Consider the following 57671-nt stretch of genomic DNA (forward strand, 5'->3'; position numbering starts at 1 on the left):
GGGGCGGCTAATCCAGTAACCTTGCAGGAAATTAACGCCACGTTCGCGCAGCCAGCGCGCCTGTTCCGGTGTTTCGACCCCTTCAGCAACTGTCAGCATATTGAGGCGTTTCGCCAGTGTCAGCACCGCGTCAAGTACCGGTGAGGTGACCGTTTCCGTACCTATGGCGTTGATAAAGCCACGGTCAATTTTCAGATAATCGAGTGTGAAGCGTTCCAGATAGATAAGCGCACTGTGTCCGGTGCCGAAGTCATCAATGGCAATTTCTACGCCGACAGAATGCAGCCATGCGAAAAGCTGTGATGCTTCATGCTCTTTCAGCATATCGCGTTCGGTAATTTCCAGTACAATCTGGAAATGGTGCGCAGGCAGGGAGGCAATCAGCCGGTGTATATCGGCTTTAAAGCTCTCGCTGTGCAGATGATCCGGCGCGATGTTAATGCCAAATTTCACGCCCACCGGCAGTACGTTTTCTAATTTTGCGGCATCACGCGCAATCAGCTCAAACAGATGCTGGGTGAGAGGCACAATCATCTTTTGCGATTCGGCATAGTGAATGAAGGCATCCGGGGGAATTTCACCCACTACCGGGTGACGCCAGCGTAGCAGTACTTCCAGGCCGGTTACCCGCAGCGTTTGTGCATCAACCACCGGTTGATACACCACGTAAAATTGCTCACGTTTGATGGCCATCATAATTTCTCTGCCAGGGCGCATACGCACGCTCATCAGGTAATAGCAGAGCAGGCCAACGACAGTTCCACTCATGCCTCCGAGTAAAAACGCGTACCACACATCGTTCCATGTCCAGTCATCAGCATAAAGCCGAACGGTCAGCGGAAGGCCTGCAATTTTGGTTTCGCGTACAGGCGTGCCGGTTAACTCACGGACGTTCATCAAATGCGACGTAAAGGTCGATAGCGCAGTATCACCAATAATGAGTGCGATACCGTTGAAATCTTGCTGGTGATAGCTATAGAAAATATAAGGCGTCAGGTTCAGATTCAATGCCGCAAAAACGCCGCTATTTTTTAATAAAGGGTTACGATACCAGATGACGATCGTTGGTTTATTGGGCACCATCGGTGTGCCTGGCAATATTGCCATATCAATATCTTTGCCGATATTTAGTGCCGGGATCAGTTCACTGAGTGGGATGTCCATCTCACCAGTCGCAGATGAGCAGAAGCTTTTTTTATCCTTTACCAGCACAAACGTTCGCACATTCATGCTAAATGCTGCGCGTGCAGTCAGCTCCGGGTTTGCTTGCTGGCAGGTATCTAAGGTAAGCGGCTGGAGCCTGTCAGTGGTGGATTTCAGGTCGGCAAAATAGGTATTGAGATATTTTTGTACGTCGTTAATCAAGGTGTCGTATTTGACTTCGTGTTTATGCCAGGCCACTAAAAACTGAAGACAGCTGACCAGTATCGCAATCATCACGCCCGCAATAATGCAGGTGAGCAGGATCTTACGTCCAGAAGAGGGAGCTCGTATGAACATGGTTCCGATAATATCCTGAAAATACGACAACACTAAAAGGAAAGAATGACGGGACTATAGCCTGGTTCAAGATGTGGAAACATCATTTTCTCGGATGAGAAAAACCAAAAAGCACTGCCTAAGCAGTGCTTTCCGTTAACTCGTCAGGATAGCCAAGGGATTGCATCCAAACGATTTATTAGCTACGGCTGAGAACCCGACGTGCTTCGTTGTAACGCTTCTTCCAGTACGGCTCATTCATGCTGGAAATAATTACACCACTGCTGGTGGATGCGTGAACAAACTGATTATTACCGATATAAATACCGACATGGCGTCCGGTTGAACCCGCGCGGAACAGGACTAAGTCGCCTGTACGCAAATTACTACGGGAAACTGATTTCCCCATTTCCTGCTGTTCATACGTTGAACGCGGAAGTTCTAAGCCAAATTGCTCACGGAAGGTACGTTGTACAAAACCAGAACAATCGATACCTTTTTTGGTGCTGCCGCCCAGACGATAACGAACGCCTTTCCAGTCAGCATACTGATCCATAATTCGAGATTTCACGTCGACATTACGAACCAGGTTTTCAAATTCATCCTGAGAAGCTTGCAGTGATGATGTTTCATTACCCACTGCACGTGTCTCAGGATGTATATTCTTTGCGGTGTTGTTTGCACTACATGCAGAAAGCAGAACCGCTACTGCAATCGCGGGAATGCCGCGCAAGATATATCTCAAAATCGGTTGAGATTTGACCATGTTGTTTGTTTTCCCTTGAAGTCCTTAACGATAAATATCGTTATAAAAAAATGCCAAGCGACACGAGACTAATTACCTGGGCATGTTGAAACAATTCCTTAAGGCCAAATCTGTGGACTAACGCACAAAATTATATGCTGTGAGGATAATTTAACGCCGAGGCAAAACGAGTTCGAGATTACCCGATTGGCGCGGTCTTGGCGAGCGGTTTTACATGATTTTTTATAAGAAAAAGTGATACAGAAAGTTAATAAGTGGGATTGGTCAATTAAAGAACAATTGTGCGAAAAACATGCAATCCATTCATTTACTTAAAGAATGAGCACTGTGTTCGATGAATGAAAGCAATGGTGCGTATCATCAGGATTATCCTCACTATAAAAATAAACCTGATGATGTTAATTACTGTGAGTTATTTGTTTTGGAAATGTTTACTTTTTCCCGGTAGTGATTTGTCAAAAAAGGTGATTAATCGATCACTTAATGGCGTCAACAGCACCCAGGGTAAACCGATCAATATCACGGTCATGGAGCCGACAATGATATCGGTAAACCAGTGTGCGCCAATCATTACTCTGGGAAATGCAAAAACCACAAAAATAATAATGCCGATAAGACCTGCGACTTTTCCGAAATAACGCCACATAAAGGCGGAAAAAATAAGTAGCATCATGCCGTGATCGCCGGGAAAGCTATCTCGTGATGCATCTTTCGTGGGTACAGGTAGCAGTTCGCTGACGCGGTTAATATCTGTAAAGGTTAATGTCGGACTGGCCCGTTTGACAGGAATTAATGCCTGGCCCAACTGGTTTAATACCACTGCGGTTAACAGCATGACCAGACCAATAATTACGATACGCCGTCTTCCGGAGGCGTTTTCTTTCAGCCAGAAACTCAGCATCAGCATTCCCATTGCCAGCAGTGAACAACCGTCGAATGCACGATTATTGGTCAATGCAACCAGCCATAAAAAGGCCTTACTTTCGACCAGTTTATGATTAAAAAAATAAAAAATATCCGCATCAATCGGTAACCAGAATCCATGATTAACGGGTATGTACCAGGAAAGAAACAGCACGAGGCCGACAACGTTCAACAACACTATTTGCGGCAAATTTTTAATCATATTTTCTCTAATTATCTTACTGAAAAACGCAGGCAACCTTACGCGCTGGTCGCTAAACGAAGCTTCAACAGCGCGCTTTGTAAGGCGTTCCAGTCAGTTTCGCCGCTGGAGATCAGCTCAATACGGCTATCCGGCGGTGCAACGTTTTGCGTTTCAATGTGCAGGTCATCGCCCTGACGGTTGATTCGCACCAGCCCTTCTGGAATGCGCATTACGCCTTTTACGCGTTCCACCGGTGCAAGTCGTGCCCATTCCAGAATGCCAATGGTGTCGAACACCGTGTCGGCGTCAAAAATCCAGCCGCAGGCCTGATGTCCTTGTCCGCTGTTCAGACTGCGACGCCAGCGTTGATGTTCTGGCAGACTTAAAGCCGCTAACCCTTTTTTCACGGTATGCTGATGTGAATGGGCGGCGCTGGCAGGCAACTCGGTTAAATTGCGACGGGGTAAATCCAGAAGATGACCTTCAATTTGCCCATGTTCGCAGTGAATTAATTGCCGATCGCCACCATTTTGTTGCCACCAGCGTTGCAACGCTTGCTCGCTTTCGGGCGTCGTGCGGTCGGATTTATTGGCAACAATGATGTCTGCGGCAGCCAACTGGTCACGGAAGTTTTCATTTTTGACGCTTTTTTCGTCCAGCAGCAGGCGTGGGTCGAGAATACACAACGTGGCGCGCAAGTCGATCCAGGGTTCATAGACTGGTGCGGTTAATAGATCGAGGATCTGTTTCGGATGGCCCAGCCCGGTTGGCTCTATCAACAAGCGGTCTGGTTTTCCCTGGCGCAGCAAAGTATTCAACCCTACCTGCATGGGTAAACCATTAACGCAGCACATGCAGCCGCCGGGGATCTCTTTCAGCAATGCGCCGCTATCGGCGAGCAAAGCGCCATCAATTCCGACTTCCCCAAATTCATTAACCAGTACCGCCCATTTTTCGTTTGGATCTTTATGGGCTAGCAGATGAAGAATCGACGTGGTTTTCCCGCTGCCGAGAAAACCGGTGATGAGGTTGGTCCTGGTCACAGCGGCTCCGCAATACTCTGATAAGTTAACTGTGCGTTAATCCTGGCTAAAAAAGGCTGAAAAGAGAAGGGGAGAGCGGACGAAGGCGGGCTTCATCCGCTTTAACCGCAGAAATCGTTAAATTTTGAGAGTGTTTAATAGCGCCTGATGCGCCCCAAACTGCGCGATTTGTTGCCAGGCTTGTTCGATAGCCTGAACAAAATGCGGGTTATTTGGCAGGTCATCACCGAAAACTTCACGCAGAGAAAGCAGGGCGATTACGCGTTGTTCACTGCTGCTGCTCGCAACCAGGTCGCGAATTTTATCGCTAAGCGGATCGCGAACATCAATAGCATTTCCGGCATCATCAACACCGCACACATACCGCATCCAGCCTGCAACGCCTAATGCCAACAATGACCAGTCTGTTCCGCGCGCCAGATGGATGCGAATGCCTGCCAGCATACGCTGCGGTAATTTCTGGCTGCCATCCATCGCGATTTGCCAGGTCTTATGTTTCAGCGACGGGTTAGCAAAACGTGCAATTAACTTATCCGCATATTGTGTTAAATCGACATCTTTGATCCGCAGCGTCGGCGCCTGCTCATCCAGCATTAACGTTCTGGCGGCACGGCGAAATGCGCGATCCTGCATACAATCACTGATGTGGGCGAATCCTGCGAGATAACCCAGATAAGCGAGAAAAGAGTGACTACCATTAAGCATACGCAGTTTCATCTCCTCCCACGGCAGGACATCATTGACCATCTGCACGCCAGCGACTTCCCAGGCAGGGCGCCCCGCGACAAAGTTATCTTCAACCACCCATTGGATAAACGGCTCGCAGCTAATCGCACAGGGATCATTCACGCCCAGATGTTGGCTAATTTCCTCCAGTGATTCGTCGGTTGCTGCCGGGACAATGCGGTCTACCATGGTTCCCGGAAAGCTGACGTGATCTTTTATCCATTCCGCAAGTTCTGGCGAACGTTTTTCCGCCATCCCCAGCACCGCGTTTTTCACCACATGGCCATTATCGGGAATGTTGTCGCAGGAGAGCACGGTAAACGGTGCAAGGCCGCGTTCACGGCGGCGTTTCAGTGCTTCGACGAGAATGCCTGGCGCGGAGTGAGGCTCTTCAGGGTTTTGTAGATCGTGAATAATCCGCGAATTGCTGGTGTCGAGTGCACCGGTCGCCGGGTCAATGCAATAGCCTTTTTCGGTAATCGTCAGGGAAACAATTGCCACCTGCGGCTCGCAAAACTTCTCAATAATTGCCGCTAATGAATCCAGTTTTGCATTCAGGCACTCGCGAACGGCTCCAATAATAATCGCCTGGTTACCGTCTGCGCCTTTCTCTAACACGGTGTATAAATGATCCTGCGCGCGAAGCTGGCTCATCAGCTGATCACCACTGAACAGGCTGATTTCACAAATTCCCCAGTCACCACCCAACGCACTCAGCACACGATCGGTTAATAGTGCCTGATGCGCACGGTGGAAGGCTCCAAACCCAAAATGAACGATACGGGATTTCAATTGTTGCCGATCGTAGCGGGGCGAGTGTACGTGCTGCGGGAGTGTAACGGAGGCGATTGTATTCATAGGAGTCACGTCTTAGTAACGATTAATTAACAACGACAGTGTAAAGTTATATGACAGCAATTGAAATTGGTCTGGATTGTTAATGCAGTGAAGTGTGAGGGCGATCAATGTACTGGTGAATATTGCGGGAGAGCGATGTTCAGGAAGCGCAAAATAAAAGATTGGTATAATAAATTAAAAAAGGGACAGCCTGAGCTATCCCTTTTCTGAATGTGGCTGAAATTAGTCAGCACGTCCCATATAACGGCGTTCTTCGATATGGATACGAATTTTTTCGCCCGGGCTTAAATATTCTGGTACTTGAATGACCAGACCGGTGCTCAATGTCGCCGGTTTGTTACGGGCGCTGGCAGACGCGCCTTTGATGCCCGGTGCGGTTTCAACGATTTCCAGATCAACGGTTTGCGGCAGTTCAAGTGCCAGCAGTTGACCGTCCCAGGTCAGAACCTGCATATCCGGCATACCGCCTTCTGGCATAAACATCAGTTCTTCTTCGATCTGATCTTTTGTGAAGGTATACGGGGTATAGTCTTCTTTATCCATAAAGACATATTCGTTGCCATCGACGTAGGAGAAGTCAACGTAACGACGGGTCAGCGTTACGGTGTCAACGATATCATCGCCTTTGAAGCGTTCTTCCACTTTCAGCCCGGTACGGACATCAGAAAAACGCATTTTGTACAGCGTAGCGGCACCACGGGCGGTTGGCGACTGAATATCAATATCCTTAACCAGCAGCAATTTGCCGTTGTAATTCAGTACCATACCCTTTTTAATTTCGTTCGCTCTTGGCATCGAAAAATTCCTGTTATCGAAAATGTCAAAAATATCGCGTCAAACTACTCGCGACGAGCCTTTCAGGCAAGTGGTATTCGCACTTTTGCTGGTGCAAAAAAGGTGGTACTGTGCGCGCTCATCAATCCGGTGGTTAACCTTAAGAGAACAACGTATGGAATGCCGTCCGGATTGCGGGGCGTGTTGCACAGCCCCTTCAATTTCCAGTCCTATACCCGGTATGCCAGATGGCAAGCCCGCCAATACGCCCTGCATTCAGCTTGATGAACAACAACGTTGTAAAATTTTTACATCACCGCTACGTCCGAAAGTTTGCGCAGGTTTACAAGCCAGTGCTGAAATGTGCGGCAATACGCGTCAGCAGGCGATGACCTGGCTTATCGATCTGGAAATACTGACCACGCCTTAAACATCTTTAATCCGCAGTAAGCAGAACAGAGTGGCGATAATCATCACCATCGCAAACCAGAACACGGCGTGATAATTCCAGATTTCGGCGACTATGCCCGCCACTGACCCCGCGATGATCCAGCCCACACGAGACGTATTGGTATAGAGCGTGGTTGCTGAACCCGCCTGACCAGGCATCAGATCCTGAAAATAGAGCATCCCGATGCCACCCAGAATGCCAATAAAAATAGCATTCAGTAGCTGCAAACCCAACAGAATGACAGGTGAATGCGCCATCAACATACCTGCGTAAAAACAGACGCCACCCACGGCGGCAACGCGCATTAAGAAACGCTTACCCAGACGTTTGGCAAAATAACCCGCAATCAACATGGTCGGGATTTCCAGGCCTGCGGCGGTTCCCATCATCACGCCCGCCAGTTTCTCAGGAAGATGTAATTCGTTGATAATAAACAGTGGCATGTTGATGATGTACAGGCTATTTGACCCCCACATCAACGTACAAATGACAAACAGCAGTAGCGTATCGCGACGATTACGGCGCGGCGCTTCAACCGTGCCGGTCGCCAGCGGAACCTCTTTTTGCATCGATGGTAAAAATAGCCACACCATCACGCCGCAGATAATAAACGCCACTGCTGCGCTGAGATACATCACCGTAAAGCTGAACCCCATCGCCAGAGCATAAGCCAGCGGCGGACCAATGACCCATGCCAACGAAACCTGAGCACGTAAAAAAGAGCTGAACATCACCGCTTCACGCCCGGTTTTGTCAGCGTGCTCACGGGCAAGAGCAAACATTTGCGGGTTGGCGGTAGAGCCAAAGCTACTAAGAAAGACACCAACGAACAGCAAAACAAAGTAGTTGCGGTTCCAGGCAAAAAGGGTGCAGGCCAGCACGCCTAACAGGCAGCAAAAGACAATCAGTGATTTACGATCGCCGCGCTTATCAGAGCGTCCGGCGAGAAACTGACTCACCAGAATCCCGATGACAGCACTGCCGGTAAAGAAGAATCCCACCATCGCCGGACGGGCGTGCACTTCATCGGTAAGGAATATACTGAGCGTTGGGGTTTGCAGAGCGCCCGCAATACCGGTGAGAAAGGCAACGATTAAAAACGCCGTCGATGTCAGGTCAAACGATTTCGCGCTGGAGACTGCGGGGGAGTTATGCATGCTGGTCGATCACTGAAAGATGGAGACGCGGAGTTTACGCTGCTTGTCAGAAAATAAACAGTCAGTGAAATCAAACTCGCCACGAATAATCAAAATGCCATTTCACTCTTGTTGATTGTCTGCTGACGCTGCTGAAATGAAATTGCTGACAACGGATTTCTCCCGTCAGCAATTAGGAAAAATGACAAAAAATTGTGCAGCACATCAAACTTTTGGTCATAAGTTTACAGCTTCCCTTGCGTGCTGAAACAGAAGTATTATGCTTTCTTGAAACGTTTCAGCGCGATCTTGTCTTTAACCCTAAGCCAGGTTGGCGCTTTTTTTCTCATAGAGGCTGAATCGTTTCAATTCAGCAAGAGAGGAGAACTATGTTCCAGTTATCCGTACAGGACATCCATCCGGGCGAAAAGGCCGGAGACAAAGAAGAGGCGATTCGCCAGGTCGCTGCGGCGCTGGTGCAGGCCGGTAATGTAGCTGAAGGCTACGTCAATGGCATGCTGGCGCGCGAGCAGCAAACCTCAACGTTCCTCGGCAATGGTATTGCCATTCCCCACGGCACCACCGACACCCGCGATCAGGTGCTTAAAACCGGCGTTCAGGTGTTTCAGTTCCCGGAAGGCGTCACCTGGGGTGACGGTCAGGTGGCGTACGTGGCGATCGGTATTGCCGCCAGCTCGGACGAACATCTGGGCCTGCTGCGCCAGTTGACCCACGTACTGAGCGATGATTCCGTTGCTGAACAATTGAAGTCAGCCACCACAGCAGAAGAACTTCGCGCATTGCTGATGGGCGAAAAGCAGAGTGAGCAGCTGAAACTCGACAACGAAATGCTGACGCTGGATATCGTTGCCAGCGATCTGCTGACTCTTCAGGCGCTGAACGCTGCGCGTCTGAAAGAAGCGGGGGCCGTTGACGCCACCTTCGTCACCAAAGCCATCAATGAACAGCCGCTGAATCTCGGACAGGGCATCTGGCTGAGCGATAGCGCCGAAGGCAACCTGCGTAGCGCGATTGCGGTAAGCCGTGCGGCAAATGCTTTTGATGTGGACGGCGAAACGGCAGCCATGCTGGTGAGTGTGGCAATGAATGACGATCAGCCCGTCGCGGTTCTTAAGCGTCTCGCCGATCTGTTACTCGACAATAAAGCTGACCGTTTGCTGAAAGCAGATGCGGCAACATTGCTGGCACTGCTGACCAGCGATGATGCGCCGACTGACGACGTGTTAAGCGCGGAGTTTGTGGTGCGCAACGAACACGGCCTGCATGCTCGTCCAGGCACCATGCTGGTCAATACCATTAAACAATTTAACAGTGATATTACCGTGACAAACCTTGATGGCACCGGCAAACCGGCAAACGGACGTAGTCTGATGAAAGTTGTGGCACTTGGCGTTAAGAAAGGTCATCGCCTGCGCTTTACCGCCCAGGGGGCGGATGCTGAACAGGCACTGAAGGCAATTGGCGACGCCATCGCCGCAGGTCTTGGGGAGGGCGCGTAATGAGCAGACGTGTTGCTACGATCACCCTCAATCCGGCGTATGACCTTGTTGGTTTCTGCCCGGAAATTGAGCGCGGCGAAGTGAACCTGGTGAAAACTACCGGTCTTCATGCGGCGGGTAAAGGTATCAATGTTGCCAAAGTTCTGAAAGATCTGGGTATTGATGTCACCGTTGGCGGCTTCCTGGGTAAAGACAATCAGGACGGATTTCAGCAACTGTTCAGCGAGCTGGGCATTGCCAACCGTTTCCAGGTTGTTCAGGGGCGTACCCGCATTAACGTTAAGCTGACGGAAAAAGACGGCGAAGTCACTGACCTCAATTTCTCGGGGTTTGAAGTCACTCCTGCCGACTGGGAACGCTTTGTGACTGATTCTCTGAGCTGGCTCGGTCAGTTCGATATGGTCTGTGTCAGCGGCAGCTTACCGTCAGGCGTCAGCCCGGAAGCATTCACCGACTGGATGACTCGCCTGCGTAGTCAGTGTCCTTGCATTATCTTTGATAGTAGCCGCGAAGCATTAGTGGCAGGTTTGAAAGCGGCACCGTGGCTGGTGAAACCTAACCGTCGCGAGCTGGAAATCTGGGCAGGCCGTAAACTGCCTGAAATGAAAGATGTCATTGAAGCTGCACATGCGCTACGTGAACAAGGTATCGCGCATGTCGTAATTTCACTGGGTGCCGAAGGCGCGCTTTGGGTTAATGCCTCCGGCGAATGGATCGCCAAACCACCGTCAGTCGATGTCGTAAGCACTGTTGGCGCAGGGGATTCCATGGTTGGCGGCCTCATTTATGGCTTGCTGATGCGTGAATCCAGTGAACACACACTGCGTCTGGCAACGGCTGTTGCAGCCCTGGCGGTCAGTCAAAGCAATGTGGGTATTACCGATCGTCCGCAGTTGGCCGCAATGATGGCGCGCGTCGACTTACAACCTTTTAACTGACAGCAGGAGAGGCATAATGAAAACGCTGCTGATTATTGACGCTAATCTCGGTCAGGCACGCGCCTATATGGCGAAGACCCTGCTGGGCGCGGCGGCGCGAAAAGCAAAACTGGAAATCATCGACAATCCGAACGACGCTGAAATGGCGATTGTTCTGGGTGATTCCATCCCGAACGACAGCGCGCTGAACGGTAAAAATGTCTGGCTGGGCGATATTTCCCGCGCAGTCGCGCACCCTGAGCTGTTCCTGAGTGAAGCCAAAGGTCATGCGAAGCCTTACACTGCGCCGGTCGTTGCGACAGCACCGATTGCCGCCAGCGGCCCGAAACGCGTGGTTGCGGTGACTGCTTGCCCAACTGGCGTAGCACATACCTTTATGGCTGCTGAAGCCATTGAAACCGAAGCGAAAAAACGTGGCTGGTGGGTGAAAGTTGAAACCCGTGGCTCCGTTGGTGCGGGTAACGCGATCACGCCTGAAGAAGTGGCAGCAGCGGATCTGGTGATTGTGGCAGCAGATATCGAAGTGGATCTGGCAAAATTTGCCGGTAAACCGATGTATCGCACTTCTACCGGTCTGGCGCTGAAGAAAACGGCGCAGGAGCTGGATAAAGCGGTTGCTGAAGCGACGCCTTACGAACCGGCGGGCAAAGCTCAAACGGCAACTACTGAAGGTAAGAAAGAGAGTGCAGGCGCGTACCGTCACCTGCTGACGGGCGTTTCCTACATGCTGCCAATGGTGGTTGCGGGTGGTCTGTGTATCGCGCTTTCCTTTGCTTTTGGTATCGAAGCGTTTAAAGAGCAAGGGACGCTGGCGGCGGCGCTGATGCAGATTGGCGGTGGTTCAGCCTTTGCGCTGATGGTGCCGGTACTGGCGGGTTACATTGCCTTCTCCATTGCCGATCGTCCGGGTCTCACGCCGGGTCTGATTGGAGGTATGCTGGCGGTCAGCACAGGTTCTGGCTTCATTGGCGGGATTATTGCGGGCTTCCTGGCGGGTTACATCGCGAAGTTAATCAGTACGCAACTGAAACTGCCACAGAGTATGGAGGCGTTGAAACCGATTCTGATCATTCCGCTGATTTCCAGTCTGGTGGTCGGTCTGGCGATGATCTACCTGATCGGTAAACCGGTTGCTGGCATCCTCGAAAGTCTGACTCACTGGCTGCAAACCATGGGTACTGCGAATGCGGTTCTGCTGGGCGCGATCCTCGGTGGCATGATGTGTACTGACATGGGCGGTCCGGTAAACAAAGCGGCGTACGCGTTTGGTGTTGGTCTGCTGAGTACCCAAACCTATGGCCCGATGGCGGCGATTATGGCGGCAGGTATGGTACCACCGCTGGCAATGGGTCTGGCAACAATGGTGGCGCGTCGCAAATTCGACAAAGCGCAGCAGGAAGGCGGCAAAGCGGCTCTGGTACTTGGCCTGTGCTTTATTTCGGAAGGTGCAATTCCGTTTGCTGCTCGTGATCCGATGCGTGTGCTGCCGTGCTGTATCGTGGGTGGGGCGCTGACTGGCGCAATCTCAATGGCGATTGGTGCGAAACTGATGGCACCACACGGTGGTCTGTTTGTTCTACTGATCCCTGGCGCTATTACGCCGGTACTGGGTTACCTGGTAGCAATTATTGCCGGTACGCTGGTGGCGGGTCTGGCCTATGCCTTCCTGAAACGTCCGGAAGCGGACGTTGTGGCGAAAGCAGCATAATAAAACGTGAACTACAGGGCAGAAATTTTCTGCCCTGTATCATTTGATGAGTGCAAGATGAGTGATAAATTGTTGACGGCAATTCTATGATTTTGAATGGTTTTATTTTCCAATAGAAAGCTGACACTCTCATCAAAAAGTAACGTCATTTCCTCAAGGGCAGATTAATTTCTGCCCTTTTTTATTGTTTCCGTTCTGTGCATCACTTCACAATTTCTTCGCTTTTTCTAAAACCGCCAATAATAGCGTTTTGTGAGCCTGTTCAAATCTGCTCATTTTGCCCCTCTGGCGGTAATTTACTTTAAGTAAAACATGCATACTATGAGCACATGTTTAAATATGAACACATGTTTAAACCGTCTTTGCAGTACCTATATTCTTGTGGATTGACAGAGTTGGTAATTTTTTACCAGGGGACGTGCTATGCGCGAAAAGGATTATGTCGTAATTATAGGCTCGGCGAATATTGATGTCGCCGGATATTCACATGAATCATTAAACTATGCGGATTCAAATCCAGGGAAAATAAAATTTACTCCCGGTGGAGTAGGGCGCAATATCGCACAAAACCTCGCGTTGCTGGGGAATAAAGCCTGGCTACTGAGCGCCGTAGGCAGTGATTTTTATGGTCAATCGCTGCTAACGCAAACCAATCAATCCGGCGTTTATGTCGATAAATGTCTGATTGTGCCAGGGGAAAATACGTCGAGCTATTTATCATTACTCGATAATACCGGTGAAATGCTGGTTGCTATAAATGACATGAATATTAGCAACTGTATTTCAGCGGAATATCTCGCACAGCACCGTGAATTTATTCAGGGGGCTAAGGTCATTGTCGCAGACTGTAATATCAGTGAAGAGGCATTGGTCTGGATTCTGGATAATGCCGCCGACGTACCGGTATTTGTCGATCCGGTTTCGGCCTGGAAATGCGTCAAAGTACGTGAGCGATTAAGTCAAATTCACACCCTGAAGCCAAACCGTCTGGAAGCAGAAACCCTGAGCGGGATTGCGCTTTCCGGAAGTGAAGATGTGGCAAAGGTTGCCGCCTGGTTCCATCAACATGGCCTGAACCGATTGGTTCTGAGCATGGGTGGCGATGGTGTTTATTACAGTGATATCAGCGGCGAAAACGGCTGGTCTGCACCGATTAAAACCAATGTCATTAATGTTACCGGAGCGGGCGATGCCATGATGGCGGGACTTGCTTCGTGTTGGGTAGACGGGATGCCGTTTGCCGAATCTGTTCGTTTTGCACAGGGATGTTCGTCAATGGCGCTCTCCTGTGAATACACCAATAACCCCGATTTATCGATTGCCAACGTTATATCGTTAGTGGAGAACGCAGAATGTCTGAATTAAAAATTTCCCCTGAATTATTACAAATTTCCCCGGAAGTGCAGGACGCTTTAAAAAACAAAAAACCGGTTGTGGCGCTGGAATCGACCATTATCTCTCACGGGATGCCGTTCCCGCAAAACGCCCAGACCGCAATTGAAGTAGAAGAAACTATTCGTCAACAGGGCGCTGTACCAGCCACTATCGCTATTATTGGCGGCGTGATGAAAGTGGGCTTAAGCAAAGAAGAAATTGAATTGCTGGGTCGTGAAGGACATAACGTAACGAAAGTTAGCCGTCGCGATTTACCTTTTGTTGTTGCTGCCGGAAAAAATGGTGCAACCACCGTTGCTTCTACCATGATTATTGCGGCGCTTGCCGGAATTAAAGTATTTGCCACCGGCGGTATTGGCGGTGTTCATCGCGGGGCGGAAAATACTTTCGATATTTCCGCCGATTTACAGGAACTGGCACACACTAATGTCACCGTAGTTTGTGCCGGAGCAAAATCTATTCTCGATTTAGGCTTAACCACCGAATATTTAGAAACTTTCGGTGTGCCATTGATTGGTTATCAGACCAAAGCATTGCCAGCGTTTTTCTGCCGCACTAGCCCGTTTGAAGTCAGTATCCGCCTCGACAGCGCCAGCGAAATTGCCCGTGCGATGGCGGTGAAATGGCAAAGCGGTCTGAACGGTGGCCTGGTAGTGGCAAACCCAATTCCGGAACAGTTTGCGATGCCGGAAGAAAGTATTAACGCTGCAATTGATCAGGCAGTTGCCGAAGCTGAAGAGCAAGGTGTGATCGGTAAAGAAAGTACGCCGTTCCTGCTGGCACGCGTTGCGGAACTGACCGGTGGCGATAGCCTGAAATCCAACATCCAGTTGGTGTTTAACAACGCCATTCTGGCGAGCGAAATTGCCAAAGAATACCAGCGTCTCGCGGGTTAATTTCTGACGGGCAGAAAGCCGTCGCCCGTACTCATCATACATACCGAAACCTGGCGCTGGCGCCGGGTTTACGGGCATGAAGGGAAATCATTATGGATATAATGAGAAGTGTTGTGGGGATGGTGGTGTTACTGGCAATAGCGTTTGTGTTGTCAGTGAATAAAAAGAGCATCAGTTTGCGCACGGTTGGAGCCGCGCTGCTGCTGCAAATCGCCATTGGCGGCATTATGCTCTACTTCCCACCGGGAAAATGGGCGGTAGAACAGGCAGCATTGGGCGTCCATAAAGTCATGTCCTACAGCGATGCGGGTAGCGCCTTTATTTTTGGTTCGCTGGTGGGGCCGAAAATGGATGTCCTGTTTGATGGCGCGGGCTTTATCTTCGCCTTTCGCGTACTTCCGGCGATTATTTTCGTTACTGCGCTCATCAGTCTGCTGTACTACATTGGCGTGATGGGACTGCTGATCCGCATTCTTGGCAGTATTTTCCAGAAAGCTCTCAACATCAGCAAAATAGAATCTTTTGTCGCGGTCACCACCATTTTCCTTGGGCAAAACGAGATCCCGGCGATCGTTAAACCGTTTATTGATCGCATGAATCGCAACGAGTTGTTTACCGCAATTTGTAGCGGCATGGCATCTATTGCCGGTTCGATGATGATTGGTTATGCCGGAATGGGTGTGCCGATTGACTATCTGTTAGCGGCATCGCTGATGGCGATCCCCGGCGGTATTTTGTTTGCGCGTATTCTTAGCCCGGCGACCGAGCCTTCGCAGGTGACATTTGAAAACCTGTCGTTCAGCGAAACGCCGCCAAAAAGTTTTATCGAAGCAGCGGCAAGCGGTGCGATGACCGGACTGAAAATTGCCGCAGGTGTGGCGACGGTGGTGATGGCGTTTGTGGCGATTATTGCGCTGATCAACGGCATTATCGGTGGAATTGGCGGCTGGTTTGGTTTTGCCAATGCCTCTCTCGAAAGTATTTTTGGCTATGTGCTGGCACCGCTGGCGTGGATCATGGGCGTGGACTGGAGTGATGCCAATCTTGCGGGTAGCCTGATTGGTCAGAAACTGGCGATTAACGAATTTGTCGCTTACCTGAGTTTCTCGCCATATCTGCAAACGGGCGGCACGCTGGACGTGAAAACAGTTGCCATTATCTCCTTTGCGCTTTGTGGTTTCGCTAACTTTGGTTCTATTGGTGTTGTCGTTGGGGCGTTCTCGGCTATTTCGCCAAAACGCGCGCCGGAAATCGCCCAGCTTGGATTACGTGCGCTGGCAGCGGCTACGCTCTCCAACCTGATGAGTGCGACCATTGCCGGGTTCTTTATTGGGCTGGCGTAATGCTCGATTTGTAAGCCGGATAAGACGCGTCAAGCGCCGCATCCGGCTATCGCGCTATTGCAAATAATTTTTACTGCATCATCCCGGAGAATTTATTCTCCGGGTCCATCTCCAGCGCCAGTCCTAACAACTGCTTTCTGTTTTTAATCAGATACCCTTTCTTGTTTTTAATTAATAAACCGTCGTGAATGAATTGTGCCAGAACATATAAAAGGTGTCGGTAAGAAACGCCTAAATACTCTGCCGCTTGCGTATGCTTTTCGTGATAAAGATCACCTTCCTGCGAGAGTAATATAAATGCTGCCAGGCGATTCACTAACGGAAATGATTGATTCTGAGTTAAAGAAATAATATTGCGATAATTTTTATGACTTAAGGTGACGCAGAGTTTTCGTAAAAATAGCGTGTCGTTTAATAATAGCGGGCGGTAGTGTTTCATGGGGAGCGCAATACACCAACACTCTTCAATAGCCTGCACCGCACGCGGTTCATGGTCTTTATCGATTAACTCAATCTCGCCAATAAAACAGGGCGCGGCAAAGAAATCAATCAGCGACACGCGTCCATTGGCAAGCGTGGCGTAAAGCCTGGCGCGGCCTCGCGTCAGATAAAACAGCCAGGACGGCTGTTGCCCTTCCTGCACAATGTAGTCACGCGCTAAAAAATGAAACAGCCGCGTATCGGCTGAAACATCCGTTGAAAAGCACTCATTAAATGCGGACTCACCAATCAGTTGCTGTTTAAGTTCATTATTGTGGATTTCTTTCACGATGTTTATCCGCTATGAGATTTCTCATATTTAGCATACGTACGCTGTTGTTAAGATTCAATCATCGGCCGGTCGAATTTTCTTTGCTGTAGAAAAAATAACGCAACTTGAAACAGGGGAAATAAACAATGGAAAAGAGAAAAATTATTCTGGATTGTGATCCGGGTCATGATGATGCTATTGCCATAATGATGGCCGCGAAACATCCGGCGATTGATTTATTAGGTATTACCATTGTGGCGGGTAATCAGACGCTTGATAAAACATTAATTAATGGCCTGAATGTTTGTCAGAAACTGGAGATTAATGTTCCGGTTTATGCGGGAATGCCGCAGCCAATTATGCGCAAACAAATCGTTGCCGATAATATTCACGGTGAAACCGGACTGGATGGCCCGGTATTCGAGCCGCTGACCCGCCAGGCAGAAAGCACTCATGCGGTGAAATATATCATCGATACCCTGATGGCAAGTGAAGGCGATATCACTCTGGTGCCGGTAGGGCCGCTTTCAAACATCGCCGTGGCGATGCGTATGCAACCGGCGATCCTGCCAAAAATCCGTGAAATTGTGCTGATGGGTGGCGCTTACGGAACAGGTAACTTCACGCCGTCTGCCGAGTTCAACATCTTTGCCGACCCGGAAGCCGCACGCGTGGTGTTCACCTCCGGCGTTCCGTTGGTGATGATGGGCCTCGATCTCACTAACCAGACCGTGTGTACCCCGGATGTGATTGCGCGGATGGAAAGGGCGGGCGGCCCTGCTGGCGAGCTGTTCAGCGACATCATGAACTTCACTCTCAAAACGCAGTTCGAAAACTATGGCCTGGCTGGCGGTCCGGTGCATGACGCCACCTGTATCGGTTATCTGATTAACCCTGATGGCATTAAAACCCAGGAGATGTACGTCGAAGTGGACGTCAACAGCGGCCCTTGCTACGGGCGTACCGTCTGCGACGAGCTGGGCGTTCTTGGCAAGCCCGCTAATACCAAAGTCGGCATCACTATTGATACCGACTGGTTCTGGGGCTTAGTCGAAGAGTGCGTGCGCGGCTACATCAAAACCCACTAAGTGTTGATAACAAGGCCGGATAAGATGCGTCAAGCGTCGCATCCGGCAGCATTGTTACACCATCGGCACTAATGAAAGCGCGTTATCGGCAGACAGGGTAGGGTTATTTATGCTGCCGCTGGCGCGCGAAATTGCCGCGCAGGCCATCGCAAAACGGGCGCTGTCAAGGAAACTGTTTCCTTCCAGAAAGCTATACACCAGGCCTGCCATAAAACCATCGTCGGCACCAAAACTGTCCACCGTCGTATGCGTTGGCGCAGTCAGCAAAAATTGCTCGCCATCCTTTTCGCTGCAATAAACGGATTCATCGGGCAAATAAACAAACAGTTGCTGAACACCTTGCTGATGCAACGCATTCACTGCGGCATTACGGTCAGCATCGCTGGTGATCGCCTTTCCCCATAAAATTTCCAGTTCCTGCAAAGTGGGTTTCAGGGTGTGAATATGCGCCAGCCAGTGTTTGATTTTGCCCGCTTTGAATTCTGAAACGGTATCGACAAATACCGGGATTTCATCGGCGAGGGTAAAGACCCACTCCAGCGCCTCGGCAGTCAGGTTGCAATCTGCCAGTACCACGCCCGCATGACGAAGTAAATCACGTGATCCGTTCAATAATTGCGGCGTTAACTGTTCCAGCAGATGGGTATCATTAATCGCCAGTACGGTTTGTTCGTCTTGATTGGCAATTGCCAGATACGTCGATGTGCTTTGACCATGTAAACGAACGCAGCCAGAGACATTCACTCCAGCACGGCGCGTCTCTTCTAAGAGCATCTCGCCATAAAAATCATCGCCAATCACCGAGAGTAAATGGACGTCGCGGCCTAACAATGCCAGATTGTGGGCGATATTGCGCCCAACGCCGCCTGCCGAACAATGAATCGTACCGGGATGAGAAGCTGCTTGCGGGTAACGGATATCCGCCATCCCGCGAATATCCATATTGATTGTCCCCACCACTACGCAGTATTCCTGCTCAGTGAGAATGTAACCTTTGCCTTTAATCCGCCCTTTGCGCATTAAATCCATAATATGCGCCGCAACGCGCGAACGGCTGATTTGCAGCATGTCAGCAATTTCATTCTGCTGAATCAGCGGGTTACGCCGTAAAATTGCAAGGATCTCCTTTTCCCGGTTATTCATCTTCAGGCTACCGCTTTTTCAGTTTGTTGCGCTTTTAGCCAGGCGATCTCTTCTGCCCAGATATCCGGGTTGATGGTTTCAAGGATCAGCGGAATGCCGTCGAAGCGGTCGTTCTGCATGATCCAGCGGAACGCATCATGACCGATATTGCCTTCACCGAGGCTATGATGGCGGTCAACGCGGCTGCCAAAGGTGCTTTTCGCATCGTTAAGGTGCATCCCACGCAGATATTTAAAGCCAACAATACGGGCAAAATCCGCGAACGTTTTCTCGCATTCGGCTGGAGTACGCAAATCATACCCGGCAGCGAAAGCATGGCAGGTATCAATGCAGACGCCGACGCGGGATTTATCTTCCACGCCATCGATAATCGCCGCGAGATGTTCGAATTTAAACCCTAAATTGCTGCCCTGACCGGCGGTGTTTTCAATCACCGCTGTTACACCTTGAGTTTTATCCAGCGCAATGTTGATGGATTCGGCAATACGCGCAAGGCAATCCTCTTCTGAAATCTGCATCAGATGGCTGCCAGGGTGGAAGTTGAGCAAAGAAAGCCCCAGTTGTTCGCAACGCTGCATTTCATCTATAAAGGCATCGCGCGATTTTTCCAGAGCTTCAGTGACCGGATGTCCGAGGTTAATCAGATAACTGTCGTGGGGAAGAATTTGCGCCGATGTGTAGTGATATTTTTCACAGGCGGCTTTGAATTCATCGATGGTTTGCGTCGTGAGCGGTGCGGCACGCCACTGACGTTGGTTTTTGGTGAACAAGGCAAACGCGGTTGCGTCGATTTCGGCGGCGCGAATTGCGGCATTTGCCAGACCGCCAGCAGCACTAACGTGCGCTCCAATGTATTTCATGCGAGGACTCCTGTTAAACCCGCTGGAGGAAAACGGTAATGATAGCGGGTTAACAGGAGCAAGATGTAGTGGTTTATGCGATGACGCTTTGAATTACATAGTTAATCGCAGCACCACCAACAATCAGCCAGGCAAACAGTACCAGTGCCATCAGCAGAGGTTTCGCCCCGGCTTTTTTCAGCGCGCTGACGTGAGTGGTCAGACCCAGCGCCGCCATCGCCATTGCCAGCAGGAAGGTATCCAGCGTTACCAGCATGTTCACCACGCTCTGCGGTAACAGGTGGAACGAGTTAAAGATGGCAACTACGATGAACAAGATGGCAAACCACGGAATGGTGATTTTGCTTTTCTCGCCGCCATTAGCCCCAGACAGCTGTTTAACACGTGCCGCCAGCAGGATGAGGAACGGAGCCAGCATCATCACGCGCAGCATTTTGGAAATAACTGCTGCGTTTTCTGCATCCGGGCTGATGGCATGACCTGCCGCCACCACCTGCGCCACTTCGTGCACAGTAGAACCAATGTAGATACCGAAAGTTTCCGGACTAAACCATTGAGACATCAGCGGATATATCGCCGGGTAGAGGAAAATCGCGACGGTCCCGAAGATAACGACGGTTGCAACAGCCACGGTCACTTTACTGGCTTCCGCTTTCACTACCGGCTCAGTCGCCAGTACCGCTGCAGCACCACAAATACTGCTACCGGCACCGATCAACCAGCTGGTGTGCTTATCCAGGCCAAACACTTTCTGCCCCAGGAAGCAGGCCAGCAGGAAGGTGCTGGACAGTGTCAACACGTCAATGATGATCCCACTGATACCGACATCGGCAATTTGTGAAAACGTCAAACGGAAACCGTAAAGAATAATACCCAGACGTAGTAAATGTTGCTTGGCAAACAGCACACCGCCGTCACAGCTTTTCCAGATATGCGGATATACTGTGTTACCTAAAACCATCCCCAACAAGATTGCGAGAGTGAGGGCACTAAACCCGGCACCCGCAACAGCGGGAATGGAACCACCCCACAGGGCGACCCCGGTGATAACTGCACTCAGGGCTAACCCCGGAATGAAATGCCACAGTGTACGATGTTGTTTCTGTAAGGTGATATTCGTCATAACCCTCTCCTTTATCCGGGCATAAGGTTACGACTAACTGGTTTAAAAATAAAATTGATTATATATTTATAATTAATCTTTATAAGTGGTAAGCGACTATGCACATCACCCTTCGACAGTTGGAAGTTTTTGCAGAAGTATTGAAAAGTGGATCCACCACCCAGGCGTCGGTGATGCTGGCGTTGTCGCAATCAGCAGTGAGCGCGGCGTTGACCGATCTGGAAGGGCAGCTAGGCGTGCAACTGTTTGATCGCGTGGGTAAAAGACTGGTGGTCAATGAGCACGGACGGCTGCTTTACCCGCGTGCGCTGGCGTTGCTGGAACAGGCCGTCGAAATCGAACAACTGTTTCGCGAAGACAACGGCGCGATTCGTGTCTACGCCAGTAGCACCATTGGTAATTACATCCTGCCCGCAGTTATCGCCCGTTATCGCCATGATTACCCGCAGTTGCCGATTGAACTTAGCGTTGGTAACAGCCAGGACGTGATGCAGGCGGTGCTGGATTTCCGCGTTGATATTGGCTTTATTGAAGGACCATGCCACAGCACTGAAATCATTTCTGAGCCGTGGCTGGAAGACGAGCTGGTGGTTTTCGCCGCGCCGACTTCGCCGTTGGCTCGTGGTCCGGTCACCTTAGAACAACTGGCCGCTGCGCCGTGGATCCTGCGCGAACGTGGTTCCGGCACGCGGGAGATTGTCGATTATCTGTTACTGTCGCATTTACCGAAATTTGAGATGGCGATGGAATTAGGTAACTCCGAAGCTATCAAACACGCGGTGCGTCATGGGTTGGGAATTAGCTGCCTGTCGCGACGGGTAATAGAAGATCAATTACAGGCTGGCACATTAAGTGAAGTTGCTGTCCCTCTACCGCGCCTGATGCGTACGTTGTGGCGTATTCATCATCGGCAAAAACACCTTTCCAACGCGCTACGGCGCTTTCTGGACTATTGCGATCCCGCTAATGTGCCGCGTTAAGTCGCGATACAGGAACATGCTGGTGCTGTGTCGATTTCGTGACGCAGCGCCAGCGTCATGCATTCGCCAGAAAAGAGATTGGCTGCTTTACTTATAATTCCTGGGCGATCATGAAGGTCTCTTATAAAAGCGCATTTCTACCGGAAGGATTGCAAATCGTCTGCTACAATCGCGCCTCATTTTTAAGATGGATAGCATTTTTGTATGGTTTCCGAAACTAAAACAACAGAAGCGCCGGGCTTACGCCGTGAATTAAAGGCGCGTCACCTGACGATGATTGCCATTGGCGGCTCCATCGGTACGGGTCTTTTTGTTGCCTCTGGCGCAACGATTTCTCAGGCAGGTCCGGGCGGGGCGCTGCTCTCGTATATTTTGATTGGCCTGATGGTCTACTTCCTGATGACCAGTCTTGGCGAACTGGCGGCGTATATGCCGGTTTCTGGTTCGTTTGCGACTTACGGTCAGAACTATGTGGAAGAGGGCTTTGGCTTCGCGCTGGGCTGGAACTACTGGTACAACTGGGCGGTGACTATCGCCGTTGACCTGGTGGCTGCGCAGTTAGTCATGAGCTGGTGGTTCCCGGATGTTCCCGGTTGGATCTGGAGTGCGCTGTTCCTTGGCGTCATTTTCCTGCTGAACTACATTTCGGTCAGAGGCTTTGGTGAAGCGGAGTACTGGTTCTCACTGATCAAAGTCACAACAGTGATTATCTTTATCGTCGTCGGCGTGATGATGATTATCGGTATCTTCAAAGGCGCGCAGCCTGTGGGCTGGAGCAACTGGACGATAGGTGAAGCACCGTTTGCCGGTGGTTTTGCGGCGATGATCGGTGTGGCAATGATTGTCGGCTTCTCTTTCCAGGGAACCGAACTGATTGGTATTGCTGCGGGCGAATCTGAAGATCCTGGGAAAAATATTCCGCGTGCGGTGCGTCAGGTATTCTGGCGAATCCTGCTGTTCTATGTGTTTGCGATTCTGATCATCAGCCTGATCATTCCGTACACCGATCCAAGCTTGCTGCGTAACGATGTGAAAGACATCAGCGTCAGCCCGTTCACGCTGGTGTTCCAGCACGCGGGGCTGCTTTCTGCGGCGGCGGTGATGAACGCGGTCATTCTGACTGCAGTACTGTCGGCGGGTAACTCCGGTATGTACGCATCTACCCGTATGCTTTACACCCTGGCGTGTGACGGAAAAGCGCCGCGTATTTTCGCCAAACTGTCACGTGGCGGTGTACCGCGTAACGCGCTGTATGCCACGACGGTGATTGCCGGTCTGTGTTTCCTGACCTCCATGTTTGGTAACCAGACGGTGTATTTGTGGCTGCTGAACACCTCCGGGATGACAGGCTTTATCGCCTGGCTGGGGATTGCTATCAGCCACTATCGTTTCCGTCGCGGCTATGTATTGCAGGGACACGACATTAACGACCTGCCGTACCGTTCGGGCTTCTTCCCGTTGGGACCGATCTTCGCTTTCATTCTGTGTCTGATTATTACCCTGGGCCAGAACTACGAGGCGTTCCTGAAAGATACCATCGACTGGGGCGGCGTAGCGGCAACCTATATTGGTATCCCGCTGTTCCTGGCCATCTGGTTTGGTTACAAGTTGATTAAAGGAACCCACTTCGTGCGTTACAGCGAAATGAAGTTCCCGCAGAACGATAAGAAATAAGTTTTACTCCTTCCTTATAAAGCCCTCTCAACCGAGAGGGCTTTTTCTTTTCCTTGATATTCATGCGGATATAAAATTTAACAATTGAATTGATAATTGTTATCGTTTGCATTATTGTTACGCGGAAATCAAAAAAGGCTGACAAATCAGAGGCTGTTCAGGCTTTCTGGAGTGATCTCCTGCCTATAAAAAGTCCACCGCGATGCTGCCGTACGCAAGGGGACGTGAAGAAGATGTGAGCGATAACCCATTTTATTTTCGTAGTTACCTCATGGAGATATGGAATGTTTAGGTTGAACCCTTTCGTACGGGTCGGGCTGTGTTTGTCCGCAATTTCTTGTGCATGGCCTGTGTTGGCGGTTGATGATGATGGCGAGACGATGGTTGTCACCGCATCTTCCGTTGAACAAAACCTTAAAGACGCACCTGCCAGTATCAGCGTCATTACCCAGGAAGACCTGCAGCGTAAACCAGTACAGAACCTGAAAGATGTCCTCAAAGAAGTGCCGGGCGTACAACTGACTAACGAAGGGGATAACCGCAAGGGCGTCAGTATTCGTGGGCTGGACAGCAGTTACACGCTGATTCTTGTCGATGGTAAACGCGTTAACTCCCGCAATGCTGTCTTTCGCCACAATGACTTTGATCTGAACTGGATCCCGGTTGATTCCATCGAACGTATTGAAGTGGTACGTGGCCCGATGTCCTCGTTGTACGGTTCTGATGCGCTTGGCGGCGTGGTCAATATCATCACCAAAAAAATCGGTCAAAAATGGACGGGCACTGTTACGGTCGATACCACCATTCAGGAACATCGCGATCGTGGTGACACGTACAACGGTCAGTTCTTCACCAGCGGGCCATTAATTGACGGTGTGCTGGGAATGAAAGCCTACGGCAGCCTGGCGAAACGTGAAAAGGATGACCCGCAAAACTCAACCACCACCGATACCGGAGAAACACCGCGTATTGAAGGATTCTCCAGCCGCGACGGCAATGTCGAATTTGCCTGGACGCCGAATCAAAATCACGATTTTACCGCCGGTTACGGTTTCGACCGTCAGGATCGTGATTCCGACTCGCTGGACAAAAACCGCCTGGAACGCCAGAACTACTCTGTCAGCCATAATGGTCGCTGGGATTACGGCACCAGCGAACTGAAATATTACGGCGAGAAAGTCGAAAACAAAAACCCTGGCAACAGCAGCCCAATTACCTCTGAAAGCAATACCGTTGATGGCAAATACACGCTGCCGCTGACGGCGATTAATCAGTTTGTCACGGTTGGCGGTGAATGGCGTCACGATAAACTTAGTGATGCAGTAAACCTGACCGGTGGCACCAGCACCAAAACGTCTGCCAGCCAGTACGCGCTGTTTGTGGAAGATGAATGGCGGATCTTTGAACCACTGGCGCTGACGACCGGCGTGCGTATGGATGATCATGAAACCTACGGCGATCACTGGAGCCCGCGTGCCTATCTGGTCTATAACGCTACCGACACCGTTACCGTGAAAGGTGGCTGGGCAACGGCTTTTAAAGCGCCTTCTTTGTTGCAGCTTAGCCCTGACTGGACGACAAATTCCTGCCGTGGTGCATGTAAAATTGTCGGCAGCCCGGATCTGAAACCAGAAACCAGCGAAAGTTGGGAACTGGGGCTTTACTACATGGGTGAAGATGGCTGGCTGGAAGGGGTTGAATCCAGCGTGACTGTTTTCCGCAACGATGTGAAAGATCGTATTAGCATCAGCCGCACGTCTGACGTTAACGCTGCACCGGGTTACCAGAACTTTGTCGGTTTTGAAACGGGCGCTAACGGACGACGGATACCGGTATTCAGCTACTACAACGTTAACAAAGCGCGAATTCAGGGCGTGGAGACTGAGTTGAAAATTCCGTTCAATGACGAATGGAAGCTGTCACTCAACTACACCTACAACGATGGTCGTGATGTCAGCAATGGCGAAAACAAACCGCTTTCCGACCTGCCGTTCCATACTGCTAACGGTACGCTGGACTGGAAACCGCTGATGCTGGAAGACTGGTCATTCTATGTTTCTGGTCACTATACCGGACAGAAACGTGCCGACAGTGATACGGCCAAAACGCCTGGTGGCTATACGATCTGGAATACCGGCGCGGCCTGGCAGGTGACCAAAGACGTCAAACTGCGTGCGGGCGTGCTGAACCTGACTGATAAAGATCTCAGTCGTGACGACTACAGCTATAACGAAGACGGACGTCGTTACTTTATGGCGGTGGATTATCGCTTCTGATGAGAAGGTGCCCGGCGAACCGGGCTAAGTTTTACTTCAGTAAATGCTGCGCATGGAAGCGCAGATGATCCTCTATAAAAGAGGCGATGAAGTAGTAACTGTGGTCATAACCCGGCTGAATACGTAACGTCATTGGCCACGCTTTCTGACGAGCGGCCTCTGCCAGCACCGCAGGCTGGAGTTGGTCGGCAAGAAACTGATCGCTATCGCCCTGATCAATAAGCGTCGGGATCGCATCCTGCGCATTACTGGCGTACATCAACGCGCAACTGTCCCATTCCTCCCAGTCATTTTTATCCTCGCCCAGATAGGCGCTAAACGCTTTGATTCCCCACGGGACGCTGCACGGATTCACAATTGGCGCAAAGGCGGAAACGCTGGTGTATTTGCCAGGGTTTTTCAGCGCCATAATCAATGCGCCGTGACCTCCCATCGAATGACCGCTAATGGCGCAGCGATCGCTGACGTTAAATTGCGACTGAATCAGCGCCGGTAATTCATCGCGCAGATAATCATACATCCGGTAATGCGCCGCCCATGGCGATTGCGTAGCGTTAAGATAAAAACCTGCGCCCTGGCCTAAATCGTAGCCGTCATCATTGGCAACCTGTTCGCCGCGCGGGCTGGTGTCTGGCATTACCAGTACAATCCCCAGTTCCGCCGCCACGCGCTGGGCACCCGCTTTGGTGGTGAAATTTTCGTCATTACAGGTTAATCCCGAAAGCCAGTACAGCACTGGCGGCGGGGCGTTATCGCGGGGAGGCGGGAGAAAGATGCTGAACGTCATCGGACAGTTTAAGGTACTGGAGTCGTGCCGCCAGCGTTGCTGCCAGCCTTCAAAACAGCGGTGCTCTTCGAGCATTTCCATGCGTGGCTCCTTGTTATGTTGTTTGCAATTTTTTCATCATACCGTTTATTCAGTGTGTTGTGAGTAACTTTCACTTCCGCATATGCATAACGATGTTTTAACATCTACGGCTGAAAGGCAGCGGCAATTACAATAATTATCGCTGTGAATACTGGATTATGTGCGTCACCTCACGCACAATAATCAGGCTGCTAATCAGCTTAATAACTTTGCCCCCACGCAGGGCGGAGGCGTCACACCTGCAGGAGAAAATATAAATGCCATCACTCAGTAAAGAAGCGGCCCTGGTTCATGAAGCGTTGGTTGCGCGAGGACTGGAAACACCGCTACGCCCGCCCGTGCATGAAATGGATAACGAAACGCGCAAAAGCCTTATTGCCGGTCATATGACCGAAATCATGCAGCTGCTGAATCTCGACCTGGCTGATGACAGTTTGATGGAAACACCGCATCGCATCGCCAAAATGTATGTCGATGAAATTTTCTCCGGTCTGGATTACGCCAACTTCCCGAAAATCACCCTCATTGAAAATAAAATGAAGGTCGATGAAATGGTCACCGTGCGCGATATCACCCTGACCAGCACCTGTGAACACCATTTTGTCACTATTGATGGCAAAGCGACGGTGGCCTATATCCCGAAAGATTCGGTGATCGGTCTGTCAAAAATTAACCGCATTGTGCAGTTTTTTGCCCAGCGTCCGCAGGTGCAGGAACGTCTGACCCAGCAAATTCTCATTGCGCTACAAACGCTGCTGGGCACCAATAATGTGGCGGTCTCCATCGATGCGGTGCATTACTGCGTGAAAGCGCGTGGCATCCGCGATGCAACCAGCGCCACGACAACGACCTCCCTCGGTGGTTTGTTCAAATCCAGTCAGAATACGCGCCACGAGTTTCTGCGCGCCGTGCGTCATCACAACTGATTAAAAGGCAGGAACCATGGAGCGCAACGTCACGCTCGATTTTGTTCGCGGCGTCGCCATTCTGGGGATCCTGCTATTAAACATCAGCGCCTTTGGACTCCCAAAGGCGGCTTATCTCAATCCCGCCTGGTACGGCGCTATTACGTCGCAAGATGCCTGGACATGGGCATTTCTCGATCTCATCGGCCAGGTGAAATTCCTCACGCTTTTTGCGCTGCTGTTTGGTGCGGGACTGCAAATGTTGCTGCCGCGTGGCAGACGCTGGATCCAGTCGCGGCTCACCCTGTTAGTCTTGTTGGGCTTTATTCACGGATTGTTATTCTGGGACGGCGATATTCTGCTGGCTTACGGGCTGGTGGGCTTAATCAGCTGGCGGCTGGTGCGCGATGCGCCATCGGTAAAAAGCCTGTTTAATACCGGCGTCATGTTGTATCTGGTAGGGCTTGGCGTTTTGCTGCTGCTGGGGTTGATTTCTGACAGCCAGACTAGTCGCGCCTGGACGCCGGATGCGTCCGCCATTTTGTATGAAAAATACTGGAAACTTCACGGCGGCGTGGAAGCCATCAGTAACCGAGCCGATGGAGTAGGGAACAGTTTACTGGCACTGGGTGCGCAGTATGGCTGGCAACTGGCGGGGATGATGCTAATTGGCGCGGCATTGATGCGTAGCGGTTGGCTGAAAGGGCAGTACAGCTTGCGCCACTATCGCCGTACCGGTTTTGTGCTGGTGGCGATTGGGCTGATGATTAACCTTCCTGCTATCGCACTACAATGGCGGCTGGACTGGGCGTATCGCTGGTGCGCCTTCTTACTTCAGATGCCGCGTGAACTGAGTGCGCCATTTCAGGCGATGGGTTATGCGTCGTTGCTGTTCGGCTACTGGCCACAATTAAGCCGTTTTAAGCTGGTGCTGGCGATCGCCTGCGTCGGACGGATGGCGCTGACCAACTACCTGTTACAAACGCTAATTTGTACCACGCTGTTTTATCATCTCGGTTTGTTTATGCAGTTTGACCGTCTGGAATTGCTGGCGTTTGTTATTCCGGTATGGCTGGCGAATATCCTCTTCTCTGTTATCTGGCTACGTTACTTCCGCCAGGGGCCGGTAGAATGGCTCTGGCGTCAGCTAACCCTCCGTGCTGCCGGATCTGCATTGTCTAAAACATCAAGATAACGATCTCGATCACATTCATTAACAAAACGGCTGTAACCGTTTCCATTGCTGTGACTCGATTCACGAAGTCCTGTATTCAGTGCTGACAAAATAGCCGCCAGCAAGCAGTAACCTACTGCAATCTCACAACAGGTAGTGAATATGATCACCATTCGTGATGTAGCGCGTCAGGCTGGCGTCTCTGTGGCAACGGTTTCCCGGGTGCTAAATAACAGTACTCTGGTGAGTGCGGACACGCGTGAAGCGGTAATGAAAGCCGTGAGTGAACTGGATTACCGACCAAACGCCAATGCCCAGGCGCTGGCAACCCAGGTGAGCGATACCGTTGGCGTGGTGGTGATGGACGTTTCTGATGCATTTTTCGGCGCACTGGTGAAAGCCGTCGATCTCGTCGCCCAACAACATCAGAAATATGTATTGATTGGCAACAGCTATCATGAAGCGGAAAAAGAGCGTCACGCCATCGAGGTGTTAATTCGCCAGCGTTGTAATGCGTTGATTGTTCATTCAAAAGCGTTAAGCGACGACGAACTGGCGCAGTTTATGGACAACATTCCCGGTATGGTGCTGATTAACCGCGTTGTACCGGGTTACGCTCATCGTTGCGTTTGCCTGGATAATCTCAGCGGTGCCCGAATGGCGACGCGCATGTTGCTGAATAACGGGCATCAACGCATCGGTTATCTTTCTTCCAGCCACGGCATTGAAGATGACGCAATGCGCAAAGCAGGCTGGATGAGTGCGCTGAAAGAGCAGGATATTGTTCCGCCGGAAAGCTGGATTGGCACCGGCACGCCGGACATGCCCGGCGGTGAGGCGGCAATGGTCGAGCTACTGGGACGCAATCTGCAACTTACTGCTGTGTTTGCTTATAACGACAATATGGCCGCTGGCGCACTGACGGCATTAAAAGATAATGGCATTGCAATTCCGTTACATCTCTCCATCATCGGTTTTGATGATATCCCCATTGCCCGTTACACCGATCCGCAATTAACGACCGTGCGTTATCCCATTGCTTCGATGGCAAAATTAGCTACTGAACTGGCCTTGCAGGGCGCAGCAGGCAACATTGATCCGCGAGCCAGCCACTGTTTTATGCCGACGTTAGTGCGTCGGCATTCTGTCGCAACACGCCAGAATGCGGCGGCGATCACTAACTCAACAAATCAGGCGATGTAACCGCTTTCAATCTGTGAGTGATTTCACAGTATCTTAACAATGCGATAGCTATGATTGCACCGTTTTAACGTTGTAACCTATATGTAACAGTGAATAATCACTTTTATCGAGGCTATAGCGTCATAACAACAATTAAAGCCGTTTTCTGGAGCGTTACCGGGCATGGAAGAACGAATTTTAAAACGTGAGCTTCGGCGTTCAGTAACACTTCATTAACTATACTGCCCCGCCGAGCATTTATCTCAAGCACTACCCTGCATAAGAAAAACCGGAGATACCATGAATAAGAAGGTGTTAACCCTGTCTGCTGTGATGGCCAGCATGTTATTCGGTGCCGCTGCACACGCTGCTGATACCCGTATTGGTGTGACGATTTATAAATATGACGATAACTTTATGTCCGTGGTGCGTAAGGCTATCGAACAAGATGCGAAAGCCGCGCCAGACGTCCAGTTGCTGATGAATGATTCACAGAATGACCAGTCCAAGCAGAACGATCAGATTGACGTGCTGTTGGCGAAAGGGGTGAAGGCGCTGGCAATCAACCTGGTTGACCCGGCTGCTGCGGGTACAGTGATTGAGAAAGCGCGCGGACAAAACGTACCAATCGTTTTCTTCAACAAAGAGCCTTCCCGTAAGGCGCTGGATAGCTACGACAAAGCCTACTACGTTGGCACCGACTCGAAAGAGTCTGGCATTATTCAGGGCGATTTGATTGCTAAACACTGGGCGGCGAATCAGGGTTGGGATCTCAACAAAGATGGTCAGATTCAGTTCGTACTGCTGAAAGGTGAACCGGGCCATCCGGATGCAGAAGCACGTACCACTTACGTGATTAAAGAACTGAACGACAAAGGCATCAAAACGGAACAGTTACAGTTAGATACTGCTATGTGGGACACCGCTCAGGCGAAAGATAAGATGGACGCCTGGCTGTCTGGCCCGAACGCCAACAAAATCGAAGTGGTTATTGCTAACAACGATGCGATGGCAATGGGCGCGGTAGAAGCACTGAAAGCGCACAATAAGTCCAGCATTCCGGTGTTTGGCGTCGATGCGCTGCCAGAAGCTCTGGCACTGGTGAAATCCGGTGCACTGGCGGGCACGGTGCTGAACGATGCTAACAACCAGGCGAAAGCGACCTTTGATCTGGCGAAAAACCTGGCCGATGGCAAAGGTGCGGCTGATGGCACCAACTGGAAAATCGACAATAAAGTTGTCCGCGTTCCTTATGTTGGCGTAGATAAAGACAACCTGGCTGAATTCAGCAAGAAATAAGACTGATTGGGCGCAGTCGTTTACTGCGCCCTTATTGTATGGCCAACAAGGTAAAATTATATGGTCAGCTCAACGGCTTCGTCTTCCGGGGAATACTTGTTGGAAATGAGCGGTATCAACAAGTCCTTTCCCGGTGTTAAGGCACTTGATAGCGTTAATTTAAAAGTCCGGCCACATTCTATCCATGCATTAATGGGAGAAAACGGCGCAGGAAAATCGACATTATTAAAATGCCTGTTTGGTATTTATCAAAAAGACTCCGGCACCATTTTATTCCAGGGTAAAGAGATCGATTTTCATTCTGCCAAAGAAGCACTGGAAAATGGTATTTCGATGGTACACCAGGAGTTAAATCTGGTATTACAACGGTCGGTGATGGACAACATGTGGCTGGGGCGATATCCCACCAAAGGCATGTTTGTCGATCAGGACAAAATGTACCGTGAAACCAAAGCGATTTTTGATGAACTGGATATTGATATCGATCCGCGTGCGCGGGTCGGGACATTATCTGTTTCGCAAATGCAAATGATCGAAATCGCCAAAGCGTTTTCCTATAACGCGAAAATCGTGATTATGGATGAGCCGACTTCTTCGTTAACCGAAAAAGAGGTCAATCATCTGTTCACTATTATTCGTAAATTAAAAGAGCGCGGCTGCGGTATTGTTTATATCTCGCATAAAATGGAAGAAATTTTCCAGTTATGTGATGAAGTCACCGTATTGCGTGACGGTCAGTGGATCGCCACCGAACCGCTGGCAGGGCTGACGATGGACAAGATCATCGCCATGATGGTTGGGCGTTCTCTTAACCAGCGTTTCCCGGACAAACAAAACACGCCAGGCGAAGTGATTCTGGAAGTGCGTAACCTGACGTCGCTGCGCCAGCCTTCCATCCGCGATGTTTCGTTTGATCTGCACAAAGGGGAGATCCTCGGTATTGCCGGTCTGGTGGGAGCGAAACGTACTGATATCGTTGAGACGTTATTTGGTATTCGCGAGAAATCGGCTGGCACCATTACGTTGCACGGCAAAAAGATCAATAACCATAACGCCAACGAAGCTATTAACCACGGATTTGCACTGGTGACCGAAGAGCGCCGCTCGACGGGAATTTATGCCTATCTGGATATTGGTTTTAACTCGTTAATTTCCAATATTCGCAACTACAAAAATAAAGTTGGGTTACTGGATAACTCGCGGATGAAAAGCGATACCCAGTGGGTTATTGATTCAATGCGGGTAAAAACGCCGGGGCATCGAACACAAATTGGTTCGCTCTCCGGCGGTAATCAGCAAAAGGTGATTATTGGTCGCTGGCTGCTAACGCAACCAGAAATATTAATGCTCGATGAACCGACGCGCGGTATTGATGTCGGGGCGAAGTTTGAAATTTATCAGTTAATTGCTGAACTGGCGAAGAAAGGCAAGGGGATTATTATTATCTCCTCAGAAATGCCAGAGTTGTTAGGGATAACAGACCGTATTCTGGTGATGAGCAATGGTCTCGTTTCCGGAATTGTCGATACAAAAACAACAACGCAAAACGAAATTCTGCGTCTTGCGTCTTTGCACCTTTAAGATTAGGGGCTTCCCATGAGTGCGTTAAATAAGAAAAGTTTTCTTACTTACCTGAAAGAGGGCGGTATTTACGTCGTTCTTTTAGTTTTGCTGGCGATTATAATTTTCCAGGATCCTACTTTTTTAAGTCTGTTGAACTTAAGTAATATTCTTACCCAGTCATCGGTACGTATTATTATCGCGCTTGGCGTGGCAGGGTTAATTGTCACCCAGGGAACCGACCTTTCTGCCGGGCGCCAGGTAGGGCTGGCAGCGGTGGTGGCAGCGACGTTATTGCAGTCGATGGAAAACGCCAACAAAGTGTTCCCGGAAATGGCGACGATGCCGATTGCGCTGGTTATTCTGATTGTCTGTGCCATTGGTGCGGTTATCGGTTTAATCAACGGGCTGATTATCGCTTATCTCAACGTGACGCCGTTCATTACCACGCTCGGCACGATGATTATCGTCTACGGCATTAACTCGCTCTATTACGATTTTGTGGGTGCGTCACCGATTTCCGGTTTTGATAGCGGTTTCTCCACCTTTGCCCAGGGCTTTATTGCATTGGGGAGTTTCCGGCTCTCTTACATCACCTTCTACGCGCTGATTGCCGTGGCGTTCGTTTGGGTACTGTGGAACAAAACCCGCTTCGGTAAGAACATTTTTGCTATCGGCGGTAACCCGGAAGCGGCGAAGGTTTCTGGTGTCAACGTCGGCCTGAATCTGCTGATGATTTATGCGCTGTCTGGTGTGTTCTATGCCTTCGGCGGAATGTTAGAAGCCGGACGTATCGGCTCTGCGACTAACAACCTCGGCTTTATGTATGAGCTGGATGCTATCGCGGCGTGCGTGGTGGGCGGCGTATCGTTCAGCGGCGGTGTGGGGACGGTGATTGGCGTGGTGACCGGGGTAATTATCTTTACGGTCATCAACTATGGCCTGACGTACATCGGCGTAAACCCATACTGGCAGTACATCATCAAAGGGGCGATTATTATCTTCGCCGTGGCGCTGGATTCACTGAAATACGCGCGTAAGAAGTGATATGAATGTGGCTCGCATTCGGTCATAAATGCACATAACATCATGATCTGTGTGGTTTTTTAGGCCGGATAAGGCGTTTACGCCGCATCCGGCGACAGGAACCAAATGCCGGATGCGACGCTGGTTCTACAACGTTACCGGGTGTTCTTTTTCTCCTTTCTTAAACTTCACTTCCCCGAGATCAATACACCCCACCGGACAGACATGACCGCAAAGCAGACAACCGACGCACTTCTCGGTATTACAGTGCGGCGTGCGCGATTTCTCATCCCATTCCATCGCCTGATGCCCACCGTCGTAGCAGGAAATATAACAGCGCCCACAGCCGACACATTTATCAAGATTAATATGGGGATAGACGATATAACTGCGGTCTAAATCTTCCGCCGGGACAATATTATGATTCGCCAGGCCAACCATCTCCTGCAATGAATCAAACCCCTGATCGGCAAGATAATGCGACAACCCGCTCGTCATATCTTCCACAATGCGATAACCGTATTGCATGATGCCAGTGGTCACCTGCAACGTCGCCGCGCCGAGTAATAAAAACTCCGCTGCATCTTCCCAGGTCTCAATACCACCGATACCGCTAATCGGGAAATCACGCAGTTCCGGATGGGTACGCATTTGCTGAATAAAGCGCAGGGCGATTGGTTTCACCGCTTTACCGGAATAACCGGAAATACTCGATTTACCGTTGACGATCGGCATACCAATTTTCTGATTCAGATCGATATTGGTGATGGATTTGACGGTGTTAATCGCCGCAATGCCATCTGCGCCGCCACGCTTCGCCGCCAGCGCCACTTCGCACATATCACCGATATTCGGCGTCATCTTCGCCAGCATTGGCAGCGTGGAACCACGTTTCACTGCCCGACAATATTTTTCTACCAGCTCCGGGCTTTGCCCGACATCGCTACCCATCGCATGAGAAGTCATTTGCGGACAGGAGAAGTTACACTCGATCATATCCGCGCCAGCTTCTTGTACCAGGCGCGCCAGATCCTCCCATTGTTGCTCATTTTCCCCCATGATCGAGGCGATCAGCACCTTGTCAGGGTAATCTTCTTTCAACCGACGCAGAGCGGCCAGATTTTCCTCCAGGGGATGTTCGGCAATCTGCTCCATGTTTTTGAAGCCAATAAAACCGGTATCTTCTTTCACCAGATGATCAAAACGAGGCGAAACTTCGTTAGCGATAAAAAAGCCGATCGTTTTGAACACCACGCCGCCCCAGCCGGTGTCGTAGGCTTTGGCGCACATCTCGTAGCAGTTGCCGACCGGCGAAGAAGAGAGGCAGAACGGGTTGGGAAACTTCACGCCGCAAAAGGTAATAGAAAGATCTTTCGTTAACATGAGCAAGCTCCCTCTAAATAGTGATGAATCGCCCCGGCGGCTTCTTTCCCGGTCTTGACGGCATAAACCACGGTTTTGTCACCCTCAACAATATCGCCAGCGGCAAACAGTTGTGGGTCGCGAGTCTGGTAATTTTTCGTTTCGATGATGTTGCGCTTCGGCTCCAGCGCCGCAAAAGCGGTAAGTTCGGCATGTTGACCGACGGCGAGAATAATTTTGTCCGCTGCCATTGTCAGTTCGCCCGGCAAACGAACATGTTTAAAGGTAACTTTATTGCCCTCTACCGCCACTGGCGTAAAGCCATCAATAATCGATACCCCCAATTTCTGGGCGCTGGTGAACTCTTTCTTGCTTGCCGGAAATTCATCTAACTCTTCGCGCGCTACACAGGTCACCGCCTGGCAGCCGAGAACTTTCAGCGTGCTGGCAACGTCCATCGCGACATCGCCGCCGCCAATAATTAATGCGCTTTGCGGGATGCTGATATCGCCTTGTGCCTGACGCGCGCGTTGCAGGAAATCGACGGCGATCTCAACGTCGCTATGCTCAAACAGCGGCAGCCGAGAACCGCTCGATAACCCCACGGTGACCAGCACTGCGCGGTTTTCTGCTTTCAGTTGTTCCAGCGAAAGCGTTTTGCCAATTTCACAGTTGCACTTAATGGCTACACCCATTTTTTCGATGCGAGCGATTTCTGCTTCCAGCACCGACTGCGGTAAACGAAATTGCGGAATACCGTTACACAACCAGCCACCGGGCTGCGCTTCTTTTTCATAAATTGTGACGTCGTAGCCCAGATTGGTCAGCGTCACGCTGGCTTGTAATCCGGCAGGACCAGCACCAATAATCGCGACTTTACCGCGCGTCTTGCTGCCTGGTTGATAAATTTCCATTCCAGTTTGTTGTTCAAAATCAGTAACAAAACGTTGTAAGCGACCAATATCAATGGGGTCATCGACACCCGCACGGGTACAACCGCTCTGGCATAATTTTTCCGTAGGGCACACTCTGGCGCAAACGGCACCGAGCGCATTATTTTCGCGAATTGTCTCGGCAGCACCTTTAAAATTACGAAAATAGATTGAGCGAATAAATTTCCCCGGATCGGTTTGCGCCGGGCAAGCCTGGCTGCAGGGCGCGTCGTAACATAATAAACAGCGGGAGGCTTCTTTAATCGCCAGTAAAGGCGTAAAAGCCGGAGTGAGTTCATCCAGATAATTTTGTTGCGGCATGTGATCTTCCTTAATGCTATGGGTAATTAAGGCGAACGCCTGTTTTACCCGCAATACTTCAAGTGGCATGTGCTGCGACATCGCACCTTTCTGCAACTCAAATTATTTTGGGTAAATATAACGTACTAATATTAAGGCTAAGCGTGTGGGGGAATTTAAACTGTGAAAAGATTCACAAATAGCTGCGGTTCAGAATGTTATATCCGCAGCCTGAGGGTGAACTAATAATTATTCTCAATAATTAGCAAGAGGAAGAAATAATATTATCGGTAAAAAATAAGATAAATAATCATGCCGATGGATAAAAGTCCGAAGCCGCTATATGCCACTATATAAGCGAAGAAGAGTCCGGGATTTTTGTCACGCCAGACATACACTGGTTCCAGGGAATTTTTAACCCGTTTATCAATTGCGCCAGCACGCCAGCCTTTCCAGGCTTCGCGAAAACAAAATACAGGGATCAGGAAAAAAACGGCAATGACAAAAAACTGCTGAACATCCATAACTACTTTCCTTGTTTCTTTTCTAATTCAAGTAATTGTTCGGGGGTAACGGCCGGATACCCCTGCGCATCTTCCGGCACCTGGTGCATTGCCGGAATAGGAACCAGCGGACCTAAAAAGCGTGGCTCACGTTTAAAGATATAAAGATCAGCCAGAGCGCCGAAACGAGCGGCAAATTCACGAATACGTACCGACCACATATCTTTGGGTGATGGTACGGCATAACACTGCGCCTGAATACCCATATGCAGAGCGATAAATAATGCCCGCTCACAGTGGAAACGCTGAGTGATAATAATGAAGTCGTTAGTATCGAACACTTTGCGCGTGCGTACGATAGAGTCGAGGGTTCGAAAACCTGCGTAGTCGAGAACAATATCAGCCGGATCGACACCAGCGGCAATTAAATCTTTGCGCATGGTCATCGGTTCGTTATAACTCTGCAACGCGTTATCGCCGCTAAGTAATAGATAATTCACCTTACCGCTGTTATAGGCATTTATTGCGCCCTGAATACGGTAGCGGTAATACTGATTAATCACCCCGGTGCGATAATACTTCGCGGTGCCAAGTACCACGCCGACCTGGCGGTAGGGGAGATCCTGTAACTCGTCGTAGATATAAGGCGCAGTTTTCCAGCTCATCCAGCGATCGAGGCCGAGCACAGTCAACAGCAGCAAGCCGATCAGGACTAACAGGCTGTAAAACACGCGCTTTAACATGCAGAAAACTCGATCTTGGGGAATTTCAATCAGGCTACTTTACCTGCGGGCTTTGCGCAAGAAACGGCAAACTGTTTGCCGGGATTTTCGACACCAGGATAAGTTGGCAAGCCTGATGCGACGCTTATCAGTGTGCCAGACCTGTAGGCCGGACAAGGCGTTCACGCCGCATCCGGCACCAGGCTTAAGCGAGAAGAACGCGGTCGATATTGTTGCAGCCGAGAGCTTTAAGCGTTGCGGAGGTTGCATCCCACTGAATCAACGGCGCATCGGCTTTTTCTGCCAGAATCGCGCGCTGAATATCCGGGTAGTCATAACCCTTGAGATTCAACAGAATTAACGCTCCTTGTAATGGCGGCAGAGTCGGGTTAAACGCCGCGTTTTCAGCGTAGCTACCGCTGAAAATACGACCGTCTTTACATTCCAGCGCCACGCCGCTTGGGGAGTTGCTGTAAGGCATGTGTGAACGGTTTGCCGCTGCAATTGCCGCCCGAGAAAGCGCATCGCCGGTCAGTGCAAAGCCGTGATCCTGCTCGTCCATCAGCAGCGTTTTAATCTCCAGATCTTTCGGTCCAAAAGCATCCGGCAGATAGTCACGCAGCGCGTGCGCTTCGCGACCCGGTAGATGAATACGCAGATCCAGACCGCTATTCAGTTCATTCATAAACTGACGGCAGTGACCGCAAGGCGTGTAGTTAACGGTGATAGCGGCGAGTGCTTTCTCACCGCTCAACCAGGCGTGGCTGATAGCACTTTGTTCAGCATGAACGGTTTGCTGCATTGTCGCGCCAATAAATTCCATATTGGCACCAAAATACCAGGTTCCACTCACGCCGCGCGCAATAGCGCCAACATTAAAATTCGACAATGGCGTGCGGGCACAGGCCGCCGCCAGCGGCAGCAGTGCGAAAGCCAGCGCGTCTTCGTCCAGCCCCGTTGCGCTCTTCAGCGAAGAGACCTGCTCTTTGGTCAACAACGCGGGAAAATACTTGTCTGCCAGAATGGGTTCCAGTGCAGATTGCAAGTTATCCGCAAGTTGGGCAAAAGCAGTTTGAAAACGTGGATGCATGGCGTTGCCTCATAATCATGTAATGGGATAACAGTTTACGAACCCGTTATGCCTTTATATGTGATCTGAATCTCATTAATTATGCAACGCGTGAAACTTACATCAAAAATGCGCGACGCATCGCAAAATTTTAGCCCATTACAGCCAGAATTATCGGGAAAAGGAACGGTGCGATCAGCGAGGTAATAATCCCGCACAGCACCAGTGCCAGCGAACTAAATGCGCCTTCCTGATAATCCAGCTCGGCACAGCGTGCCGTACCGAGGGCGTGTGAGGCCGTCCCCATCGCCAGACCGCGCGCCGCTTTGGTGCGAATACGCATCGCATTAAGCAATGTATGACCAAACACCGCGCCCAGAATACCGACGAAAATGACGCAAACTGCGCTAATTGCAGGGATACCGCCAATACTGCCGCCAACCGCCATCGCAATTGGCGTAGTCACCGATTTCGGCAGGATTGACGCGGCGATTTCCGGTGAAGCGCCCATCAGCAATGCCACGGACGTGCCTGTCACCATCGCGACCACGCTGCCGATAAAGCAAATGGTGATGATCGACTTCCAGCGCGCGCGGATCTGATGCAGCTGTTCATATAAAGGATAGGCCAGCGCCACCACCGCCGGTTGCAGCAGATCGTTTAAAACCTCACTCCCTTTAAAATAGCTGTCGTAAGAGATACCGGTCAGCATTAAAAAAGGAATGATCACCACCATTGCCACCAGCAACGGGTTGAGCAATGGAAATTTATACCGGGCTGCCAGTTTGCGGGCGGCAAAAAAGACAATCAATGTCAGCGGTAACGACCACCAGATATTCGCCATCATTTCTCTGATCCTTTCTGACCTATGACTTTACGTTCACCGTGTACCAGGTGCGAACTCCAGCTCACCACCAGAAAAACCACCAGCGTACTAATGGCACAGGAAACCACTACCGGGCCAAACTGTGCGCGTAGCAAATCAAAATATTGCATAACGCCTACGCCAATCGGCACAAACAATAGCGCCATATAGCGAATCAGTACGTAGCACCCCGGATTAACCCACTTCGCCGGAAGAATTTGCAAGGCCAGCAGGACAAAGAGGATCAGCATCCCGATGATGCTGCCCGGAATGGTTACCGGTAGCAGGGAAGCAATGAAAATGCCTGCATACAGGCAGGCATAAATAAGGACAAAAGCGCGTAAATATTGCCAGATAATGTTCAGTGTCTTACTCATGATCAACACCCCAGATGAGATGGATTCATCATACAATTAATCTGTAAAACGTGCTACCGATCACATCATGAAATCTGAGCATAGTTGAATTACAGGAGACGGAGATCGGGCAAGCGCCCAATTCAGAGGTCTAATTCTGGTTCAAAAAGTGCAGAAACCGACTTAGCGCACGGGAGGGCGTTTCGTTATTACGCCAGAACACGCCGACGCTGCCTTTCTGTTCTATCTTCGGCAGATTCAGGATCACCAGTTGCCCCTGACTGGCATAGCGTTGCGCCAGACGTAAAGAGAGTATAGAAATCATGTCGCTGCTTTGTAGCAGGTTGGTGCTGACGTTCATTGACGCCGATTCAATGGTGTTTTCTGGCAGCATCACGCCATGTTCTACCAGCGCATTATCAATACTGAGACGAATAGGTGTCCCGGTCGGCCAGACTATCCAGCGCCAGTTAGCCAGATCATTCCAGCCAAGAGCGGCATATTTCGCCAGTGGATGGTTCGGGCGAGCGACAAAGCACACAGGCTCGGTGTAGAGCACCTGATAATTCAGCGGCAGTTGCAGCGCACGACCACCAATACGACCAACCACTACATCCACAGAACCTGCCAGCAGGTCTTGCAGTAATGGCGTCATCACCTTCTCTTCGATATTCAGGTGCAGCGTCGGCATCTCTTGTAGCAAATGCAAAATCGCCTGGGATACGCAGTCAGTGGCGACAGGAGAACAACCTATTTTCAGACTGCCGACCAGTCCGCCTTGTTTAAAGCGCGCCAGTTCATGCTGCGATCGCTCCATGTCGTTGATTAACCGTTGAGCATGTTGCAGTAACAATTTGCCGCCTTCGGTTGGACGTAGCCCTTTGCTGTGCCGCTCAAAGAGTGTGAGGCCGATCTCATCTTCGAGTTGTGACAGCCATTTCGACAGCGCAGGCTGGGTGATATTCATCATCCGCGCTACATGGGTCAGATTGCCTTGTTCGCCCAGCGCCACCAGCATTTGCAGGTGATGAAGTTTTAATTTCTGCGCCCAGTTTGCCATTTGCCATAACCTCCAGGTTATCTCTCTGCCGAAAATGCCATTGTACATTTCATCTCTTTAATCACAATATCGCAACATATACAAAACAATAGAAACATCTACCTTACCTGCACTGAGGCATTCACTATGACTCAACGACGTGATTTACAAGCACTGATCGATGCCGCTCCGGTCGGCAAGATGCAGTGGCGCGTTATCATCTGCTGTTTTCTGGTGGTAATGCTCGATGGTTTTGACACGGCGGCTATCGGCTTTATCGCTCCCGATATTCGTACTCACTGGCAACTCTCCGCAGGCGATCTCGCGCCGCTGTTTGGTGCGGGTCTGTTGGGATTAACCGCAGGCGCACTGCTTTGCGGCCCGTTGTCCGATCGCTTTGGGCGCAAACGGGTCATTGAGTTGTGCGTCTTTTTATTTGGTGCGCTAAGTCTTGCCTCTGCTTTTTCACCAGATCTGCAAACACTGGTAATCCTGCGCTTTCTCACCGGGTTAGGGCTTGGCGGCGCAATGCCGAATACCATCACCATGACGTCGGAATATCTGCCAGCTCGTCGTCGCGGCGCGCTGGTAACGCTGATGTTTTGCGGTTTCACGCTGGGGTCAGCCTTTGGCGGGATTGTCAGCGCACAACTGGTGCCGGTGATTGGCTGGCACGGCATTCTGGTGCTGGGAGGCGTATTACCGCTGATTTTATTTGTCGCGCTGCTGGTGGTTTTGCCGGAATCGCCTCGCTGGCAGGTGCGCCGCCAGTTACCGCAGGCGGTAATTGCAAAAACCGTGAGTGCCATGACTCACGAGCGTTATGTCGATACCCACTTTTATCTCAATGAACCAGCAGCTATTGCCAAAGGCAGCATTCGCCAGTTGTTTGCCGGGCGTCAGTTAACCATCACGTTGATGCTGTGGGTCGTTTTCTTTATGAGCTTGCTGATCATTTACCTGCTCTCAAGCTGGATGCCGACGCTGCTTAACCATCGTGGTATCGACCTGCAACATGCGTCCTGGGTCACCGCCGCATTCCAGATTGGCGGCACGTTGGGCGCGCTGGCGCTGGGCGTACTGATGGATAAATTCAATCCTTTCCGCGTGTTGGCTGTGAGCTATGCCATAGGCGTTGTATGCATCGTGATGATTGGCCTAAGCCAGGACGGATTATGGCTGATGGCACTGGCTGTCTTTGGCACTGGCATTGGCATCAGCGGATCGCAAGTGGGGCTGAACGCGCTGACCGCCACGCTCTACCCAACGCAAAGCCGCGCCACGGGCGTGAGCTGGTCAAACGCCGTCGGCCGCTGCGGTGCGATTGTCGGTTCGCTTTCTGGCGGCGTGATGATGGCGATGAATTTCTCTTTCGACACTCTGTTTTTCATTATCGCTGTGCCTGCGGCGATCAGTGCGGTGATGTTAACGCTGCTGATTACCGTCGTTCGCCAGTCGACCTCTGTCCCTGACTCACTGCCTCGCGCAGGCGTTGTGAACGAATAAGGAGCATCTCAATGACTGATAACAATCAAAATAGCCGCGAGCAATTTTATCAGCATATTTCCGGGCAAAACCTGACCCCGCTGTGGGAGTCGTTGCACCATCTGGTGCCGAAAACGCCCAACGCTAATTGTGCGCCAGCGTACTGGAATTATCAGGAGATCCGCCCGTTGTTGCTGGAGAGCGGCAGCCTGATTGGCGCGAAAGAGGCGGTGCGTCGCGTACTGGTGCTGGAAAACCCGGCGCTGCGCGGTCAGTCCTCCATTACCGCCACCTTGTATGCCGGTTTGCAACTGATCATGCCAGGCGAAGTGGCACCAAGCCATCGTCATAACCAGTCGGCGCTGCGTTTTATTGTTGAAGGTAAAGGCGCATTTACCGCCGTTGATGGCGAACGCACGCCAATGAATGAGGGCGATTTTATCCTGACCCCGCAGTGGCGCTGGCACGATCACGGTAATCCTGGCGACGAACCGGTTATCTGGCTCGATGGACTGGATCTGCCATTAGTGAACACTCTGGGCTGCGGTTTTGCCGAAGATTATCCGGAAGAGCAACAACCGGTAACGCGCAAAGAGGGGGATTACCTGCCGCGTTATGCCGCCAATATGTTGCCGCTGCGCCATCAGACGGGGAACTCTTCGCCGATCTTTAACTATCGTTATGACCGCAGCCGCGAAGTGCTGCACGATTTAACCCGCCTGGGCGATGCCGATGAGTGGGATGGCTACAAAATGCGCTACGTCAACCCGGTCACCGGCGGGTATCCGATGCCGTCGATGGGCACTTTCCTGCAACTGTTGCCGAAAGGGTTCGCCTCCCGCGTGGCGCGTACTACTGACAGCACCATCTACCACGTGGTGGAGGGCGGCGGGCAGGTCACTATCGGCAATGAAACCTTCACCTTTAGTGCAAAAGATATCTTCGTGGTGCCGACCTGGCACGGCGTGTCGTTCCAGACCACGCAAGATACCGTTTTATTTAGTTTTTCGGACAGACCGGTACAAGAAGCCCTGGGGCTGTTCCGCGAAGCGCGTTATTAATTTGGGAGAGAAAAAATGACTCAATACGTATTCGAACCGCAAGCGCCCGTTACCGTACCGGTTGTTGGCAGTGATGAACAATTCCCCGTGCGCCGCGTTTACTGCGTCGGGCGTAACTATGCTGCCCACGCCCGCGAAATGGGCTTCGATCCGGATCGTGAACCGCCATTCTTCTTCTGCAAACCAGCGGATGCCGTTGTTCCGGTTGCCGCTGGCGAAATGCTGGCGCTGCCGTATCCGGCGCAGACCGATAACTACCATTATGAAATTGAGCTGGTAGTGGCAATTGGTAAAAAGGGCAGCGATATCCCGCTGGAAAACGCCCATGAATATGTCTGGGGTTATGCCACGGGGCTTGATATGACTCGTCGCGATCGTCAAATGGAGATGCGCCAGATGGGGCGTCCGTGGGAAATTGGTAAAGCGTTTGATCTCTCTGCGCCCATCGCGCCGCTGCACAAAGCCAGCGAAACCGGCGGTATTGATAACGCGCCAATCTGGTTACAGGTTAACGGCGAAGATCATCAGCGCAGCGATATTCGTCATCTCATCTGGTCAGTGAATGAAACCATCAGCTACCTGTCCGGCTTCTTTGAACTGCAACCGGGCGATCTGATCTTCACCGGCACGCCGGAAGGTGTTGGCCCGGTGGTGAAAGGTGATGTGATCACGGGCAACGTTGAGGGTTTAACCCCTATCGCGGTGAAGATTGTCTGAGGTGCAAGATGAAGCTGTACAGTTTTTTTAATAGTTCAGCGTCGTACCGGGTACGCATTGCGCTGGCTCTGAAGAGCATTGATTACCAGACCGAAGGGGTGAATATCCGTATTGGTCAGCAAAACGAACTGGCCTACCGGCGGATGAATCCGGTCGGGCTGGTGCCGACGCTGCTGACCGATGATGGCGAGTCACTCGGTCAATCGCTGGCGATAATTGACTGGCTGGATCGTCATTACCCGCAAGTTCCGCTGTTACCGCAGGAAGAACCGGCTCGCAACAAGGTGCTGGAAATTGTCTATGCCATCGCTTGCGACATTCATCCTCTGAATAACCTGCGCGTGCTGCGCTACCTGACCGAAGAACTGAACGTCAGTGAAGAAGAGAAAAAACGCTGGTATGCGCACTGGATCCAGCAAGGGTTAAGCGCGGTGGAACAACTGCTGCGCCAGAGCCAGTCGGGACAATTTTGCGTGGGCGAGACGCCGACGCTGGCAGACTGCTGCCTTGTCCCACAATGGGCAAATGCGTTACGCATGAACTGCGACCTGAATGCATATCCGCGCTGTAAAGCAGTGTACGACGCCTGCACGCAGCTGCCAGCGTTCATCGCTGCCGCACCGGAAAATCAACAAGATAAAATTTCAGCCTGACCAGGAGAACCATAATGACGAAAGTGACACGCGCAGTAATTGTGGGAGGCGGGATCGGCGGTGCGGCAACTGCGCTGTCACTGGCCCGCCAGGGGATCAAAGTGGTGCTGCTGGAAAAGGCGCATGAGATTGGTGAGATTGGCGCGGGCATCCAGCTGGGGCCGAACGCGTTTTCGGCGCTGGACAGCCTTGGCGTCGGCGAAATTGCCCGTCAGCGCGCGGTGTTTACCGATCACATCACTATGATGGACGCGGTAAACGCCGAAGAAGTGGTGCGCATTGATACCGGTCAGGCCTTTCGTGACCATTTCGGCGGCCCTTATGCGGTGATCCACCGCGTTGATATTCATGCCTCGGTGTGGGAAGCGGTACTGACCCACCCGGACGTCGAATATCACACCTCTACTAACGTCGTGGATATTCGCGAGACGCCGGACGATGTTACCGTTTTCGACGATCGCGGCAATAGCTGGAGCGGCGATATTCTGATTGGCTGTGATGGCGTGAAGTCAGTGGTGCGTCAGAGCTTATTAGGCGATGTGCCGCGCGTTACCGGGCATGTGGTCTACCGTGCGGTTATCGATTGTGCCGATATGCCGGAAGATTTGCGTATTAACGCGCCGGTACTGTGGGCGGGGCCGCACTGTCACCTGGTGCATTACCCTTTGCGCGGCGGCAAGCAGTATAACCTGGTGGTAACATTCCACAGTCGCCAGCAGGAAGAGTGGGGCGTGAAGGATGGCAGTAAAGAGGAAGTGCTTTCCTATTTTGAAGGCATTCATCCACGCCCGCGCCAGATGCTGGATAAACCGACCTCATGGCGACGCTGGTCAACTGCCGATCGCGAACCGGTGGCGAAGTGGGGAACGAAGCGCATAACGCTGGTGGGCGATGCGGCGCATCCGGTGGCGCAATATATGGCGCAGGGTGCCTGTATGGCACTGGAAGACGCGGTAACGCTCGGTAAGGCGCTGGCAGAATGTGACGGCGATGCGGCACAAGCCTTTGCGCTGTATGAGTCGGTACGTATTCCACGCACCGCGCGTATCGTCTGGTCGACACGTGAAATGGGGCGGGTATACCACGCTGCGGGGGTAGAACGGCAGGTGCGTAATCTGCTGTGGAAAGGGAAATCGCAGGCAGAGTTTTATCGTGGTATGGAGTGGCTGTACGGCTGGAAAGAAGATAACTGTCTGCAACCACGCTGAGCACTTTAATCCGCTGACCGGAGGCGCTACCATAGCGCCTCATTTTTTTGCGGGTGATGATATGCGTGTACTACTGGCGCCGATGGAGGGTGTGCTTGACTCTCTGGTGCGTGAATTGTTGACCGAAGTTAACGACTACGATCTGTGCATCACCGAATTTGTCCGCGTGGTCGATCAACTGCTGCCGGTAAAAGTCTTTCATCGCATTTGCCCTGAACTACAAAATGCCAGTCGAACGCCATCCGGTACGCTGGTGCGGGTACAACTGCTGGGGCAGTTCCCACAGTGGCTGGCGGAAAATGCTGCTCGTGCGGTGGAGTTAGGTTCCTGGGGCGTGGATCTCAATTGCGGCTGCCCATCGAAAACGGTTAACGGCAGCGGCGGTGGGGCGACGTTACTCAAAGATCCTGAACTCATCTACCAGGGTGCAAAAGCGATGCGCGAAGCTGTACCGGCGCATTTACCCGTCAGTGTGAAAGTGCGGCTTGGCTGGGACAGCGGCGAGAAGAAGTTTGAAATTGCCGATGCTGTTCAACAGGCCGGAGCCACGGAACTGGTGGTGCATGGGCGGACAAAAGAGCAGGGCTACCGTGCGGAGCATATTGACTGGCAGGCGATTGGCGAGATTCGCCAGCGGTTGAATATTCCGGTGATTGCCAACGGTGAAATCTGGGACTGGCAGAGTGCGCAACAATGTATGGCGATCAGCGGCTGCGACGCGGTGATGATTGGGCGCGGGGCGCTGAATATTCCCAACCTGAGCCGGGTGGTTAAATATAACGAACCGCGAATGCCGTGGCCGGAGGTCGTTGCTTTGCTGCAAAAATATACCCGTCTGGAAAAGCAGGGCGATACCGGGCTATATCACGTCGCGCGGATTAAACAGTGGTTGAGTTATTTGCGTAAAGAATACGATGAAGCAACGGAATTATTTCAGCATGTTCGGGTGTTGAATAATTCCACAGATATTGCAAGGGCTATTCAGGCAATTGATATAGATAAGCTGCGATAATAGTGGAATCGCAGCATATTAGAGACAATAAATCGCTTATTCAGCTTCATCATTTTGTTGCGCTCCTTTCATGTGCTAAGCCATATATCGCAACTGGCGCAAGGAGCGCGCAGGGGGCGGCCAATCGCCGCCGCCCCCTGCACCCCCGGGCTCTGGCGAACAAAATCGCCGCTGCGCGGTGCCCTCGGCTTATCCCTTACGGCTACCGGGTCGGGCGCGAGGTAACATCCCTGTAAGACGCGCCCTCAGCCCACATCCATGTGGGCTGCCCCGGCCTCCAGGGAACGCCTCGGCGATTTTGACGCCACCAACACCGGAGCGGTTTGTAAATCAAGTGCACAAAACATCTAATAACTAACCGTCATATCTGGTTTATCTGATATTTTAAAATATCATCTTAAATACGCCAGTCACCACCAGTAGCCCAATCAGGAAAATAATCAATACTGCCCAGAGTATAATTTTCATTGGCGTTCCTTTATTTGTGAGTGCTGAATAAGTATAGGTAAAAATGAAACCCTTTGCCGTTATCCATAAACGATTAAGATAAATCAGATGATATCATTCACTTACCGTATATTTTTCTGAATATGTCGTTTTATTGCTGCTGATGTATTGCCACGCGAAACTAAAAAATACATTGCAACACACGGTAATCTCCGCGCACCTTTTCTTACCTGATTATTCCCCCATGAATCGTGATTCCTTTTATCCAGCTATCGCCTGTTTTCCGCTGTTCCTCATTCTGGCTGGGTGTGCGCCTGTGCACGAAACCCGCCAGGCGTTAAGCCAGCAAACGCCCGCTGCGCAAGTTGACAGCGCATTACCCACGGCGCTGAAAAATGGTTGGCCAGACAGTCAGTGGTGGCTGGAATATCACGATAATCAACTCACTTCCTTAATTAATAGCGCACTACAGAACGCACCGGATATGCAGGTGGCTGAACAGCGCATTCAACTGGCTGAAGCGCAGGCGAAAGCTGTAGCCACTCAGGATGGTCCGCAGATCGATTTTTCTGCGGATATGGAGCGACAAAAAATGTCGGCGGAAGGGTTAATGGGGCCGTTTGCCCTGACCGATCCGGCGGCAGGTACTACCGGGCCGTGGTATACCAACGGTACTTTTGGTCTAACGGCGGGCTGGCATCTGGATATCTGGGGAAAGAATCGGGCTGAAGTCACAGCGCGCCTCGGTACGGTTAAAGCACGGGCGGCGGAACGCGAGCAAACCCGCCAATTGCTGGCTGGCAGTGTGGCTCGTCTGTACTGGGAGTGGCAAACCCAGGCGGCGTTAAACACGGTCTTGCAGCAAATCGAAAAAGAGCAGAACACCATTATCGCGACCGACCGCCAGCTATATCAGAACGGAATTACCTCTTCGGTTGAAGGTGTGGAAACCGATATTAATGCCAGTAAAACCCGGCAACAGCGCAATGATGTGGCGGGAAAAATGAAAATTATTGAGGCGCGGTTAAATGCGCTGACTAACAGCCAGACGAGCGGTTTAAAGCTGCATCCGGTTGTGCTGCCTGAAGTGACAAGTCAGCTTCCTGATGAACTGGGTTATTCCTTGCTGGCACGCCGTGCCGATTTGCAGGCGGCGCACTGGTACGTTGAATCATCCTTAAGTAGCATCGACGCGGCAAAAGCGGCCTTTTATCCCGACATAAACCTGATGGCCTTCCTGCAACAAGATGCGTTGCACTTAAGCGATCTGTTCCGACATTCCGCGCAGCAAATGGGTGTTACGGCAGGCCTGACGCTACCCATTTTCGATAGCGGTCGTCTTAACGCCAATCTCGATATTGCGAAAGCCGAAAGCAACTTGTCTATCGCCAGCTACAACAAAGCGGTGGTTGAGGCGGTGAATGACGTGGCGCGGGCAGCCAGTCAGGTTCAGACACTGGCGGAGAAAAACCAGCATCAGGCGCAAATTGAGCGCGATGCCCTGCGTGTGGTAGGTCTGGCGCAGGCACGCTTTAACGCGGGCATCATTGCTGGTTCCCGCGTCAGCGAAGCCAGAATCCCGGCGCTGCGTGAGCGAGCCAATGGCCTGTTATTGCAAGGGCAGTGGCTGGATGCCTCCATTCAACTCACCGGCGCGCTGGGCGGGGGCTATAAACGCTGATGATATGCGGCTTCTATACTTAACGTTTATTCAGCGTTAAGTGGAGAACTCCATGGCACAGGTCGCGATTATTACTGCCTCCGATTCGGGGATCGGAAAAGAGTGCGCGTTATTACTGGCGCAGCAAGGGTTTGATATTGGCATTACCTGGCACTCAGATGAAGAAGGGGCAAAAGATACCGCGCGTGAGGTAGTTAGCCACGGCGTCCGTGCGGAGATGGTGCAACTGGATCTCGGCAATCTACCAGAAGGTGCGCAGGCGCTGGAGAGACTCATTCAACGACTGGGGCGTATTGATGTGCTGGTGAATAACGCGGGGGCGATGACCAAAGCGCCGTTTCTTGATATGGCTTTTGATGAGTGGCGCAAGATTTTTACCGTTGATGTCGATGGTGCATTTTTATGCTCGCAAATTGCTGCCCGCCAGATGGTGAAACAGGGGCAGGGTGGTCGCATCATCAACATTACATCGGTACATGAACATACGCCGCTGCCGGATGCCAGCGCCTACACCGCCGCTAAACATGCACTCGGCGGGTTAACCAAAGCGATGGCGCTGGAACTGGTCAGGCATAAGATTCTGGTGAATGCGGTCGCGCCAGGTGCAATCGCCACGCCGATGAACGGCATGGATGACGGCGACGTGAAGCCCGACGCAGAGCCATCGATTCCCCTGCGGCGTTTCGGCGCAACGCATGAGATTGCCAGCCTGGTAGCCTGGCTATGTTCCGAAGGCGCAAATTACACCACCGGGCAGTCGTTAATTGTCGATGGTGGTTTTATGCTGGCGAATCCGCAGTTTAAGCCGGAGTAGTGCAATGGGATATGTGGATATTTCAATGGGTATGTTGTAGGCATGATAAGACGCGCCAGCGTCGCATCAGGCATGGAACACCTGATGTCGGATGCGGCGCGAACGACTTATCTGTGGCAACTGCTTTACGCCTGATTATCCGGCTTTTTCTTCCCGCGCCGTTTCAGCCACCAGCGCACGCCAACCACCAGAACCACGACCAAAATCAACCAGACCCAGTGTTTCAGATGCTGATCAAGACTGTGCAACCACGGCGCAATCACCTGACCACCGGCGTAACCGATAGTGGTAAAAATCAGCGCCCAGGCAAATGCGCCGAGAATATTCAGCGGCAGAAAGATTTTCGGCGGCAACTGACTGGCACCAATCAGCGTCGGGCCAATTACCCGAAAGCCATACATAAAACGCGTACCAATAACAAACAGATACGGATGGCGCTGGATCAGTTTCTGCGCCCGCTCAATTTTATCCTGATGCTTTGAGATACGACGCAACAGCTTGCCGCCAAACCGCCGTCCGCACAGATAAAGCACCTGGTCGCCAATCATGCCGCCAAGCGCCACAGAAAGAACCACTAGCGGGAATTTTAATAATCCCTGATGTGCCGCAACGCCTCCCAGCAAAGTCACGGTTTCACCCTCTGCCAGACTGCCGAGCACCAGCGCGGCATAACCATATTGTGAGATGAGTGTATTGAGATCCATAGGCCAGTCTGTCTCCCTTTGGTTGCCTGTAAGCATACACCCTGTGAATTGTTTGCGCAGAAAAAGGCGTTTCATCACGCGACGCAAATTTCACAACAGGGCAAAAAATAACCACAAGCTGACTTATACTTGAACTGTCAGGTTCAGCAACTCACAAAAAGGGGGCGGTATGAGCCATGTCTGGGGACTGTTTTCCCATCCCGATCGTGAAATGCAGGTGATTAATCGTGAAAACGAAACGATTTCTCATCACTACACCCACCACGTTTTGCTGATGGCGGCGATTCCGGTGATCTGTGCCTTCATTGGCACCACGCAAATTGGCTGGAATTTTGGCGATGGCACTATCCTGAAGTTATCCTGGTTTACCGGACTGGCGCTGGCTGTCCTGTTTTATGGCGTTATGCTGGCTGGGGTCGCGGTGATGGGGCGAGTCATCTGGTGGATGGCGCGCAAATATCCGCAACGTCCGTCGCTTGCGCACTGTATGGTCTTTGCCGGATATGTCGCGACGCCACTATTTTTAAGCGGCCTGGTGGCGCTTTATCCGCTGGTCTGGCTGTGCGCGCTGGTGGGTACGGTGGCGCTGTTTTACACCGGTTATCTGCTTTATCTCGGTATTCCGAGCTTCCTGAATATCAACAAAGAGGAAGGTCTTAGCTTCTCCAGTTCGACGCTGGCGATTGGCGTACTGGTGCTGGAAGTGCTGCTCGCTATTACCGTTATTCTGTGGGGGTACGGTTATCGGCTGTTCTAGAAAGTTCTTTTGCGTTGCATTGCTGGCGTAAATGTCAGCAATGCAGCATTTCCTCACGATTCTCCTTTGACGATCTCACTTTTTGCTCGTTATGATGGCGTCGCTAGCCTCAGTAAATCCTTACTCCGGCGGTGCGCAACCCGTGCGCGTGAACCACTATCTGAATGCTCATCATGCCGAAATTTCGAGTTTCTTTATTTAGCCTGGCTCTAATGCTGGCTGTGCCTTTTGCACCGCAGGCCGTTGCGAAAACGACTGCCGCTACCACAGCTTCGCAGCCGGAAATCGCTTCCGGTAGTGCGATGATTGTTGATCTGAATACCAACAAAGTGATCTATTCGAACCACCCGGATCTGGTGCGTCCGATTGCGTCAATCACCAAATTAATGACCGCAATGGTGGTGCTTGACGCACGACTGCCGCTGGATGAAAAACTAAAAGTGGATATCAGCCAGACGCCAGAGATGAAAGGGGTCTATTCGCGCGTGCGACTGAACAGCGAAATCAGCCGTAAAGAGATGCTACTGTTGGCGCTGATGTCTTCAGAAAACCGCGCGGCGGCAAGCCTGGCGCACCATTATCCTGGTGGTTATAACGCTTTTATTAAAGCGATGAATGCGAAAGCGAAATCGCTCGGAATGAACAACACGCGCTTTGTTGAACCGACCGGATTGTCGGTGCATAACGTTTCGACTGCCCGTGACCTGACCAAATTGCTGATTGCCAGCAAACAATATCCGTTGATCGGTCAGTTGAGTACCACCCGTGAAGATATGGCGACCTTCTCTAATCCGACGTACACCCTGCCGTTCCGCAATACTAACCATCTGGTTTATCGCGATAACTGGAATATTCAGTTAACCAAAACCGGTTTTACCAATGCCGCAGGGCATTGTCTGGTGATGCGCACGGTTATCAATAATAAACCGGTGGCGCTGGTGGTGATGGATGCATTTGGCAAATATACCCATTTTGCCGATGCCAGCCGCCTGCGTACCTGGATTGAGACCGGTAAAGTGATGCCTGTTCCGGCTGCGGCGTTGAGCTATAAAAAACAAAAAGCCGCCCAGATGGCGGCGGCGGGGCAGACGGCACAGAACGATTAAGTTTGCTTGCCTGTAGGCCGGATCAGGCGTTTACGCCGCATCCGGCATTAGGTGCCAGTGCCTGATGCGATGCTTACGCATCTTATCAGGCCTACATCTGCATCAGGCATCCAGCTGTATTTACTCTGCTTCCTGCCAGTTTTTCCGCTTACTGGTCTTACCGATCCCAGGGTTCATACTGTTGGTCGGATCGTTCTCGCGATAAAACTTCTGCAGCGTCTCCGGCGCTTTATACAAATGACCGACGTTATGCTCGGCAGGGTATTGCGCGCCGCGCTGCTGTAGCAGTTCCAGCATCTGTTCTTTCAACGCATGCACATCCACGCCTTTTTTAACGATGTAATCCTGATGGAAGACATAGCACATAAAATGGCCGTAATAGAGCTTGTGCACCAGCTGGCTGTCGATCTCCGGCGGTAAATGTTCATACCACTCGGTGTCGTTACGCCGCAGAGCGATATCCAGCGCCAGAATGTCTTCGACTTCATCGGAATGCACCGCCTGATAACGAATTGCTGCGCCCGCAGCGGCGAAACGGTGCAAAAATGCTTTGCTTCCTTCCTCCGGCGTACAGACAAAGAAATCGCCTTCAGCCTGTTTGAAATAATCCACCAGCCACGATTTCGCTTCGCCAATGCCATCGCCCGCCATTTTTAACAGCAGATGATGTTCATATTTATCGCGCCAGCTGTTCATGCGTGGGGGTAAATGGCTGGGGAACAGATGACCGAATTTTTGCATCGCACGGTCGGTAAAATGCGGACGGAAGAATTTCACTTTCTCCAGCATCGCATCGGTACGTCCTTTGATATTAAAGAAGAGAGGCATCTTGTCGGTGCCAAGTTTATCGATCATCAGGAAGGTGTCTTTGCCATATTTTTCCGCGATATCGTAGATATCCCGATGCATATATTCCCCGGCAACCGGCAGATTTTCGAAATTAGCCAGAATATGGCGGCGGATTTCAGTCAGCACTTCCGGCTGGTTGGTGCCTATATAAAACACCTGCTGATTTTTTTCCGCTTCGAAGGTATCAAGACGTACCGCGAATACTGCCAGTTTTCCGGCGCAACCGGAGGATTCAAACAGGCGATCCGGGTCGGCGTTATAACGTGCGGGTGTGTCGGCTTCAATATCCCGAACGCGGTGAACATAATCATAATCGTGGGCGTGACGACCATCGTGGCGAACATCATCTTCTTTGATACGATCGTCATCCAGCTTGCTGAGGATCTGCTCCGGTGTTTCGCCCAGATCAATCCCCAGATGGTTCACCAGCGTCAGTTTGCCGTCTTCATTTATGCGCGCGAATAACGACATTTCGGTATACGCCGGGCCACGCTGCACCAGCGAGCCGCCGGAGTTATTACAGATACCGCCGATGACCGATGCACCTATACACGACGAACCAATCACCGAGTGCGGTTCGCGCCCCAGCGGTTTGAGAGCTTTTTCCAGCGAATAGAGCGTGGTGCCAGGATATGCCAGCACCTGTTCGCCCTTGCCGAGAACGTGCAGCTTGTCGAGACGCAGGGTGCTGATGATAACGATATCGCGATCATAGTCGTTACCGTTTGGCGTCGAGCCTTCGGTCAGGCCGGTATTGGCGGCCTGCATCAGAATAATTTTGTCGGCGGTGACGCAGGCTTTCAGCACCCGCCACAATTCCAGTAACGAACCAGGAAAAACGACAGCCAGCGCGTCGCCCTGACCAGAACGGAAGCCCTTGCGATAGCGGGCCGTTTTTGCGGGATCGGTGAGCAGGTGTGAATGACCGACCAGACGGGCAAGTTCATTCAAAAAGGCTTTATTATCAGTTGTTGTCATGGAAGACATTTTCCACTCCTTGTGGTGGCGAAAAAATATCACAAACTAGAATAGCGCCTTGTATGACAATTCAGCGAGTGAATATTTTGAAAATTCAGACAATAAACTGAGCATTCTTTTTCTCTCTCTATCATGCTTATGGCAAACTACGGTTTTTGCACCATTTTCGCTGCCACATCGGGCAACAAAGGAAGAAAAATCCACATGAAATGGCTATGTTCAGTAGGTATCGCGGTAAGTCTGGCCTTACAGCCAGCACTGGCGGATGATTTGTTTGGTAACCATCCATTAACGCCCGAAGCGCGTGATGCGTTCGTCACCGAACTGCTCAAGAAAATGACGGTTGATGAGAAGATTGGTCAACTGCGCTTAATCAGCGTCGGCCCGGATAACCCGAAAGAGGCGATCCGCGAGATGATCAAAGACGGGCAGGTTGGGGCGATTTTCAACACCGTAACCCGTCAGGATATCCGCGCCATGCAGGATCAGGTGATGGAATTAAGCCGCCTGAAAATTCCTCTTTTCTTTGCTTACGACGTGCTGCACGGTCAGCGCACGGTGTTCCCGATTAGCCTTGGTCTGGCCTCTTCTTTTAACCTTGATGCGGTGAAAACTGTTGGGCGCGTCTCTGCTTATGAAGCGGCAGATGATGGTCTGAATATGACCTGGGCGCCAATGGTCGATGTCTCGCGCGATCCGCGCTGGGGACGTGCTTCCGAAGGATTTGGCGAAGATACGTATCTCACCTCAACAATGGGTAAAACCATGGTGGAAGCGATGCAGGGTAAAAGCCCGGCAGATCGCTACTCGGTGATGACCAGCGTCAAACACTTTGCGGCTTATGGTGCGGTAGAAGGCGGCAAAGAGTACAACACCGTCGATATGAGCCCGCAGCGCCTGTTTAATGACTATATGCCGCCGTACAAAGCGGGGCTGGATGCAGGCAGCGGCGCGGTGATGGTGGCGTTGAATTCGCTGAACGGCACGCCAGCAACCTCCGATTCCTGGCTGCTGAAAGATGTTCTGCGCGATCAGTGGGGCTTTAAAGGCATCACCGTTTCCGATCACGGCGCAATCAAAGAACTGATTAAACACGGCACGGCGGCAGATCCGGAAGATGCGGTGCGCGTGGCGCTGAAATCCGGGATCAACATGAGCATGAGCGACGAGTACTACTCGAAGTATCTGCCTGGTTTGATCAAATCCGGCAAAGTGACTATGGCAGAGCTGGACGATGCCGCGCGTCACGTACTGAACGTCAAATATGACATGGGACTGTTTAACGATCCGTACAGCCACCTTGGGCCGAAAGAGTCTGACCCGGTGGATACCAATGCCGAAAGTCGCCTGCATCGCAAAGAAGCGCGTGAAGTGGCGCGAGAAAGCCTGGTGCTGCTGAAAAACCGTCTCGAAACGCTGCCGCTGAAAAAATCTGCCACCATCGCGGTGGTTGGCCCACTGGCAGACAGCAAACGTGATGTCATGGGAAGCTGGTCAGCAGCCGGAGTTGCCGATCAATCCGTGACCGTGCTGACCGGGATTAAAAATGCCGTTGGTGAAAACGGTAAAGTGCTGTACGCCAAAGGGGCAAACGTCACCAGTGACAAAGGTATTATCGACTTCCTGAATCAGTATGAAGAAGCGGTCAAAGTCGATCCTCGTTCTGCGCAAGAGATGATTGATGAAGCGGTGCAGACCGCGAAACAATCTGATGTGGTGGTGGCTGTGGTCGGTGAAGCTCAGGGGATGGCGCACGAAGCCTCCAGCCGTACCGATATCACTATTCCGCAAAGCCAACGTGATTTGATTGCGGCGTTGAAAGCCACCGGTAAACCGCTGGTGCTGGTGCTGATGAACGGGCGTCCGCTGGCGCTGGTGAAAGAAGATCAGCAGGCTGACGCGATTCTGGAAACCTGGTTTGCGGGTACGGAAGGCGGTAACGCGATTGCCGATGTGTTGTTTGGTGATTACAACCCATCCGGCAAGCTGCCGATGTCCTTCCCGCGTTCTGTCGGGCAGATCCCGGTTTACTATAGTCATCTGAATACGGGGCGCCCGTATAACGCTGACAAGCCGAACAAATACACTTCACGCTATTTCGATGAAGCTAACGGTGCGCTTTACCCGTTCGGCTATGGTCTGAGCTATACCACTTTCACTGTCTCTGATGTGAAACTCTCTGCTCCGACCATGAAGCGTGACGGCAAAGTGACTGCCAGCGTGCAGGTGACGAACACCGGCAAACGCGAAGGGGCGACGGTGGTTCAGATGTATTTGCAGGATGTGACCGCTTCTATGAGCCGTCCGGTGAAGCAGCTGAAAGGCTTTGAGAAAATCACCCTGAAACCGGGCGAAACTCAGACTGTCAGCTTCCCGATCGACATTGATGCGCTGAAGTTCTGGAATCAGCAGATGAAATATGATGCCGAGCCTGGCAAGTTCAACGTCTTTATCGGCACCGATTCCGCACGCGTTAAGAAAGGCGAGTTTGAGTTGCTGTAATGCTTTATTAAGGGCGTGAAGTTTGCGCCCTTTAAGTATTTATCTGATTCTGCAACTGAATCCATCCGCTCAGGCTAACCTCGCCATTATCAACTATGCTTTTCTCTTAATTCGCTGAAAACAACAGTAAAAGAATGAGGAAAGCATCATGCCACTCTCAAAGCTCTGGGCAGGTTCACTGGTTATGTTGGCAGCCGTGAGCCTGCCGCTACAGGCGGCTTCTCCCGTTAAAGTCGGTTCAAAAATCGATACCGAAGGCGCACTGCTCGGCAACATTATTTTGCAAGTGCTGGAAAGCCACGGCGTACCGACGGTCAATAAAGTCCAGTTGGGAACCACGCCGGTGGTGCGCGGGGCGATCACTTCTGGCGAGCTGGATATCTACCCGGAATATACCGGCAATGGCGCTTTCTTCTTTAAAGATGAAAATGATGCGGCGTGGAAAAATGCCGGGCAAGGCTACGAGAAAGTCAAAAAGCTCGATGCAGAGCAAAATAAG

At 51.3% G+C, this 57671-nt stretch carries 52 protein-coding genes (2 of these 52 running past the window's edge); 29 read left to right on the forward strand and 23 right to left on the reverse strand.

Going from position 1 to position 57671, the window contains the following annotated elements:
• From C3D30_RS08825 to yeiP, 6 genes are all read right to left on the reverse strand, one after another.
• A protein-coding gene (locus tag C3D30_RS08825; RefSeq protein WP_000470613.1) for a cyclic di-GMP phosphodiesterase crosses the window boundary here: on the reverse strand, window positions 1-1500 show its 5' portion. The gene continues 57 nt to the left of window position 1, outside the view; the window shows 1500 of its 1557 coding nt (coding positions 1-1500); its start codon is at window positions 1498-1500; its stop codon lies off the left edge, out of view.
• 178 nt (window positions 1501-1678) lie between these two features.
• The gene (gene mepS / locus C3D30_RS08830) at window positions 1679-2245 is read right to left on the reverse strand and encodes a bifunctional murein DD-endopeptidase/murein LD-carboxypeptidase (protein ID WP_105286762.1); all 567 of its coding nucleotides are present in this window, start codon (window positions 2243-2245) and stop codon (window positions 1679-1681) included.
• A gap of 412 nt (window positions 2246-2657) precedes the next feature.
• On the reverse strand, window positions 2658-3371 hold the full coding sequence (lpxT, locus tag C3D30_RS08835; protein ID WP_105286763.1) for a Kdo(2)-lipid A phosphotransferase: 714 nt from the start codon (window positions 3369-3371) through the stop codon (window positions 2658-2660).
• A 38-nt stretch (window positions 3372-3409) separates the two neighbouring features.
• Entirely contained in the window at window positions 3410-4396 is a 987-nt protein-coding gene (gene yeiR, locus C3D30_RS08840) for a zinc-binding GTPase YeiR (protein WP_000198831.1), read from the reverse strand.
• 117 nt (window positions 4397-4513) lie between these two features.
• Window positions 4514-5980 carry a mannitol dehydrogenase family protein gene (locus C3D30_RS08845; RefSeq protein ID WP_105286764.1) on the reverse strand — a complete coding sequence of 489 codons (1467 nt, stop codon included), beginning with the start codon at window positions 5978-5980 and terminating at the stop codon, window positions 4514-4516.
• A gap of 222 nt (window positions 5981-6202) precedes the next feature.
• Entirely contained in the window at window positions 6203-6775 is a 573-nt protein-coding gene (gene yeiP, locus C3D30_RS08850) for an elongation factor P-like protein YeiP (RefSeq protein ID WP_001136831.1), read from the reverse strand.
• A 154-nt stretch (window positions 6776-6929) separates the two neighbouring features.
• Here yeiP and C3D30_RS08855 point away from each other — a divergent pair, with 154 nt between their 5' ends.
• Window positions 6930-7184 (forward strand): YkgJ family cysteine cluster protein, encoded by a 255-nt coding sequence (locus tag C3D30_RS08855; protein WP_016231823.1) that lies wholly within the window; start codon window positions 6930-6932, stop codon window positions 7182-7184.
• Here C3D30_RS08855 and setB read toward each other — a convergent pair.
• A complete protein-coding gene (gene setB / locus C3D30_RS08860; protein ID WP_000551965.1) occupies window positions 7181-8362 on the reverse strand; it encodes a sugar efflux transporter SetB in 1182 nt (393 codons plus the stop codon). The two genes, C3D30_RS08855 and setB, sit on opposite strands and share 4 nt — an antisense overlap.
• Window positions 8363-8730: 368 nt before the next feature.
• Between setB and fruB the strand changes: the two genes are divergently transcribed.
• From fruB to C3D30_RS08890, 6 genes are all read left to right on the forward strand, one after another.
• Window positions 8731-9861, forward strand: coding sequence for a fused PTS fructose transporter subunit IIA/HPr protein (fruB, locus tag C3D30_RS08865; protein WP_000487253.1), 1131 nt, complete (start codon window positions 8731-8733; stop codon window positions 9859-9861).
• Window positions 9861-10799, forward strand: a complete 939-nt coding sequence (fruK, locus tag C3D30_RS08870; protein WP_000091270.1) for a 1-phosphofructokinase — start codon at window positions 9861-9863, stop codon at window positions 10797-10799. Before fruB ends, fruK begins: the two co-directional genes overlap by 1 nt.
• 16 nt (window positions 10800-10815) lie before the next feature.
• A complete protein-coding gene (gene fruA, locus C3D30_RS08875) occupies window positions 10816-12507 on the forward strand; it encodes a PTS fructose transporter subunit IIBC (RefSeq protein ID WP_105286765.1) in 1692 nt (563 codons plus the stop codon).
• 423 nt (window positions 12508-12930) lie between these two features.
• Complete coding sequence (locus C3D30_RS08880) at window positions 12931-13872, forward strand: pseudouridine kinase (RefSeq protein ID WP_001208149.1); 942 nt, start codon at window positions 12931-12933, stop codon at window positions 13870-13872.
• On the forward strand, window positions 13860-14798 hold the full coding sequence (psuG, locus tag C3D30_RS08885; RefSeq protein WP_001292481.1) for a pseudouridine-5'-phosphate glycosidase: 939 nt from the start codon (window positions 13860-13862) through the stop codon (window positions 14796-14798). Before C3D30_RS08880 ends, psuG begins: the two co-directional genes overlap by 13 nt.
• Window positions 14799-14890: 92 nt before the next feature.
• The gene (locus C3D30_RS08890; RefSeq protein WP_000353892.1) at window positions 14891-16141 is read left to right on the forward strand and encodes a NupC/NupG family nucleoside CNT transporter; all 1251 of its coding nucleotides are present in this window, start codon (window positions 14891-14893) and stop codon (window positions 16139-16141) included.
• A gap of 70 nt (window positions 16142-16211) precedes the next feature.
• On the opposite strand, the gene C3D30_RS08895 is transcribed toward C3D30_RS08890, so the two are convergent.
• Window positions 16212-16910 carry a transcriptional regulator YeiL gene (locus tag C3D30_RS08895; RefSeq protein ID WP_105286766.1) on the reverse strand — a complete coding sequence of 233 codons (699 nt, stop codon included), beginning with the start codon at window positions 16908-16910 and terminating at the stop codon, window positions 16212-16214.
• 128 nt (window positions 16911-17038) lie between these two features.
• On the opposite strand from C3D30_RS08895, the gene rihB reads away from it, so the two are divergent.
• On the forward strand, window positions 17039-17980 hold the full coding sequence (rihB, locus tag C3D30_RS08900; RefSeq protein WP_000415411.1) for a ribosylpyrimidine nucleosidase: 942 nt from the start codon (window positions 17039-17041) through the stop codon (window positions 17978-17980).
• 54 nt (window positions 17981-18034) lie between these two features.
• On the opposite strand, the gene C3D30_RS08905 is transcribed toward rihB, so the two are convergent.
• The 3 genes from C3D30_RS08905 to C3D30_RS08915 all read right to left on the reverse strand — a co-directional run bounded on the left by C3D30_RS08905 (window position 18035) and on the right by C3D30_RS08915 (window position 21106).
• Complete coding sequence (locus tag C3D30_RS08905; protein WP_105284983.1) at window positions 18035-19123, reverse strand: sugar kinase; 1089 nt, start codon at window positions 19121-19123, stop codon at window positions 18035-18037.
• Window positions 19124-19125: 2 nt separating this feature from the next.
• Window positions 19126-19983 carry a deoxyribonuclease IV gene (nfo, locus tag C3D30_RS08910; protein ID WP_000873892.1) on the reverse strand — a complete coding sequence of 286 codons (858 nt, stop codon included), beginning with the start codon at window positions 19981-19983 and terminating at the stop codon, window positions 19126-19128.
• A 73-nt stretch (window positions 19984-20056) separates the two neighbouring features.
• Complete coding sequence (locus C3D30_RS08915; protein WP_000182062.1) at window positions 20057-21106, reverse strand: YeiH family protein; 1050 nt, start codon at window positions 21104-21106, stop codon at window positions 20057-20059.
• A gap of 98 nt (window positions 21107-21204) precedes the next feature.
• On the opposite strand from C3D30_RS08915, the gene yieE reads away from it, so the two are divergent.
• From yieE to cirA, 3 genes are all read left to right on the forward strand, one after another.
• On the forward strand, window positions 21205-22086 hold the full coding sequence (yieE, locus tag C3D30_RS08920) for a DNA-binding transcriptional regulator YeiE (RefSeq protein WP_000548303.1): 882 nt from the start codon (window positions 21205-21207) through the stop codon (window positions 22084-22086).
• Window positions 22087-22290: 204 nt separating this feature from the next.
• Window positions 22291-23760, forward strand: coding sequence for a lysine-specific permease (lysP, locus tag C3D30_RS08930; RefSeq protein WP_000253268.1), 1470 nt, complete (start codon window positions 22291-22293; stop codon window positions 23758-23760).
• A 284-nt stretch (window positions 23761-24044) separates the two neighbouring features.
• On the forward strand, window positions 24045-26036 hold the full coding sequence (cirA, locus tag C3D30_RS08940) for a catecholate siderophore receptor CirA (RefSeq protein WP_000489285.1): 1992 nt from the start codon (window positions 24045-24047) through the stop codon (window positions 26034-26036).
• 31 nt (window positions 26037-26067) lie between these two features.
• Here cirA and yeiG read toward each other — a convergent pair whose 3' ends face one another.
• Window positions 26068-26904: an S-formylglutathione hydrolase gene (yeiG, locus tag C3D30_RS08945; RefSeq protein WP_021551061.1), complete on the reverse strand. Its 837-nt coding sequence runs from the start codon at window positions 26902-26904 to the stop codon at window positions 26068-26070.
• A gap of 257 nt (window positions 26905-27161) precedes the next feature.
• On the opposite strand from yeiG, the gene folE reads away from it, so the two are divergent.
• The 6 genes from folE (at window position 27162) to mglC (ending at window position 34071) form a co-directional block, all read left to right on the forward strand.
• A complete protein-coding gene (folE, locus tag C3D30_RS08960; protein ID WP_001139613.1) occupies window positions 27162-27830 on the forward strand; it encodes a GTP cyclohydrolase I FolE in 669 nt (222 codons plus the stop codon).
• 16 nt (window positions 27831-27846) lie between these two features.
• Window positions 27847-29004 carry a DUF418 domain-containing protein YeiB gene (gene yeiB / locus C3D30_RS08965; RefSeq protein WP_000440935.1) on the forward strand — a complete coding sequence of 386 codons (1158 nt, stop codon included), beginning with the start codon at window positions 27847-27849 and terminating at the stop codon, window positions 29002-29004.
• Window positions 29005-29145: 141 nt separating this feature from the next.
• Window positions 29146-30186: an HTH-type transcriptional regulator GalS gene (gene galS / locus C3D30_RS08975; RefSeq protein ID WP_000628678.1), complete on the forward strand. Its 1041-nt coding sequence runs from the start codon at window positions 29146-29148 to the stop codon at window positions 30184-30186.
• Window positions 30187-30465: 279 nt separating this feature from the next.
• The gene (gene mglB / locus C3D30_RS08980; protein ID WP_001036961.1) at window positions 30466-31464 is read left to right on the forward strand and encodes a galactose/glucose ABC transporter substrate-binding protein MglB; all 999 of its coding nucleotides are present in this window, start codon (window positions 30466-30468) and stop codon (window positions 31462-31464) included.
• A gap of 60 nt (window positions 31465-31524) precedes the next feature.
• Complete coding sequence (gene mglA / locus C3D30_RS08985; protein ID WP_105286767.1) at window positions 31525-33045, forward strand: galactose/methyl galactoside ABC transporter ATP-binding protein MglA; 1521 nt, start codon at window positions 31525-31527, stop codon at window positions 33043-33045.
• 15 nt (window positions 33046-33060) lie between these two features.
• Complete coding sequence (gene mglC / locus C3D30_RS08990) at window positions 33061-34071, forward strand: galactose/methyl galactoside ABC transporter permease MglC (RefSeq protein WP_001275121.1); 1011 nt, start codon at window positions 33061-33063, stop codon at window positions 34069-34071.
• 126 nt (window positions 34072-34197) lie between these two features.
• On the opposite strand, the gene preA is transcribed toward mglC, so the two are convergent.
• From preA to C3D30_RS09030, 8 genes are all read right to left on the reverse strand, one after another.
• Window positions 34198-35433: an NAD-dependent dihydropyrimidine dehydrogenase subunit PreA gene (gene preA, locus C3D30_RS08995; protein WP_105286768.1), complete on the reverse strand. Its 1236-nt coding sequence runs from the start codon at window positions 35431-35433 to the stop codon at window positions 34198-34200.
• Complete coding sequence (locus C3D30_RS09000) at window positions 35427-36665, reverse strand: NAD(P)-dependent oxidoreductase (protein WP_105286790.1); 1239 nt, start codon at window positions 36663-36665, stop codon at window positions 35427-35429. The genes preA and C3D30_RS09000 overlap by 7 nt, the downstream gene beginning before the upstream one ends.
• Window positions 36666-36928: 263 nt before the next feature.
• A complete protein-coding gene (locus C3D30_RS09005; protein ID WP_000383083.1) occupies window positions 36929-37168 on the reverse strand; it encodes a DUF2542 family protein in 240 nt (79 codons plus the stop codon).
• Window positions 37169-37170: 2 nt separating this feature from the next.
• Complete coding sequence (sanA, locus tag C3D30_RS09010; RefSeq protein ID WP_000920075.1) at window positions 37171-37890, reverse strand: outer membrane permeability protein SanA; 720 nt, start codon at window positions 37888-37890, stop codon at window positions 37171-37173.
• A 184-nt stretch (window positions 37891-38074) separates the two neighbouring features.
• Window positions 38075-38959 carry a cytidine deaminase gene (gene cdd, locus C3D30_RS09015; RefSeq protein ID WP_105286769.1) on the reverse strand — a complete coding sequence of 295 codons (885 nt, stop codon included), beginning with the start codon at window positions 38957-38959 and terminating at the stop codon, window positions 38075-38077.
• Window positions 38960-39089: 130 nt separating this feature from the next.
• A complete protein-coding gene (locus C3D30_RS09020; protein ID WP_000968208.1) occupies window positions 39090-39785 on the reverse strand; it encodes a CidB/LrgB family autolysis modulator in 696 nt (231 codons plus the stop codon).
• Window positions 39782-40180, reverse strand: a complete 399-nt coding sequence (locus C3D30_RS09025; protein ID WP_001516704.1) for a CidA/LrgA family protein — start codon at window positions 40178-40180, stop codon at window positions 39782-39784. The genes C3D30_RS09020 and C3D30_RS09025 overlap by 4 nt, the downstream gene beginning before the upstream one ends.
• A gap of 130 nt (window positions 40181-40310) precedes the next feature.
• Window positions 40311-41219 carry a LysR substrate-binding domain-containing protein gene (locus C3D30_RS09030; protein WP_016158617.1) on the reverse strand — a complete coding sequence of 303 codons (909 nt, stop codon included), beginning with the start codon at window positions 41217-41219 and terminating at the stop codon, window positions 40311-40313.
• Between the two features lie 126 nt (window positions 41220-41345).
• On the opposite strand from C3D30_RS09030, the gene mhbT reads away from it, so the two are divergent.
• The 6 genes from mhbT (at window position 41346) to dusC (ending at window position 47334) form a co-directional block, all read left to right on the forward strand.
• Window positions 41346-42704 (forward strand): 3-hydroxybenzoate transporter MhbT, encoded by a 1359-nt coding sequence (gene mhbT / locus C3D30_RS09035; protein WP_105286770.1) that lies wholly within the window; start codon window positions 41346-41348, stop codon window positions 42702-42704.
• Window positions 42705-42715: 11 nt separating this feature from the next.
• Entirely contained in the window at window positions 42716-43744 is a 1029-nt protein-coding gene (gene gtdA, locus C3D30_RS09040) for a gentisate 1,2-dioxygenase (protein ID WP_105286771.1), read from the forward strand.
• Between the two features lie 15 nt (window positions 43745-43759).
• Entirely contained in the window at window positions 43760-44461 is a 702-nt protein-coding gene (locus C3D30_RS09045) for a fumarylacetoacetate hydrolase family protein (RefSeq protein WP_105284989.1), read from the forward strand.
• An 8-nt stretch (window positions 44462-44469) separates the two neighbouring features.
• Window positions 44470-45114 carry a maleylacetoacetate isomerase gene (maiA, locus tag C3D30_RS09050; protein ID WP_105286772.1) on the forward strand — a complete coding sequence of 215 codons (645 nt, stop codon included), beginning with the start codon at window positions 44470-44472 and terminating at the stop codon, window positions 45112-45114.
• Between the two features lie 14 nt (window positions 45115-45128).
• The gene (locus C3D30_RS09055; protein ID WP_016158613.1) at window positions 45129-46322 is read left to right on the forward strand and encodes a 3-hydroxybenzoate 6-monooxygenase; all 1194 of its coding nucleotides are present in this window, start codon (window positions 45129-45131) and stop codon (window positions 46320-46322) included.
• A 61-nt stretch (window positions 46323-46383) separates the two neighbouring features.
• Window positions 46384-47334 (forward strand): tRNA dihydrouridine(16) synthase DusC, encoded by a 951-nt coding sequence (gene dusC, locus C3D30_RS09060; RefSeq protein ID WP_105286773.1) that lies wholly within the window; start codon window positions 46384-46386, stop codon window positions 47332-47334.
• A 384-nt stretch (window positions 47335-47718) separates the two neighbouring features.
• Here the strand turns inward: dusC and yohP are convergent, their stop codons facing one another.
• Window positions 47719-47802, reverse strand: a complete 84-nt coding sequence (gene yohP, locus C3D30_RS20725; RefSeq protein WP_000691708.1) for a small membrane protein YohP — start codon at window positions 47800-47802, stop codon at window positions 47719-47721.
• Window positions 47803-48025: 223 nt separating this feature from the next.
• Between yohP and mdtQ the strand changes: the two genes are divergently transcribed.
• Both mdtQ and C3D30_RS09085 read left to right on the forward strand, forming a co-directional pair.
• Window positions 48026-49462, forward strand: coding sequence for a multidrug resistance outer membrane protein MdtQ (gene mdtQ, locus C3D30_RS09080; protein WP_105286774.1), 1437 nt, complete (start codon window positions 48026-48028; stop codon window positions 49460-49462).
• A 52-nt stretch (window positions 49463-49514) separates the two neighbouring features.
• Window positions 49515-50276 (forward strand): SDR family oxidoreductase, encoded by a 762-nt coding sequence (locus C3D30_RS09085; protein WP_000079555.1) that lies wholly within the window; start codon window positions 49515-49517, stop codon window positions 50274-50276.
• Between the two features lie 125 nt (window positions 50277-50401).
• Here the strand turns inward: C3D30_RS09085 and C3D30_RS09090 are convergent, their stop codons facing one another.
• Entirely contained in the window at window positions 50402-50980 is a 579-nt protein-coding gene (locus C3D30_RS09090; protein WP_010356678.1) for a DedA family protein, read from the reverse strand.
• A 169-nt stretch (window positions 50981-51149) separates the two neighbouring features.
• On the opposite strand from C3D30_RS09090, the gene C3D30_RS09095 reads away from it, so the two are divergent.
• Both C3D30_RS09095 and pbpG read left to right on the forward strand, forming a co-directional pair.
• Window positions 51150-51737, forward strand: a complete 588-nt coding sequence (locus tag C3D30_RS09095; protein WP_000020073.1) for a Yip1 family protein — start codon at window positions 51150-51152, stop codon at window positions 51735-51737.
• Between the two features lie 173 nt (window positions 51738-51910).
• The gene (pbpG, locus tag C3D30_RS09100) at window positions 51911-52843 is read left to right on the forward strand and encodes a D-alanyl-D-alanine endopeptidase (RefSeq protein WP_010352881.1); all 933 of its coding nucleotides are present in this window, start codon (window positions 51911-51913) and stop codon (window positions 52841-52843) included.
• A 120-nt stretch (window positions 52844-52963) separates the two neighbouring features.
• On the opposite strand, the gene dld is transcribed toward pbpG, so the two are convergent.
• Window positions 52964-54679, reverse strand: a complete 1716-nt coding sequence (dld, locus tag C3D30_RS09105; protein ID WP_105286775.1) for a D-lactate dehydrogenase — start codon at window positions 54677-54679, stop codon at window positions 52964-52966.
• A gap of 195 nt (window positions 54680-54874) precedes the next feature.
• On the opposite strand from dld, the gene bglX reads away from it, so the two are divergent.
• Entirely contained in the window at window positions 54875-57172 is a 2298-nt protein-coding gene (gene bglX / locus C3D30_RS09110; RefSeq protein WP_105284994.1) for a beta-glucosidase BglX, read from the forward strand.
• A 148-nt stretch (window positions 57173-57320) separates the two neighbouring features.
• Window positions 57321-57671: the beginning of a glycine betaine ABC transporter substrate-binding protein OsmF gene (gene osmF / locus C3D30_RS09115; protein WP_105286776.1), read on the forward strand. It continues 567 nt past the right edge of the window; only the first 351 of its 918 coding nucleotides appear in the window; the start codon lies at window positions 57321-57323; its stop codon lies beyond the right edge, outside the window.

Origin of the sequence: Escherichia sp. MOD1-EC5433 (genome assembly GCF_002966005.1) — a bacterium.
Lineage (GTDB): Bacteria > Pseudomonadota > Gammaproteobacteria > Enterobacterales > Enterobacteriaceae > Escherichia > Escherichia ruysiae.

What these genes read in the sequence shown, in the direction of transcription:
- C3D30_RS09085 (WP_000079555.1), top strand. Translation starts at nt 49,515, where the DNA reads ATGGCACAGGTCGCGATTATTACTGCCTCCGATTCGGGGATCGGAAAA.
- C3D30_RS08905 (WP_105284983.1), bottom strand. Translation starts at nt 19,123, where the DNA reads ATGAATAACCGGGAAAAGGAGATCCTTGCAATTTTACGGCGTAACCCG.
- C3D30_RS09000 (WP_105286790.1), bottom strand. Translation starts at nt 36,665, where the DNA reads ATGCCGCAACAAAATTATCTGGATGAACTCACTCCGGCTTTTACGCCT.
- C3D30_RS09025 (WP_001516704.1), bottom strand. Translation starts at nt 40,180, where the DNA reads ATGAGTAAGACACTGAACATTATCTGGCAATATTTACGCGCTTTTGTC.
- gtdA (WP_105286771.1), top strand. Translation starts at nt 42,716, where the DNA reads ATGACTGATAACAATCAAAATAGCCGCGAGCAATTTTATCAGCATATT.
- sanA (WP_000920075.1), bottom strand. Translation starts at nt 37,890, where the DNA reads ATGTTAAAGCGCGTGTTTTACAGCCTGTTAGTCCTGATCGGCTTGCTG.
- C3D30_RS09020 (WP_000968208.1), bottom strand. Translation starts at nt 39,785, where the DNA reads ATGATGGCGAATATCTGGTGGTCGTTACCGCTGACATTGATTGTCTTT.
- C3D30_RS09005 (WP_000383083.1), bottom strand. Translation starts at nt 37,168, where the DNA reads ATGGATGTTCAGCAGTTTTTTGTCATTGCCGTTTTTTTCCTGATCCCT.
- maiA (WP_105286772.1), top strand. Translation starts at nt 44,470, where the DNA reads ATGAAGCTGTACAGTTTTTTTAATAGTTCAGCGTCGTACCGGGTACGC.
- lpxT (WP_105286763.1), bottom strand. Translation starts at nt 3,371, where the DNA reads ATGATTAAAAATTTGCCGCAAATAGTGTTGTTGAACGTTGTCGGCCTC.
- pbpG (WP_010352881.1), top strand. Translation starts at nt 51,911, where the DNA reads ATGCCGAAATTTCGAGTTTCTTTATTTAGCCTGGCTCTAATGCTGGCT.
- cirA (WP_000489285.1), top strand. Translation starts at nt 24,045, where the DNA reads ATGTTTAGGTTGAACCCTTTCGTACGGGTCGGGCTGTGTTTGTCCGCA.
- C3D30_RS09090 (WP_010356678.1), bottom strand. Translation starts at nt 50,980, where the DNA reads ATGGATCTCAATACACTCATCTCACAATATGGTTATGCCGCGCTGGTG.
- preA (WP_105286768.1), bottom strand. Translation starts at nt 35,433, where the DNA reads ATGTTAACGAAAGATCTTTCTATTACCTTTTGCGGCGTGAAGTTTCCC.
- mhbT (WP_105286770.1), top strand. Translation starts at nt 41,346, where the DNA reads ATGACTCAACGACGTGATTTACAAGCACTGATCGATGCCGCTCCGGTC.
- C3D30_RS09055 (WP_016158613.1), top strand. Translation starts at nt 45,129, where the DNA reads ATGACGAAAGTGACACGCGCAGTAATTGTGGGAGGCGGGATCGGCGGT.
- mglA (WP_105286767.1), top strand. Translation starts at nt 31,525, where the DNA reads ATGGTCAGCTCAACGGCTTCGTCTTCCGGGGAATACTTGTTGGAAATG.
- mdtQ (WP_105286774.1), top strand. Translation starts at nt 48,026, where the DNA reads ATGAATCGTGATTCCTTTTATCCAGCTATCGCCTGTTTTCCGCTGTTC.
- yeiG (WP_021551061.1), bottom strand. Translation starts at nt 26,904, where the DNA reads ATGGAAATGCTCGAAGAGCACCGCTGTTTTGAAGGCTGGCAGCAACGC.
- fruB (WP_000487253.1), top strand. Translation starts at nt 8,731, where the DNA reads ATGTTCCAGTTATCCGTACAGGACATCCATCCGGGCGAAAAGGCCGGA.
- C3D30_RS09030 (WP_016158617.1), bottom strand. Translation starts at nt 41,219, where the DNA reads ATGGCAAACTGGGCGCAGAAATTAAAACTTCATCACCTGCAAATGCTG.
- fruK (WP_000091270.1), top strand. Translation starts at nt 9,861, where the DNA reads ATGAGCAGACGTGTTGCTACGATCACCCTCAATCCGGCGTATGACCTT.
- bglX (WP_105284994.1), top strand. Translation starts at nt 54,875, where the DNA reads ATGAAATGGCTATGTTCAGTAGGTATCGCGGTAAGTCTGGCCTTACAG.
- yeiP (WP_001136831.1), bottom strand. Translation starts at nt 6,775, where the DNA reads ATGCCAAGAGCGAACGAAATTAAAAAGGGTATGGTACTGAATTACAAC.
- lysP (WP_000253268.1), top strand. Translation starts at nt 22,291, where the DNA reads ATGGTTTCCGAAACTAAAACAACAGAAGCGCCGGGCTTACGCCGTGAA.
- C3D30_RS08890 (WP_000353892.1), top strand. Translation starts at nt 14,891, where the DNA reads ATGGATATAATGAGAAGTGTTGTGGGGATGGTGGTGTTACTGGCAATA.
- yeiB (WP_000440935.1), top strand. Translation starts at nt 27,847, where the DNA reads ATGGAGCGCAACGTCACGCTCGATTTTGTTCGCGGCGTCGCCATTCTG.
- rihB (WP_000415411.1), top strand. Translation starts at nt 17,039, where the DNA reads ATGGAAAAGAGAAAAATTATTCTGGATTGTGATCCGGGTCATGATGAT.
- setB (WP_000551965.1), bottom strand. Translation starts at nt 8,362, where the DNA reads ATGCATAACTCCCCCGCAGTCTCCAGCGCGAAATCGTTTGACCTGACA.
- mglC (WP_001275121.1), top strand. Translation starts at nt 33,061, where the DNA reads ATGAGTGCGTTAAATAAGAAAAGTTTTCTTACTTACCTGAAAGAGGGC.
- C3D30_RS09045 (WP_105284989.1), top strand. Translation starts at nt 43,760, where the DNA reads ATGACTCAATACGTATTCGAACCGCAAGCGCCCGTTACCGTACCGGTT.
- mglB (WP_001036961.1), top strand. Translation starts at nt 30,466, where the DNA reads ATGAATAAGAAGGTGTTAACCCTGTCTGCTGTGATGGCCAGCATGTTA.
- cdd (WP_105286769.1), bottom strand. Translation starts at nt 38,959, where the DNA reads ATGCATCCACGTTTTCAAACTGCTTTTGCCCAACTTGCGGATAACTTG.
- fruA (WP_105286765.1), top strand. Translation starts at nt 10,816, where the DNA reads ATGAAAACGCTGCTGATTATTGACGCTAATCTCGGTCAGGCACGCGCC.
- yieE (WP_000548303.1), top strand. Translation starts at nt 21,205, where the DNA reads ATGCACATCACCCTTCGACAGTTGGAAGTTTTTGCAGAAGTATTGAAA.
- C3D30_RS08845 (WP_105286764.1), bottom strand. Translation starts at nt 5,980, where the DNA reads ATGAATACAATCGCCTCCGTTACACTCCCGCAGCACGTACACTCGCCC.
- C3D30_RS08880 (WP_001208149.1), top strand. Translation starts at nt 12,931, where the DNA reads ATGCGCGAAAAGGATTATGTCGTAATTATAGGCTCGGCGAATATTGAT.
- C3D30_RS09095 (WP_000020073.1), top strand. Translation starts at nt 51,150, where the DNA reads ATGAGCCATGTCTGGGGACTGTTTTCCCATCCCGATCGTGAAATGCAG.
- dusC (WP_105286773.1), top strand. Translation starts at nt 46,384, where the DNA reads ATGCGTGTACTACTGGCGCCGATGGAGGGTGTGCTTGACTCTCTGGTG.
- yohP (WP_000691708.1), bottom strand. Translation starts at nt 47,802, where the DNA reads ATGAAAATTATACTCTGGGCAGTATTGATTATTTTCCTGATTGGGCTA.
- dld (WP_105286775.1), bottom strand. Translation starts at nt 54,679, where the DNA reads ATGTCTTCCATGACAACAACTGATAATAAAGCCTTTTTGAATGAACTT.
- mepS (WP_105286762.1), bottom strand. Translation starts at nt 2,245, where the DNA reads ATGGTCAAATCTCAACCGATTTTGAGATATATCTTGCGCGGCATTCCC.
- C3D30_RS08915 (WP_000182062.1), bottom strand. Translation starts at nt 21,106, where the DNA reads ATGACGAATATCACCTTACAGAAACAACATCGTACACTGTGGCATTTC.
- folE (WP_001139613.1), top strand. Translation starts at nt 27,162, where the DNA reads ATGCCATCACTCAGTAAAGAAGCGGCCCTGGTTCATGAAGCGTTGGTT.
- psuG (WP_001292481.1), top strand. Translation starts at nt 13,860, where the DNA reads ATGTCTGAATTAAAAATTTCCCCTGAATTATTACAAATTTCCCCGGAA.
- galS (WP_000628678.1), top strand. Translation starts at nt 29,146, where the DNA reads ATGATCACCATTCGTGATGTAGCGCGTCAGGCTGGCGTCTCTGTGGCA.
- nfo (WP_000873892.1), bottom strand. Translation starts at nt 19,983, where the DNA reads ATGAAATACATTGGAGCGCACGTTAGTGCTGCTGGCGGTCTGGCAAAT.
- C3D30_RS08855 (WP_016231823.1), top strand. Translation starts at nt 6,930, where the DNA reads ATGGAATGCCGTCCGGATTGCGGGGCGTGTTGCACAGCCCCTTCAATT.